Annotated in this window: 52 protein-coding genes and 1 rRNA gene (1 of these 53 running past the window's edge); 28 read left to right on the forward strand and 25 right to left on the reverse strand. The window is 64.8% G+C overall.

Going from position 1 to position 57671, the window contains the following annotated elements; translation table 11 throughout:
- The 8 genes from A39O_RS0113915 to A39O_RS0113950 form a co-directional block, all read right to left on the reverse strand.
- Positions 1 to 140, reverse strand: a 16S ribosomal RNA gene (locus tag A39O_RS0113915); the annotation flags it as partial.
- Between the two features lie 517 nt (positions 141 to 657).
- On the reverse strand, positions 658 to 1869 hold the full coding sequence (gene tyrS, locus A39O_RS0113920) for a tyrosine--tRNA ligase (protein WP_026199400.1): 1212 nt from the start codon (positions 1867 to 1869) through the stop codon (positions 658 to 660).
- 160 nt (positions 1870 to 2029) lie between these two features.
- Positions 2030 to 2392, reverse strand: a complete 363-nt coding sequence (gene erpA, locus A39O_RS0113925) for an iron-sulfur cluster insertion protein ErpA (RefSeq protein WP_020505276.1) — start codon at positions 2390 to 2392, stop codon at positions 2030 to 2032.
- Positions 2393 to 2471: 79 nt separating this feature from the next.
- Positions 2472 to 3170 carry a DUF6776 family protein gene (locus A39O_RS0113930; RefSeq protein WP_157640087.1) on the reverse strand — a complete coding sequence of 233 codons (699 nt, stop codon included), beginning with the start codon at positions 3168 to 3170 and terminating at the stop codon, positions 2472 to 2474.
- A 101-nt stretch (positions 3171 to 3271) separates the two neighbouring features.
- A complete protein-coding gene (gene argC, locus A39O_RS0113935; protein ID WP_020505278.1) occupies positions 3272 to 4309 on the reverse strand; it encodes an N-acetyl-gamma-glutamyl-phosphate reductase in 1038 nt (345 codons plus the stop codon).
- A 191-nt stretch (positions 4310 to 4500) separates the two neighbouring features.
- Positions 4501 to 4878, reverse strand: a complete 378-nt coding sequence (locus tag A39O_RS0113940) for a HesB/IscA family protein (protein WP_020505279.1) — start codon at positions 4876 to 4878, stop codon at positions 4501 to 4503.
- Positions 4879 to 4983: 105 nt separating this feature from the next.
- Positions 4984 to 5487 carry a DUF5063 domain-containing protein gene (locus A39O_RS0113945; protein WP_020505280.1) on the reverse strand — a complete coding sequence of 168 codons (504 nt, stop codon included), beginning with the start codon at positions 5485 to 5487 and terminating at the stop codon, positions 4984 to 4986.
- Positions 5488 to 5551: 64 nt separating this feature from the next.
- Positions 5552 to 5716, reverse strand: coding sequence for a rubredoxin (locus A39O_RS0113950; protein WP_026199401.1), 165 nt, complete (start codon positions 5714 to 5716; stop codon positions 5552 to 5554).
- Between the two features lie 196 nt (positions 5717 to 5912).
- On the opposite strand from A39O_RS0113950, the gene thiD reads away from it, so the two are divergent.
- From thiD to A39O_RS0113970, 4 genes are read left to right on the forward strand one after another with little or no spacing between them, the layout of a single operon-like run.
- Entirely contained in the window at positions 5913 to 6755 is an 843-nt protein-coding gene (thiD, locus tag A39O_RS0113955; protein ID WP_020505282.1) for a bifunctional hydroxymethylpyrimidine kinase/phosphomethylpyrimidine kinase, read from the forward strand.
- Entirely contained in the window at positions 6752 to 7429 is a 678-nt protein-coding gene (gene thiE, locus A39O_RS0113960; RefSeq protein WP_020505283.1) for a thiamine phosphate synthase, read from the forward strand. Before thiD ends, thiE begins: the two co-directional genes overlap by 4 nt.
- On the forward strand, positions 7429 to 8715 hold the full coding sequence (gene hemL / locus A39O_RS0113965) for a glutamate-1-semialdehyde 2,1-aminomutase (protein ID WP_020505284.1): 1287 nt from the start codon (positions 7429 to 7431) through the stop codon (positions 8713 to 8715). The genes thiE and hemL overlap by 1 nt, the downstream gene beginning before the upstream one ends.
- Positions 8716 to 8736: 21 nt before the next feature.
- The gene (locus tag A39O_RS0113970; protein ID WP_020505285.1) at positions 8737 to 10731 is read left to right on the forward strand and encodes a VTT domain-containing protein; all 1995 of its coding nucleotides are present in this window, start codon (positions 8737 to 8739) and stop codon (positions 10729 to 10731) included.
- 28 nt (positions 10732 to 10759) lie between these two features.
- Here A39O_RS0113970 and A39O_RS33475 read toward each other — a convergent pair whose 3' ends face one another.
- Positions 10760 to 11458: a hypothetical protein gene (locus A39O_RS33475; protein ID WP_051088819.1), complete on the reverse strand. Its 699-nt coding sequence runs from the start codon at positions 11456 to 11458 to the stop codon at positions 10760 to 10762.
- Between the two features lie 290 nt (positions 11459 to 11748).
- On the opposite strand from A39O_RS33475, the gene A39O_RS0113980 reads away from it, so the two are divergent.
- The gene (locus A39O_RS0113980) at positions 11749 to 12036 is read left to right on the forward strand and encodes a ribbon-helix-helix domain-containing protein (RefSeq protein ID WP_020505286.1); all 288 of its coding nucleotides are present in this window, start codon (positions 11749 to 11751) and stop codon (positions 12034 to 12036) included.
- 41 nt (positions 12037 to 12077) lie between these two features.
- Positions 12078 to 12323 carry a type II toxin-antitoxin system RelE/ParE family toxin gene (locus A39O_RS43560; protein WP_407635638.1) on the forward strand — a complete coding sequence of 82 codons (246 nt, stop codon included), beginning with the start codon at positions 12078 to 12080 and terminating at the stop codon, positions 12321 to 12323.
- A 196-nt stretch (positions 12324 to 12519) separates the two neighbouring features.
- Here the strand turns inward: A39O_RS43560 and A39O_RS33480 are convergent, their stop codons facing one another.
- The 3 genes from A39O_RS33480 to A39O_RS33490 all read right to left on the reverse strand — a co-directional run bounded on the left by A39O_RS33480 (position 12520) and on the right by A39O_RS33490 (position 14114).
- The gene (locus tag A39O_RS33480; RefSeq protein ID WP_020505288.1) at positions 12520 to 12813 is read right to left on the reverse strand and encodes a hypothetical protein; all 294 of its coding nucleotides are present in this window, start codon (positions 12811 to 12813) and stop codon (positions 12520 to 12522) included.
- Between the two features lie 77 nt (positions 12814 to 12890).
- Positions 12891 to 13076, reverse strand: coding sequence for a PIN domain-containing protein (locus A39O_RS36620; RefSeq protein WP_051088820.1), 186 nt, complete (start codon positions 13074 to 13076; stop codon positions 12891 to 12893).
- Positions 13077 to 13091: 15 nt separating this feature from the next.
- Positions 13092 to 14114: a helix-turn-helix domain-containing protein gene (locus A39O_RS33490; protein ID WP_157640089.1), complete on the reverse strand. Its 1023-nt coding sequence runs from the start codon at positions 14112 to 14114 to the stop codon at positions 13092 to 13094.
- 158 nt (positions 14115 to 14272) lie between these two features.
- Here A39O_RS33490 and A39O_RS38475 point away from each other — a divergent pair, with 158 nt between their 5' ends.
- The 9 genes from A39O_RS38475 (at position 14273) to A39O_RS0114050 (ending at position 26527) form a co-directional block, all read left to right on the forward strand.
- A complete protein-coding gene (locus tag A39O_RS38475; protein WP_020505291.1) occupies positions 14273 to 14446 on the forward strand; it encodes a hypothetical protein in 174 nt (57 codons plus the stop codon).
- A gap of 171 nt (positions 14447 to 14617) precedes the next feature.
- On the forward strand, positions 14618 to 15898 hold the full coding sequence (locus tag A39O_RS0114010; RefSeq protein WP_020505292.1) for an OmpA family protein: 1281 nt from the start codon (positions 14618 to 14620) through the stop codon (positions 15896 to 15898).
- 249 nt (positions 15899 to 16147) lie between these two features.
- Positions 16148 to 17035, forward strand: a complete 888-nt coding sequence (locus A39O_RS0114020) for a hypothetical protein (protein ID WP_157640091.1) — start codon at positions 16148 to 16150, stop codon at positions 17033 to 17035.
- A gap of 23 nt (positions 17036 to 17058) precedes the next feature.
- Positions 17059 to 18615 (forward strand): arylsulfatase, encoded by a 1557-nt coding sequence (locus tag A39O_RS0114025; protein ID WP_020505294.1) that lies wholly within the window; start codon positions 17059 to 17061, stop codon positions 18613 to 18615.
- A gap of 21 nt (positions 18616 to 18636) precedes the next feature.
- On the forward strand, positions 18637 to 19611 hold the full coding sequence (locus A39O_RS0114030) for a SphA family protein (RefSeq protein ID WP_245561899.1): 975 nt from the start codon (positions 18637 to 18639) through the stop codon (positions 19609 to 19611).
- Positions 19612 to 19685: 74 nt separating this feature from the next.
- A complete protein-coding gene (locus A39O_RS33495) occupies positions 19686 to 19946 on the forward strand; it encodes a hypothetical protein (RefSeq protein ID WP_169338446.1) in 261 nt (86 codons plus the stop codon).
- Between the two features lie 92 nt (positions 19947 to 20038).
- Positions 20039 to 21535: an arylsulfatase B gene (locus tag A39O_RS0114040; RefSeq protein WP_020505297.1), complete on the forward strand. Its 1497-nt coding sequence runs from the start codon at positions 20039 to 20041 to the stop codon at positions 21533 to 21535.
- Positions 21536 to 21782: 247 nt separating this feature from the next.
- Positions 21783 to 24056: a putative bifunctional diguanylate cyclase/phosphodiesterase gene (locus tag A39O_RS33500; protein ID WP_020505298.1), complete on the forward strand. Its 2274-nt coding sequence runs from the start codon at positions 21783 to 21785 to the stop codon at positions 24054 to 24056.
- A 92-nt stretch (positions 24057 to 24148) separates the two neighbouring features.
- Complete coding sequence (locus A39O_RS0114050) at positions 24149 to 26527, forward strand: arylsulfatase (protein ID WP_211211586.1); 2379 nt, start codon at positions 24149 to 24151, stop codon at positions 26525 to 26527.
- Positions 26528 to 26665: 138 nt separating this feature from the next.
- Here A39O_RS0114050 and A39O_RS0114055 read toward each other — a convergent pair whose 3' ends face one another.
- The 3 genes from A39O_RS0114055 to A39O_RS36625 all read right to left on the reverse strand — a co-directional run bounded on the left by A39O_RS0114055 (position 26666) and on the right by A39O_RS36625 (position 30228).
- Positions 26666 to 27097: a type II toxin-antitoxin system VapC family toxin gene (locus A39O_RS0114055; protein WP_020505300.1), complete on the reverse strand. Its 432-nt coding sequence runs from the start codon at positions 27095 to 27097 to the stop codon at positions 26666 to 26668.
- Positions 27094 to 27342: a FitA-like ribbon-helix-helix domain-containing protein gene (locus tag A39O_RS0114060; RefSeq protein ID WP_020505301.1), complete on the reverse strand. Its 249-nt coding sequence runs from the start codon at positions 27340 to 27342 to the stop codon at positions 27094 to 27096. The genes A39O_RS0114055 and A39O_RS0114060 overlap by 4 nt, the downstream gene beginning before the upstream one ends.
- 105 nt (positions 27343 to 27447) lie before the next feature.
- Entirely contained in the window at positions 27448 to 30228 is a 2781-nt protein-coding gene (locus A39O_RS36625) for an ATP-binding protein (RefSeq protein ID WP_169338447.1), read from the reverse strand.
- Positions 30229 to 30671: 443 nt separating this feature from the next.
- Between A39O_RS36625 and A39O_RS0114070 the strand changes: the two genes are divergently transcribed.
- Together A39O_RS0114070 and A39O_RS0114075 are read left to right on the forward strand one after the other, a co-directional pair.
- Entirely contained in the window at positions 30672 to 30914 is a 243-nt protein-coding gene (locus A39O_RS0114070) for a hypothetical protein (protein ID WP_020505303.1), read from the forward strand.
- A 69-nt stretch (positions 30915 to 30983) separates the two neighbouring features.
- On the forward strand, positions 30984 to 31175 hold the full coding sequence (locus A39O_RS0114075; protein WP_020505304.1) for a hypothetical protein: 192 nt from the start codon (positions 30984 to 30986) through the stop codon (positions 31173 to 31175).
- A gap of 184 nt (positions 31176 to 31359) precedes the next feature.
- On the opposite strand, the gene A39O_RS0114080 is transcribed toward A39O_RS0114075, so the two are convergent.
- The 4 genes from A39O_RS0114080 to A39O_RS0114095 all read right to left on the reverse strand — a co-directional run bounded on the left by A39O_RS0114080 (position 31360) and on the right by A39O_RS0114095 (position 37550).
- Complete coding sequence (locus A39O_RS0114080) at positions 31360 to 32346, reverse strand: hypothetical protein (RefSeq protein WP_020505305.1); 987 nt, start codon at positions 32344 to 32346, stop codon at positions 31360 to 31362.
- A gap of 47 nt (positions 32347 to 32393) precedes the next feature.
- Positions 32394 to 33899: an L-serine ammonia-lyase gene (locus tag A39O_RS0114085; RefSeq protein WP_020505306.1), complete on the reverse strand. Its 1506-nt coding sequence runs from the start codon at positions 33897 to 33899 to the stop codon at positions 32394 to 32396.
- Between the two features lie 221 nt (positions 33900 to 34120).
- Entirely contained in the window at positions 34121 to 34792 is a 672-nt protein-coding gene (locus tag A39O_RS0114090) for a LutC/YkgG family protein (RefSeq protein WP_026199403.1), read from the reverse strand.
- Between the two features lie 322 nt (positions 34793 to 35114).
- Complete coding sequence (locus A39O_RS0114095; protein WP_020505308.1) at positions 35115 to 37550, reverse strand: bifunctional diguanylate cyclase/phosphodiesterase; 2436 nt, start codon at positions 37548 to 37550, stop codon at positions 35115 to 35117.
- Positions 37551 to 38077: 527 nt separating this feature from the next.
- Here A39O_RS0114095 and A39O_RS0114100 point away from each other — a divergent pair.
- The 4 genes from A39O_RS0114100 to prpC all read left to right on the forward strand — a co-directional run bounded on the left by A39O_RS0114100 (position 38078) and on the right by prpC (position 43181).
- Positions 38078 to 39970: a propionyl-CoA synthetase gene (locus tag A39O_RS0114100; protein WP_020505309.1), complete on the forward strand. Its 1893-nt coding sequence runs from the start codon at positions 38078 to 38080 to the stop codon at positions 39968 to 39970.
- 386 nt (positions 39971 to 40356) lie between these two features.
- A complete protein-coding gene (locus tag A39O_RS33510; protein ID WP_020505310.1) occupies positions 40357 to 41064 on the forward strand; it encodes a GntR family transcriptional regulator in 708 nt (235 codons plus the stop codon).
- The gene (gene prpB, locus A39O_RS0114110; RefSeq protein ID WP_020505311.1) at positions 41061 to 41945 is read left to right on the forward strand and encodes a methylisocitrate lyase; all 885 of its coding nucleotides are present in this window, start codon (positions 41061 to 41063) and stop codon (positions 41943 to 41945) included. Before A39O_RS33510 ends, prpB begins: the two co-directional genes overlap by 4 nt.
- 84 nt (positions 41946 to 42029) lie before the next feature.
- The gene (gene prpC / locus A39O_RS0114115) at positions 42030 to 43181 is read left to right on the forward strand and encodes a bifunctional 2-methylcitrate synthase/citrate synthase (RefSeq protein ID WP_020505312.1); all 1152 of its coding nucleotides are present in this window, start codon (positions 42030 to 42032) and stop codon (positions 43179 to 43181) included.
- 455 nt (positions 43182 to 43636) lie between these two features.
- Here prpC and A39O_RS0114120 read toward each other — a convergent pair whose 3' ends face one another.
- Entirely contained in the window at positions 43637 to 45097 is a 1461-nt protein-coding gene (locus tag A39O_RS0114120) for a glycoside hydrolase family 1 protein (RefSeq protein ID WP_020505313.1), read from the reverse strand.
- A gap of 55 nt (positions 45098 to 45152) precedes the next feature.
- Complete coding sequence (locus A39O_RS0114125) at positions 45153 to 45893, reverse strand: class I SAM-dependent methyltransferase (RefSeq protein WP_157640093.1); 741 nt, start codon at positions 45891 to 45893, stop codon at positions 45153 to 45155.
- Between the two features lie 421 nt (positions 45894 to 46314).
- On the opposite strand from A39O_RS0114125, the gene A39O_RS0114135 reads away from it, so the two are divergent.
- The 5 genes from A39O_RS0114135 (at position 46315) to fghA (ending at position 50192) form a co-directional block, all read left to right on the forward strand.
- Positions 46315 to 46533: a hypothetical protein gene (locus tag A39O_RS0114135; RefSeq protein WP_020505316.1), complete on the forward strand. Its 219-nt coding sequence runs from the start codon at positions 46315 to 46317 to the stop codon at positions 46531 to 46533.
- Between the two features lie 72 nt (positions 46534 to 46605).
- Positions 46606 to 47043 carry a hemerythrin domain-containing protein gene (locus tag A39O_RS33520; RefSeq protein WP_157640095.1) on the forward strand — a complete coding sequence of 146 codons (438 nt, stop codon included), beginning with the start codon at positions 46606 to 46608 and terminating at the stop codon, positions 47041 to 47043.
- Positions 47044 to 47530: 487 nt separating this feature from the next.
- Positions 47531 to 47677, forward strand: a complete 147-nt coding sequence (locus A39O_RS41740) for a hypothetical protein (RefSeq protein WP_169338445.1) — start codon at positions 47531 to 47533, stop codon at positions 47675 to 47677.
- A gap of 558 nt (positions 47678 to 48235) precedes the next feature.
- Positions 48236 to 49345: an S-(hydroxymethyl)glutathione dehydrogenase/class III alcohol dehydrogenase gene (locus A39O_RS0114160; protein WP_020505321.1), complete on the forward strand. Its 1110-nt coding sequence runs from the start codon at positions 48236 to 48238 to the stop codon at positions 49343 to 49345.
- A gap of 10 nt (positions 49346 to 49355) precedes the next feature.
- Entirely contained in the window at positions 49356 to 50192 is an 837-nt protein-coding gene (gene fghA, locus A39O_RS0114165; protein WP_020505322.1) for an S-formylglutathione hydrolase, read from the forward strand.
- 51 nt (positions 50193 to 50243) lie between these two features.
- On the opposite strand, the gene A39O_RS33525 is transcribed toward fghA, so the two are convergent.
- Positions 50244 to 51218: a PepSY-associated TM helix domain-containing protein gene (locus A39O_RS33525; protein WP_020505323.1), complete on the reverse strand. Its 975-nt coding sequence runs from the start codon at positions 51216 to 51218 to the stop codon at positions 50244 to 50246.
- 208 nt (positions 51219 to 51426) lie between these two features.
- Between A39O_RS33525 and A39O_RS0114175 the strand changes: the two genes are divergently transcribed.
- Together A39O_RS0114175 and A39O_RS0114180 are read left to right on the forward strand one after the other, a co-directional pair.
- Positions 51427 to 52119, forward strand: a complete 693-nt coding sequence (locus A39O_RS0114175; RefSeq protein ID WP_026199406.1) for a response regulator transcription factor — start codon at positions 51427 to 51429, stop codon at positions 52117 to 52119.
- Positions 52120 to 52124: 5 nt separating this feature from the next.
- Positions 52125 to 53456 (forward strand): ATP-binding protein, encoded by a 1332-nt coding sequence (locus A39O_RS0114180; RefSeq protein WP_020505325.1) that lies wholly within the window; start codon positions 52125 to 52127, stop codon positions 53454 to 53456.
- Positions 53457 to 53802: 346 nt separating this feature from the next.
- Here A39O_RS0114180 and A39O_RS0114185 read toward each other — a convergent pair whose 3' ends face one another.
- The 3 genes from A39O_RS0114185 to prpF all read right to left on the reverse strand — a co-directional run.
- Entirely contained in the window at positions 53803 to 55194 is a 1392-nt protein-coding gene (locus tag A39O_RS0114185) for a DUF4921 family protein (RefSeq protein WP_020505326.1), read from the reverse strand.
- Positions 55195 to 55737: 543 nt separating this feature from the next.
- Positions 55738 to 56562, reverse strand: coding sequence for an ATP-binding protein (locus A39O_RS33530; RefSeq protein WP_020505327.1), 825 nt, complete (start codon positions 56560 to 56562; stop codon positions 55738 to 55740).
- A 134-nt stretch (positions 56563 to 56696) separates the two neighbouring features.
- A protein-coding gene (prpF, locus tag A39O_RS0114195; protein ID WP_020505328.1) for a 2-methylaconitate cis-trans isomerase PrpF crosses the window boundary here: on the reverse strand, positions 56697 to 57671 show its 3' portion. It continues 219 nt past the right edge of the window; the window shows 975 of its 1194 coding nt (coding positions 220-1194); the start codon falls outside the window, past its right edge — the gene reads right to left on this strand; its stop codon occupies positions 56697 to 56699.

Consider the following 57671-nt stretch of genomic DNA (forward strand, 5'->3'; position numbering starts at 1 on the left):
TCCCCCACTGCCAGGCAGATTCCCACGCATTACTCACCCGTCCGCCACTCTACTCGCCCCAAAGGACTTTCGCGTTCGACTTGCATGTGTTAGGCATGCCGCCAGCGTTCAATCTGAGCCAGGATCAAACTCTTCAGTTCAGTCTCTTTCAACCGCTTACGCGGCCAATCCTGCTCGACGGAATCTTCTCATCGAAGATGCTCGTCGCTATCTCTAGAACTCTCCAGAGACGCCAGAGCACCCACACAAGTTATCTAAACGAATTGTTAAAGATCTGTCGCTTGACTCAGCGCTTTTTCGCTGCTGAGCTCTCAAATTCTACAGCATCCCGCCGTGTTGTCAACCGCACTGGTTGAGATTTCCTAGCACACTGCTGCGCTTCCATCACAGCAAGCCGACTATTCTACATCCGTTCGGCTCCGTGTCAAACTCCTTTTTCGTGCATCCTGCCGCTTCGTTCCGTCCGTTTTGTCCGCTTCTCCTTAGCGAGCCGCCTATTGTACATCATCCTTGTGGGCTGTCAACTCCATGCTGAGCCAAAAGCCAACGCGGGAGACTCACCTACGCAACGTCAGACTCGCCTTGCTGTGCGCCACGCCCGCCAGTCCTTAGCGAGCCCGCCATAATACAACCTTGACCGAGGGCGTCAAGCCTTCTTTAAGCGTTTGGTGCAACCCGCACCTTGGCGACCCTGCGCTTTCCCACCTGGTAGATGTGGCCCGCGTCAACCGGACACATCAGATGCGGATCCTCAACGCGGTCACCATCGATCCTGACCCCGCCCTGCCCGATCAGACGCAGCGCCTCGGAGGTGCTCTTCACCAAACCGGCATCCTTCAGGAGCCGGGCGATAGACAACCCACCGGAATCATCCGCGGCAACCGTGATCTCGATCAGGTCCTCCGGGATGACACCCTGCTGGAAGCGCGCGATGAAGCGCTCCTGGGCGACGCGCGCCGCCTCGGCGGAGTGGAAGCGGGTGACCATCTCGGCCGCGAGTTCAAACTTGATGTCACGTGGATTGGCGCCTTCCCGGACCGCTGCCTGCCACGCCTCGATCACTGACATCTCGCGCGCGCTCAGCAGTTCGAAGTAGCGCCACATCAGTTGGTCCGACAAGGACATGATCTTGCCGAACATGGCATCCGGCGGCTCGGTGATCCCGATATAGTTCCCGAGCGACTTCGACATTTTCTGGACGCCGTCCAAGCCCTCCAGCAGCGGCAGGGTGATCACCACCTGAGGCTCCTGCCCGTACGATTCCTGGAGTTGCCGCCCCACCAGCAGGTTGAACTTCTGGTCCGTCCCACCGAGTTCGATGTCAGCCCGCAGGGCGACCGAGTCATACCCCTGAATCAGGGGATACAGAAACTCGTGGACGGCGATCGGTTGCCCGCCCTTGTACCGCTTAGCGAAGTCGTCGCGCTCCAGCATCCGCGCGACCGTGTGCCGGGCCGCGATCTGGATCAGCCCTGCCGCACCCAAGGCATCCATCCATTGGGAGTTGAACACGACCTCGGTCCGCGCCGGATCGAGGATGCGGAAGACCTGCTCCTGGTAGGTAGCCGCATTCGCCGCAATCTCTTCGCGGGAGAGCGGCTTGCGGGTCGCGCTCTTGCCGGTTGGATCGCCGATCATGCCGGTGAAGTCGCCGATCAGAAAAAGAACCTGATGGCCGAGTTCCTGGAACTGACGCAACTTGTTGATCAGTACCGTGTGCCCCAGATGCAGATCGGGCGCGGTGGGGTCGAAGCCCGCCTTGACGCGGAGCGGGCGACCCTCTTCGAGTTTTTTTCTTAGGGCTGCTGGGAGCAGGATTTCCTCAGTTCCGCGCTGAATCAGCGCGAGTGATGCTTCGACTCTTTCCACCGGTCTGACCAGCCTTGCAAGTAACGTAAACGCGGCAGGCTACGACGCCGAGCCACATTCACGCAAGTCCAAGGCGTACCTGCAATCCCGGCCCCGGAGCGCACCGGACCCGCGGGGACCAATGACCGACGGCAAACGCCTGGGCGCGGACCAGGCAGCATCAGGCTGAAAATGAGGAGCCGCACCCGCAGGTCGTGGACGCATTCGGATTGCGGATCACGAACTGGGCACCCTGCAACCCTTCCGTGTAGTCGATTTCGGCACCCATGAGATATTGCATACTCATCGGGTCGATCAGCAACTTGACGCCGTCCGTCACAACTTCGGTATCACCGTCCTGAACCGCCTCGTCGAAGGTAAACCCGTACTGAAAGCCGGAGCAGCCGCCACCCTGGATATAAACCCGCAACATCAATGCAGGATTTCCTTCTTCCACGATCAGTTGGGCGACCTTGGAGGCAGCCGAGTTGGTGAAAACCAAAGGCGTATCGGACGTGGTTTCGATGGTGTTTGCGGCGGTCATTGGAGTGCTCATGATGGCTGAAGTAACAATGGCGGATTAGATGTGTCCGCGGGCAACAGCGTTCAAGCGCCGCGGCCGATCACTGGTCATTCAGGACCCAGGGAAAGCTCTCGAAGGTTTCGGCCAGTTGATCCCCTTCGGGTACCAGGGTGAGCGCGAGCATGGTCGGGACCAGGTCCGCGGGGAGGCTGAACTCGCCCTGGATTCGCTGGAAGTGCTCGAAGCGCATCGTCAGGTGTCGGGGATCGGCGTGCGGCAGTTGGCTCAAGTCGAACGAGCGCTCTTGCCCCTGCGCGGTGCCCGTCACCAGGAGCTTGACTTCACCCCGCGACTCCCCGAAGCCGGGACTGAGCTGGGTCAGGGTGAACGCATAACGCACAACCCCCTCGCCCCGCGTGAGGCGCAGATCCGCAACGCGCACCGCACCGCGGCCGCCCTCCTGAATCAATCGCTTGAGATACGAAGCCTCCTTGATCAAGGCAAGGCGCTCGCCCTGAACCTGCTTCAACTGATCCTGTAGGGAGCGATTGGTCTCCAGCGCGATCTGTCGCGTACGCTCGAGCACCACGCCTTCCTGACGCAGGGCCGTGATCTCCTCCTGAAATTTCATCGTCGCCTCCGCGCTCACCGCGCCCGGATCGGGCGACCCATCCGCGGTGATGGTCGTCGCGTCGCGCTGACCCAATTCGAATCCAAGCCAGAAAGCCGCGGCCACCAGCACCGCATAGCCGGCCAAAGCGAGCAAGTGCCACCACAGCCGCGGCGAATGCCCGCTCACGGCCGCACGCCTGTCCGGCGTCCGTGGCGCGTCCAACTACGCTGCCTGCATCCAAACAGCGGCCGCAAACGGGCCAAGGCGTACGATGGCGAATCCTGGAATCAAGGCAGCAAAGCGATCGCTTCCAGACCGGTCGTCTCGCCCAGGTCGAACATCAGGTTCATATTCTGGATCGCCTGTCCGGCCGCACCCTTGACCAGGTTGTCGATCACCGACTGGACGATGACAACATCCGAACCGGCTTGCCGCGTCACCGCGATGCGACACAGGTTCGAACCGCGCACCGAGCGCGTATCCGGATTGGCACCCGCCGGCATGACATCGACGAAGGACTCGCCCGCGTAAAACTGCATATACAGATCCGTCAGATCAAGCATAGCGGCAGGGTCCTTGAGGCGGGCATAGAGCGTCGCCTCGATGCCGCGAATCATCGGCAACAGATGGGGCACGAAGGTCAAGTTGACCGGCGTGCCGGAGATCTGGGTCAGGTTCTGGGTGATCTCGGGCGCGTGCCGGTGCCCCTGCACCGCGTAGGCTTTGAAGCCCTCCCCGATCTCGGCCATCAGCAGCCCGGTTTCAGCCTTGCGCCCCGCGCCGCTGGCACCCGACTTGGCGTCGGCGATCAACCACATCGGATCAACCAGTCCGGCGGCCAGCAACGGGGCAAAGCCCAGGGTCACCGCGGTCGGATAACATCCCGGATTGGCGATCAGTCCGGCGGTGCGCACCGCCGCCCGGTTGAGTTCCGGCAGCCCGTAAACGGCGTCGGCAAGCAGTTCCGGACAAGCATGCGGCATCCCATACCACTGCTCCCAGACCGCCGCATCCTCCAGCCGAAAGTCGGCAGCCAGATCGATGATGCGCACGCCGTGCGCCAGCAGCTCAGGGGCGTGTTGCATCGCCGTCCCGTTCGGTGTGGCGAAAAATACCAGGTCACAGGACCGCAGCGTGGCCGGATCGGGCGCGCTGAAGCGCAGATCGAGCAGACCGCGCAGATGGGGGAAGAGGTCGGCGACCGCCATACCGGCCTCACCGCGGGAGGTGATCACGGCGACACCGACGCGCGGATGGCCGATGAGGAGACGCAGCAGTTCGGCGCCCGTGTACCCGGTTCCGCCGACAATTCCGACCTTGATCATAATTGTGCCCTGTGAAACCAACGGCTGAAAGTGGAACCGGCGCGCGCGATGCCGGCCATGGCGGCCTTCAAGCACGTCATCCGGCGGCAATAAAAAAGCGGCCGAGGCCGCTTCTGAGTGGGACGCTCTTCGATCGTTTTGTCGTTAGCCGAAAGGCATCGCGGGCCGCGTCCGACGCGACCGGCGATACATCAGGAACAGCCGCCGCCGGACGAACCGCCGTTCGAGGACCCGCAACTGCCGCAACCGCCGCCCATCTGGGGCAGGTTGTTGAACACGAAGGTGGCGTTGCCTTCGCCATCTTCCACGAAGTCGATTTCCACGCCGCGCAAGTAGCTCAGGGTCCCGTCATCCACGACGACCTTGAAACCGTCACAGGCCAGGACGCCGTCGTCCGCGTTGATCTCGTCGGTGAAGGTCATGCCGAAGCTGATACCGCTACAGCCGCCGGGGGTTGCGAAGACACGCACGCCCTGAATATTGTCATCGACTTGGCTGAAGAGCTCGCCCATCTTCGCCGTTGCCGGCAGGGTCAGCGTCAGCTCCGCGTTGGTCAGGGATGCGGGCATAATACATGGCCTCAGTGGTCTAAAACACGGCCGCAGACTCTAACAGAAAGGCCGCCGCACAATCCAGCGCAGAAAGTGCGCCTATCACATCAGTCGCCGTCCGGATCACATCCGGTTGGCGGCCGCCAGGTTGGCCAGATGGCGCTGCGCATCGACCAAATGCTGTCCCCAGTGGGCCTCGTAGCCGAGGAACCAGGTTTCCAGGGCACGTTCGGGATTGGCATCGAAAGCGTCCAGCCCGTGCTTGAGTTCACAGTAGATATCGGTCAGGTCGTCGGCCAGACTGCCGGTCATGGCATCCGCCCCGTCATGGGCCCGATCGAACTCCAGAAAATACCCGTCCCGGTCGGCCAGCAGCGCCCGCAAGTGCGAAAACAACTCGAAGCGCGCATCAAGATCCACCGGATGATCGTGTTGCGCGTGCAGGACAGTGCGGTGAACCGAGGTCATGGCGGCGTGCAGGTGCGGAAGCAGCACGGCGATTTCACCCAACCAGGCGGCGACGTCCGGTCCCGACGCGTTGATCAGTGCACAGTAACGCCTGGCGGTGTTCAGTAACGACTGGACGCCGGCATCCGGATGACGGGAGGGATCGATCGGTGCATTCATGAGACACAGTGTAGACGGCCGGAACTTGAATGCCTGGTTCCGATACCTGAAAATCGGATGGCCGTCACACTTCCACCATTTCAAAGTCGTCCTTGCCCGCACCGCATTCCGGACACTTCCAGGTCAGCGGGACATCGTCCCAGAGGGTACCGGCGGCGATCCCGTCGTTTGGCCACCCCTGTGCCTCGTCATAGATCAATCCACAAATCACACACATATACGTCTTCATCATCGGCCCTGTCTGGTCGACCGGCCTCCTGATCCTCGCACCGATAGGGAAGCGCGGGTGGACGAACGCACGGTCGGGTGGCGCCTGACCAGTCGCGGCAGGCACAATCGTCTTTCCGAAATCTGGGCAAGGCCCACTGATTGCAACGGGTATGATGCGGCCCGCGCCGGCCCAGGCTCCCCCTAGCGAGGCTTCAATGCACCCAACAACTTGGCCCCCAACCGTACTCTGCGTCGGCGGCCACGACCCCAGCGGCGGCGCCGGTATCCTCGCGGACGCCGAGGCCGTGCGCGCCGCCGGCGCCTTCGCGCTGACCGTGGTGACCGCACTGACCGATCAGGACACCTGCGGTCTGCGCCACCTCTACCCCCAACCGGCCGCTCAGGTCGAAGCCCAATGCCGCGCCCTGATCGCCGACGGCAACCCCCGAGCGATCAAGATCGGGTTGATCGGCGATGAGCGCCTGGTGCCCGCACTGTGCGCGGTGATCGACGCCAATCCGCAACTGCCCGTGGTGCTCGACCCGGTGCTGGCATCCGGCGCCGGGCAGCGGCTGGGGAACCAAGCCCTCATCGAGGCCATCCTGGGCCGCCTGCTCCCCCGCATCACCCTGGTGACACCCAATCTCCCCGAGGCCCGTCAGTTGAGCGGCGCCGTTGATGCAGGCGACTGTGCCCGGCACCTGCTGGCGCTGGCAGTTCCCTGGGTCCTGATCACCGGTACCCACGCGGAATCCGCGGATGTCACCAATCGACTCTACGGGGTGGACGGCAGCGCGCACACGGCAACCTGGCCGCGACTGCCCGCGGACTACCACGGGTCCGGCTGCACCCTGGCGAGCGCCATCGCGGCCCGCCTGGCGCTGGGGGTGCCGCTGCCGCAGGCGGTGGCGGCCGCCCAAGCCTTCACCTGGTCCAGTCTGGCGCACGCCTGGCGCACCGGCCGCTGCCAACTCACACCCAATCGGCTCTACGCGCTTCCTGCCGACCCGCCGCCGGGGCTTCGCGCACCCGGCGACCAACCCGGAGCCGGCCGATGAATCGGCCATGGCGCGGGCTCTACGCCATCACCCCCGACACCCTTCCGGAACCCACCCCGGAGACCCAGGACAGCGCCGATCGCCGCCTGGTCGCGCAGGTGACCCAGGCGATCACGGGCGGCGCCCGGCTGATCCAGTACCGGGCCAAGGGCCTGGACGAGGCGCGGCGCCGCGCGCAAGCCGCCGCCCTGGCGAGACTCTGTGACGCGACCGGCATCCCACTGATCATCAACGACGATCTCGAACTGGCGCTCACCGTGGGTGCGGCCGGTGTCCATCTGGGCCGTGACGACGGCGACCCGGCCGCCGCCCGTCGGCGACTCGGCGACGACGCCATCATCGGCGTCTCCTGCTATGACAGCCTCGACCTGGCGCACACCGCGGCCGCGGCCGGCGCCAGCTATGTCGCCTTCGGCAGCTTCTTTCAGTCGACCATCAAGCCGCGGGCCGCGCGGCCCACTCCGGACCTCTTGACCCGGGCCAGGGGCAGACTTGCGGTGCCGCTGGTTGCGATCGGCGGCATCACACCACAGAATGCCCGCCTTCTGATCGCCGCCGGCGCCGACCTGCTGGCGGTGATCACCGGAGTCTTTGCCGCCCCGGACGTCGCCGCGGCGGCGCGGGCCTTCAGCCAACAATTCGAACCGGGCCTGCGCCCGCCGGAGCACCTATGATGAATCGATCCCACGAACTCTTTTCCGCCGCCCAGGTCCACATCCCCGGCGGGGTCAATTCCCCGGTGCGCGCCTTCCGCGGGGTCGGCGGCGACCCGGTGTTCTTCGAGAGCGCCCTCGGCCCCTACGTCTTCGACGCCGATGGCAATCGCTATGTGGACTACGTGGGCTCTTGGGGCCCCATGATCCTCGGTCATGCCCACCCGGACGTCCTGGCGGCGGTCGAGTCCAGACTGCACAAGGGACTGTCTTTCGGCGCCCCGACCCAGCTCGAAACCACCATGGCAGACACGGTCTGCTCCCTGGTTCCGAGCATGGAAATGGTCCGCATGGTCAGTTCCGGCACCGAGGCCACCATGAGCGCACTGCGGCTGGCGCGCGGCTTCACCGGACGGGACAAGATCGTCAAGTTCGAAGGCTGCTATCACGGCCACGCCGACTCGCTCCTGGTCAAGGCCGGCTCCGGCGCCCTGACCTTCGGCGAACCCAGCTCACCGGGCGTCCCTGCGGCCCTGGCCGAACTCACCATCACCCTGCGCTACAACGACCTGGAGCAGGTCCAGGAGACCTTTGCCAAGATCGGCCACGAAATCGCGTGCATCATCGTCGAACCGGTCGCCGGCAACATGAACTGCATTCCCCCGGTTCCCGGCTTCCTGGAGGGCCTGCGCGCCGTCTGCGATCAATCCGGCGCCCTCTTGATCCTTGATGAAGTCATGACCGGTTTCCGCGTCGCGCTGGGCGGCGCCCAAGCCCATTACGGCATCCGTCCGGATCTGACCGCGCTCGGCAAGGTCATCGGCGGCGGCCTGCCGGTCGGCGCCTTTGGCGGACGGCGCGACATCATGGAGCGGCTCTCCCCCCTGGGTCCGGTCTATCAGGCCGGCACCCTGTCCGGGAACCCGATCGCCATGGCGGCGGGGCTCAAGACCCTGGAACTGATCTCGGCCCCCGGCTTCTATGACCGCATCACCGCGCGCACGGTCGAGCTCACCGACGGCCTGCTGGCGCGTGCCGCCGCCGCCGGGGTGCCCCTGGCGGTGAACCGGGTCGGCGGCATGTTCGGCATCTTCTTCACGGAGGCCCCCCAGGTCACCAACTACGCCCAGGCCACGGCCTGCAATCAGGATCAGTTCCGCGCCTTTTTCCATGCCATGCTGGAGCGCGGCGTCTATCTCGCCCCCTCCGCATTCGAGGCCGGATTCGTCTCCATCACCCACGAAAAGCCCCAAATCCAGGCGACCCTGGACGCGGCGGAACAGGCCTTCGCCCAAGTCGCCGGCTAAGCGGCGCGCCCGATCGACCCCATGGAAGACCTCTTCCACAACCTCCATGCCTGGGTGGCCAGCCACCCGGGCTGGGCCTATGTGACCGTATTCCTGATCGCCATGGGCGAATCCATGGCGGTGATCGGGGTGGTGGTGCCGGGGGTCATCTCACTGATCGGCACCGGCGCCTTGATCGCCACCGGCGCCATCGCCTTCTGGCCGGCCTTCATCGCCGCGACCGCGGGCGGCATCGCCGGCGACGGCCTGAGCTACTCGCTGGGGCGCCATTTCAACCAGCACATCCGCGAGTTGTGGCCATTCTCGCGCTATCCGCAGCAACTCGAATGGGGCGTGGCCTTCTTCGACCGCTACGGCGGCTGGAGCGTCGCCCTCGGCCGCTTCGCCGGCCCCGGCCGCGCCATCATTCCGCTGGTCGCCGGCATGATGCGGATGCCGCCGCGGCGCTTTTATTTCGCCAATGTCACCTCGGCCGCCGCCCAGACGCTGGTGTTCTTCATTCCCGGCATGATCTTTGGGGCCTCACTCAAACTGGCCGCCGAGGCGGCCTTGCGGTTAGTGATCCTCGGGCTGCTCCTGGTCGGCGCACTCTGGTTCACCTTCCGGCTCGCGCACCTGACCTACCGGCTGCTCGCCCCCCGCGCCAGCACCTGGCTCCAGGCACTGCTGCGCTGGGCCGACCTGCACCCGAATATGGGGCGCGTCGCCCTGGCGCTGGCCGACCCCGGGCACCCGGACGCCCGCGCCCTGACCGGTTTCGCCTTCTTGTTGATGCTTGCCTCGCTGCTGGTCGGGGCCATCACCGGCCTGACCCTGTTCGGTTCGCCCGAATCGGCACTCAATCAGGCCGCCCTGGACCTCGCCCAGAGCCTGCACAACCCGCTCGGCGACCGCCTGATGGTGCGGCTCGCCGCCCTGGGCGAGCCCGCGGTCATCCTCCCCATGGTGGCGCTGGTGTTCGTTTGGCTGCGCTGGCAGAACGCGGACCGCCATGGCAACTACTGGCTGGCCGCCGCGGCCTTTCCGCTGATCGCCACACCGGTCCTCGGCGCCTTGCTGGCGGTCCCGCGGCCCGATCTCGGCCTGCAATTGCTCCTGCCCTGGTCATTTCCCAGCGGCACGGTGTTGTTGGCGACCTGTGTTTACGGCTTCCTCGCCGTCTCCATCGCCCGCGGCCTGGCCGAACGGCGGCGCTGGGCGCCCTACGCCCTGGCCACCACCACCGTCGCCGCGGTCGCCGCGGCGCGCGTCTATCTGGGCGCCGAGTGGCTGACCGGGATCATCGACAGCATCGCCCTGGGACTGGTGTGGGTCGCGGCCCTGGGGCTGGCGTTCCATCGCCACAGCCGCGGCGCACTGCGCTCCGGCATCTTCGGTGCCGTCGCGCTGAGCGGCCTGGCGGCCGGCTTCGTTTTCCACGGCTGGATCACCGAGGACCGCAATCTGGCCAACCTGACCCCCCAGCGGCCCATCGAGATCCTGGCGCACGACGCCTGGCGCGCCACCGACTGGGCCCGCCTCCCCGACCGTCGGGAGGACCTCAGCCAGCGTGACCAACACCCCCTGACCATCCAGTATGCGGGCAATCCCGCCGCGCTGGCCGACGCCCTGGCCGGCGCCGGCTGGGCACCGGTCGAGCAGCTCGATTGGGGCAATGCGATGCGGCTGCTGTCGCCCTCGCTCACCCTGGCTGAGCTGCCCGTGATCCCGCAGGTCCACGATGCCCGTCACGAGGCCCTGGTGCTCGGCCGACCAGCGGGCGCCGACAGCCGCGAGGTCCTGCGCCTGTGGCCCACGCAGTTCAAACTGGACGACGGCGCACCCCTGTGGGTCGGCAACGTCACCCACCAGCATAAAAAGGTGTTGCTCGACCTGATCGTCTTCCCGGCCACCTCACCGGAGGAATTCGCGCTGCCGACTGAACTCGTCGGCGGGGCGGACAACCTGACGATCAGCACCGTACCGGGTGCGCGGACCGTGCTGATCGAAGCGCTGCCGGCTGTGGCGGACCCTTGAACCTGTCTTCGGACGCCGGAGGCCTTGGTCATGAACCCGGCCACCTCGCGATCTGCACGGTCGTCGCTCCGCACAGCGGACCCAGAGCGCGGTCTTGCCGCAGGAGCCGCTGTGCGGATCGCTCACGGCCGAGGTGCGCTGCCTCATAGGCCACCACCGATCCGAGTGAGTGACCAATCAGTACCCGGGTATCGGGGCCGACCAGCCGGAGCACGGAGTCGATGGCCGCCGAGCGGATGGTGTCGTCGGTGAGATAGCGCGTCACTTGGGCGAGGGCGCGATTGACGAAGCGCTCGGCGAAACCCATGCCGTGTGGGGCAAACCACGAAATCCGCGAAAAGCCACCGATCGCACTGCGGGCCACTGCCCCGGCGCCCTGCTCGGCGCCCATCTGTCCGCTGAGGTAAGCGCGTTCGCGCTGACCAGCGACCCGAGTCTTATCCTTAGTGGCGCGCTCGGCGACGTGCCCCAGCCATTCCCGTGCCAAGGCCTCGGCAAACTGCGACTGTGCAGATGTGAAATCGCCCGGGTCATCGCCCTGCTGGCCGGGTTCGAGGAACAGGTCGCCGTAGAAGGCAATGCGGGTCTCGATGCCGCCCGGTTTCGCACCGCAGCGCCAGATACGGTCCGCCACATCGGCGAATCCCGCCCCGGACACCACCCGCAAGCGCGGGTAGCCACCGACTCTCCAACTTGTCCACGGATTGCTGCTGCTGATCGATTCCATGTACGAGAACAATCGCAGCCAAAATTGTAACCTCACCCTCTCAAGATTCTTCGTTTACGGGCGCCGCAAGGTGGATCTGCCCAACAAATCTATTAGTAGTCGCTGCGGGATGATGACTATCTGCCTGAGTCTGGCGGATGTCGCTGCGCCGGTGTTGGGGCTTCGCTAGGCTAGGTCGGCAGAACCTCGAGGCAATCGGCGCCTACCCGTCAATGCCCGTGCCTGACAACCGACCACGGAAGGCTCACCGCTTCCCCCCGTAACGCACGAAATATGATATTATCATACTTATGAGCACCATCGAACGCATCACCATCACACTCACCGCCGAGATGGCCCAGGCCGTGCGCGGCGCCGTGCAGGCGGGTGAGTACGCCTCCAGCAGCGAGATTATCCGCGAGGCCCTTCGCGACTGGCGGCATAAGCGGGCCTTGCAGGAGCAGGAGTTAGGGGGACTGCGCGCGCAGGTTCAGGAGGGGCTGGCCGACATCGCGGCCGGGCGCGTGCGCGACTTCGACGCCGAGCGCATCATCCGCAAGGGAGAGGAACAATTAGCGGTTCGCGACGCCTGCGCATAACCGACAGCGCCGAACAGGATCTCGTCGACATCTGGTGCTTCATCGCCCAGGACAATCGCCGGGCCGCATCGAAGCTGATCCGCGAGATCGAAGGGCGTTTCGCGACGGTCCAGACGCATCCGGAGATCGGCCCGCGCCGCGAGCGTCTGGCTGCGGGGTTGCGGGCGCATTTCCACCACGACTACGTGCTGTACTACCGCTTCACTGACGAGGAAGTTATCATCGTACGCGTGGTGCACGGTGCGCGCGATGTTCGGGCGCTGACCTTCGATGATGGCACTCAGTGACCCCGCGAGGCCCGCCGTGTTGTTCCCGCTCCACTTCACATAACCAAACTTATCGGCCATTTTGCACGGGAAGAGGCGGGGGCCATCCGCGCGTCCGCACCATGCCGTGAGACCGGCCCGCGGGCCACTTGCCGCCGAGCCTGGACACGCTCAGCCACGCGGGCTGCGTACCGGGGCGAACAGCAAGACCACCGTCTCATTCGTCACTGATTGATCGGCATTCCCGCAAGCAACCGCTGGATACGGTCCCACAGCGGTCAGGATGCCGCGCCGTGGCCGGCGGCCTTGTCGAGCAACTCTCCAGGCCACGCGCCTCCCGTCCGGCACCCCGTTGCGCTCGCCGGCGAAACCGGGTCTCGGCATCGGCTTCGGCAAGCACGACCGTGGACATCTCCTCGAAGAGTTGGGTGACGTTGGTGCCACGGGCCTGGGCGAGAACCTCCAGTCGGCCCAGCTTCTCATCAGGCAGGTCAAGGGTCAGCGCGGTCATCGGCGCACCTCTCGTAGAAACATTTCGGGCGCGAGCACCTTGAGTGTGGGGAAACGCAATTCCATCCGCAACAGGTCTCACAGGTTCCGCGTCACGATCGCCTGAGCACCCCCGGTGATCGCCAGTTCGACCAGGTGATTGTCGCCCTCGTCCGGAACATTCGGACGCCATCTGAAATAGACCCGAGTCCAGCGACACTGGGCGAGAAAGATGTCGAGCAATTCGTCCCGTTCGGCCGCGGACAGGATCGAACGGCGGGCCATGTGGACTCCCATCGCTCAACCCAGCAGGCCCGCCCCGTGGTAGGTCCACTGCCGGGACAGCGTGGCCGACGGCAACTCGCCGAAGACCGCCCGGTAGTCCGCGGCGAAGCGGCCGAGCTGATAGAAACCAAAGGTCATGGCAATCGACGCTACCGTCTCATCCTTGCGGCTTGCCGCCAACAGGGCGCGGCGCACCCCATGCAGCCGCAGCCGGCGGATGAACTCCATCGGTGAGACCCCCAGCCGCTCCCGGAAGGCGTACTCCAGCGTGCGCTGACTGACGCCAACCTGGGTACACAGATCCGCGACGTTAAGATCATCAAGGTCGGCCGAGCGGATGGACTCAATCGCAAGTTCGAAACCCCGTTGTCGTCGGTGCATCACCTCCAACGGCGCCGGCGGGCTGCCTGGGCACAGGGTACGCAGCAGCCCATCCAGCAGGTCCTGTTCCAGAGCGGTCACGACAGCGGGATAGTCCAAGATCTGCGGCTCGGCATGGATCCGGTCCACCAGGCGCCGCAGCCAAGTCCCCAGCGCGCCCCGCTGCCGGGCGGAGGCCGGCAGCACCCGGCTGGCCGCACAGCGTTCGATGGTCCAGGCGGCGACCGGATCGAGTTGGCTGCGCAGCCAGTCCAGCCGCGTCAGCGCGACAATCTGCTCCTGACCGGCATCCAGCACGGCATCCAGGGACCCCGGCAAAGAGGCGGGAAGCCCGTGCTCGTGAAGTGCCGCCCCCCAGTAGCTCGATCGACCACCCAGACGGAACGGCACCGTGAAGCCGAGCATCCCGGCCGGGGTCCAGCCCTGAACATGCAGAGCGCAGCTGAAGGACTCCCGATAGATGAGCCAGTTGGGGGTAACCAGGATCCGCTTGATGTTCCGGAAAGGACCACACCCGATGGGTGAGGCGAGCACCTCCCACGGGGGCGATGCCGCCTCCCAGACGCAGGGGTCGTCGATGTCCTGAAAGACGACGAAGGAGCTTGGTGCCGCGGCGGCGGTCCGCACGGCGGCAGGCGTTTGTCTCGATGTCTGCAACGGTTCTCCCCCGGTTGCGGAAAATGCATAGACCGCGCGCGACGCTTGCCCTACCGTTCACGTCAGTTTTAGATAACCATCTCAAAGTGACCGCGAAGCGATCACTTTGAGCAGTGTAGCAGATCAACCAAACCACCAAAGCGGAGCGGAGATTATCGGTGGCGAACCTAAGCGAGCTCGTCGGCACCTTCGTGCAGAACACGATGTCCCAGTCCGGCGGGGAGCGTATCGGCAACGTACTCAAAGACCTACAGGCCAATGTCGGGAACATGGTCGCAAGTGCGGGTGGAACGAGCGGTATCCTGAACGTAGACCTGCGACTGCCCGGCTGACATACCACGCGCTGAGCCGCGGATCAGCGCGATGGTTTCGATCTATTATTGTCGGCGCCCCTGACGTCCGCGGCAGGCCGTGCTCCGCAGCGGCCGCGCGCAGTCCTGCCAACGGGTTCACAGAAGGCGTTTGGTGCGCAGCCCGTAACAATCCAACCCCGAGGGTTCATCATGGCATTTAATCTCTTCAGCCTGTTGCAAAACGAGTTCTCCAGCGACGTGATCGGCAAGATCGCGTCCTTCGTCGGCGAGACACCGGCCAAGACACAGACCGCACTCACCGCTGCGGTTCCGGCCGTCATGTGCGCAGTCCACCAGAAGGTCGCGAACACGGGCGGGGCGGACGACCTGTTGGAGATGCTCCAGCGCGGCGGTTTCGACGGCAAGACGATCGGGACCCCGGCCAACGTGGCCGACAGCCCGAGCGGGCTCGCGGACCTGGTCAAGCGCGGTGCGCCATTGGTCACGTCGCTCTTCGGGTCGCGGGTCTCGGGTCTGGTCGACTGGCTGGCGGGCGCCGCCGACATCGGCAAGTCGGCCTCGTCCTCGCTGCTCGGCCTCGCCGTGCCCTTCGCCCTCAACCTGATCGGCCGGCAGGCGAGCAGCAGCGGCGGCCTCAACGCCGCAGCTGTCGCCGAACTGATCACGGGACCGGGGTCCTTCCTGGGCGGCGCCGCGCCGCAGGGCCGCGCGGCGCCGCTCGGCGTCAGTCAGTTTGCTGAGGCACCGGCACGGGCCTATGGCGCGGCGGCCCCGGCGGCCCCGGCGGCCTATGGCGCGCCGGCGGATGCGGATGGCGACACCTGGAAATGGGTCGTCCTCCCGGTGCTCGGGATGATCGCGCTCAGCATCGCGACCGTCTGGTGGTTCGCTCACCAAGCCGAATCGGTTCACGCAACGACCGCCCCGCCGGTCGCGGCCACGACCCCGCCGCCGGCGGCAGTCGCCCGCGCTCCGGCACCCGCACCCGCACCCGCACCGAGTCCCGCCGCGGCGGCGTTGGTCAAACAGACGATCTGTGCCGGCCAATTGATCGAGGTCGGCGCCAATGGCGTCGAGTCGATGCTGATCGCTTTCCTCGACGACAAGACCTCGGTCATCGGCCCGAACACCAGGTTCTCCTTCGATCGGATCGAGTTCGAAACCGATTCGGCCGCGCTCAAACCGTCCTCGCGCGCCCAAATCAAGAACATCGCCGAGATCATGAAGTGCTACCCGACCCTGGAGATGAAGATCGCCGGCCACACCGACAGCAAGGCCGACGACGCCTACAACCTGAAACTGTCGCAAGAGCGTGCGGACAACGCCAAGAGCGACCTCGTCGCGCTCGGCGTCGCCCCGTCGCGCTTGGCGGCGCAAGGCTATGGTGAGGAATTCCCCATTGCCGATAACGACACCGAGGAAGGGCGCGCGCGCAATCGGCGCACCGATATCGTCGTCACGAAGAAATAGCCGCGCCGGGATAAGCGGCAGCCATCGGATGGCCCACCTCGTCCGAGGTGGGCCATCGCGCGTGACCGGGTTTCCCCTGGTTGCGGAAAGTGCATAGACCCCGGACGGCGATTACCCTAGAGTCCATGTCAATCTCTAACGACATTCGTCCAAGCGCGCTCGCCCATCTATAGCCTTCGCACCTGAAATACGGACATGGCGTTGGCGTAGGGGCGGGTTTGAAACCCGCCCCTACATCCGGTTATCGCGTTGGACGCCTATAAGTCTTGTGCTTGCATGACAGACTGCAACTGCGAAACCCAGCCCAACTCGAACGTGAATCCGAGCAGCCTGATCCTCATGTCCAATCCGTCGATTCCGCCCCGCACTGCCTTGGTTTTTCTCATCCTGGCTACCGCGGCGGGAGCGGACGGCGCCGCCACCGTCCCCGGCGGCCAGTCCCTGGACCAGGCCGCCAACGACCCCACCGCCTCGCTGATGGCGGTGCAGTTCCAGAACATCTACTCGGGCAACTACTACCACCTGCACGACGCGAGTGGCAACACGGTGTTGCTGCGACCGGTGGTGCCGTTCACGACCGGGCCAGTCAGCCACATCGCCCGCGCAACCATCCCTTACGCGACGCTCAGCCCCTCGGGCAAAACCGGCCTTGGCGACTCCGTGCTGTTCGACCTGATCGTGTTCAATCAGTCCTGGGGCCGCTGGGGCATCGGCCCGGTTTTGCTGCTGCCCACCGCCACCGATGACGCCCTGGGTGCGGAGAAGTGGGCGGCCGGTCCGGCGCTTGGCTTCGTCGCCCGTCAGCCGTCACTCATGTGGGGCCTGTTCAACCAGAACCTGTTCTCCTTTGCCGGCAATGACCAGCGCGATGAGGTGAAGCTCAGCATCCTGCAGCCGATCCTCAACTATTCACTCCCGCACAAGTGGTCCATCGGCACGTCCGAGATGAACATCACCTACGACTGGAACAAAGGCGCCTGGGCCAATCTTCCGCTGGGAATCAAGATCTCCAAGCTGCATAAGTTTGACAGGTTGCCGGTGCAGTTCAGCGGCAGCTACGAGTACAACTTTGCGAATGCCGAGGTGGCCCCCGAGTGGTCGGTGAACCTGACCATCAAATTCCTGTTTCCAATCTGATCATCCTATCCGGAGTCCAGCCCATGAAGCGATCCCTGCCCGGTCTGCTCGCCATCGCGGCGCTGCTGATCCACTTTCCCGGTCTTGCCGCGACGCAAACCCCGGCGCCGCCGCCGGCTAAGCCCAACATCCTCGTCATCATGGGCGACGACATCGGCTGGATGAACGTCTCGTCCTATGGCGCCGACATCATGGGGGTGGCCACACCCAACATCGACCGCATCGGCCGCGAAGGGCTGCGGCTCGGCGCCTTCTACGCCCAGCCGAGTTGCACCGCCGGGCGGGCGGCTTTCATCACCGGCCAATTGCCGGTGCGCACCGGGCTGACGACGGTCGGCACCCCGGGCTCCCCCGCCGGGCTCAAGGCCGAGGACATTACGCTCGCCGAGATCCTCAAGAGCAAAGGCTACGCTACCGCCCAATTCGGCAAGAACCACCTGGGCGACCTGGACGAGCACCTGCCCTGCCGGCATGGCTTCGACGAGTTCTGGGGCAACCTCTATCACCTGAACGCCAACGAGGACCTGGAGGACCCGGATCGGCCGACCAACCCCGAATTCCTGGCCAAGTTCAACCCGCGCGGCATCGTCTCCTGTACCGCCGGCGGGCCGGCCGCGGACGAAGGGCCGCTGACCATCGAGCGCATGAAAACCTTCGACGACGAAGTGGCCGCCAAGTCAGTCGCCTTCCTGGAGCACCGCGCCCAGGACGGCAAGCCCTTCTTCCTGTGGCACAACGCGACCCGTCAGCACGTCTTTATCCACCTCAAGCCCGAGTCCCAGGGCCAGTCCCGCGCCGGCCGCGAGGACATCTACGGTCAAGGACTCAAAGAACACGACGGACATGTGGGCCTGCTGCTCGCCGCACTCGACGCGACCGGGCTCGCGAAGAACACCATCGTCATCTACACCAGCGACAACGGCGCCTACCAGTATATGTGGCCCGAGGGCGGCACCTCGCCCTTCCGCGGCGACAAGGGCACCACCTGGGAGGGCGGCGTGCGCGTGCCCTTCCTGATGCGCTGGCCGGGGGCTCCGGCCGGGCGGGTGAGCGGCGAGATCGTCGACATGACCGACCTGCTGCCGACGCTGGCGGCAGCCGCCGGCGAATCCGATGTGGTGACCAAACTCCAGGCCGGCACGACCTACGGCGACCGCAGCTACAAAGTGCATCTGGACGGCTTCGAGCAAACCGCCTTCTTCAGCGGCCAGACCGAGAAATCTGCACGGAACTTCGTCTTCTATTACGACGAGAGCACCCTGACCGCGATCCGCTACAACCAGTTCAAAGTCACTTTCTCTGCCAAGCTGGGTGGTCACTGGGACGACCCGCTTCAGAACCTGGGGCGCCCGGTCATTGACAACCTGCTGATGGACCCGTTCGAGCGCCAATGGGGCGACCTGAATCGGCAGTACGCCGAGCACAAAGCCTGGGTGTTGACTCCCATGGTCGGCGTCGTCGAACAGCACTTCGCGAGCTTCAGGGACTTCCCCATCCGGCAGGTCGGACTCTCCGCGCAGTTCGGCAAGACGATCGAGGGCATCCAGTCGCAACTACTCAAGATGCAGCAGGCGAATTAGGCCATGCCGGAGCGACTCAAGATGGCGAACCCGTTATCGTGGCTCTGCCGGCGCACCGCGCCGCCCTTGATGTTGGTGCAGGCAATCGCCCTGGGATGTCCGGACGCGGTGCTCGCCGCGGAGGGCGGGACCGGACACGCTCTGCCGGGCGGCACTGCAACCCTGATCGACCTGCCGCCGACCAAGCCCGGCTGGGTCGTGGAGCCGATCTATCTGCATTACGAAGGCACGGCATCAACGTCTAAAACGATCCCCATCGCCGGGACCCTGACCGCGGGCCTCGCGGCGACCAGCGACGCTCTCCTGCTCGGCGGTCTTTACACCTTCGAGCAGACCCCGCTGGGCGCCCATTACAGCCTGGGCGCCTATCTACCCTATGTCTGGATCAGGGTCGACGCGGACCTCGAAACCCCGTTCGGCACCGTTCGGCGTCGCGACAGTGCCTCCGGGATCGGTGACCTGACGCTGATTCCCGCCATGCTGGCCTGGAAGATGGGGTTCTGGCAACTGAGCGCTTTGCTCCCGGTCTACGCCCCCACCGGCGACTACCAGCAGGGCCGGTTGGCCAACCCCGGCCTCAACTACTGGACTTTCGACCCGACGCTGGGCGCCTCCTACAACAACGACAAGAGCGGGCTCAATGCCGCGCTCTACCTGGGGATCGGCATCAACACCGAGAACCCCGACACCGACTACCGCAGCGGCTCCACCCTGCACCTGGACGGCAGCATCCAGCAATTGCTGCCGGTCGGACCGGGCTTCCTCGGTATCGGCGCGGAAGCCTTTTACCTGGATCAAGTGACCGCCGACAGCGGGCGGGGCGCACGCCTCGGCGACTTCCAGGGCCGAACCGCCGGCATCGGCCCGGTGCTGACCTATCTCCTGCCGCGCGGCAAGAACACCTTGGTCGCGGAGCTACGCTGGCTGCCTGAGTTGGAGGTGCACAACCGACTGGAGGGCGACTACGTCTGGCTGAAGGTCGTCTACCAGTTTTGAGAGGGCAGTGGACTCAGACCCGAGTACCGAATGACGCTTAACCCACCACCACGAGAGAAAACGGAGACCACATGATGAAGCGCACGACCCTACTCGGCTTGACCTTGTTGATCGCGGCCGGTACCGCCTGCGCCGGCGTCCTCGACCCGGAATGCACCGCGCAGAAGGCGGCCAAGGGCGCCGCGGCCAAGGCCACCGTCGGTGTCGGCGGACGCTGCTCGCCCGCCGAGGCGGTGAAGGACACGGCCAAGCGCGCCACCGGCATTGAGGACAAGGGAACGCTCAAACCAGGGGCCGATACTGAAAAAGGCGCGGCCAAGAAGACCGCGAAGTGATTCAGCTTGCAAGGTCCACGGCGCGAACGCCGGGCCTCCCGGCGACTCCGCCCACCCGAATCAACTCACCCAGCCGACTTCAGGACCAGCCCATGAAACCCCGTGCCTTAGCCGTTTGCGCCCTCGTCTGGCTCGGCCTGATCGCCGTGCCGCTCGCCCAGGCCGCAGCCGATACTCCGCCCGCAACCGTCGGTAAACCCAACATCGTCATGATCCTGGCCGACGACCTGGGCAACGCCGACCTCGGCTATCGCGGCAGCGACATCCAGACACCGAACATCGACGCGCTGGCCAAAGATGGGGTGCGCCTGGAAAACTTCCACGGCATGCCGGTCTGCACCCCCGCCCGCGCGGCCCTGATGACGGGTCGCTATCCGATGCGCCAGGGCCTCCAGACCCTGGTGATCTTTCCCAACCACAAGTACGGCCTGCCCACCGATGAGCGGACCCTGCCGCAAGCGTTGAAAGACGCGGGGTACGCGACCTACATGGTCGGCAAATGGCACCTGGGCCATGCCGACCGGAAATTCTGGCCGCAGAACCGCGGGTTCGATCACTTCTACGGCAACACCGTCGGCGAGGTCGATTACTTCACCCATAAGCGCTCCGGCATCATCGATTGGCAGCGCGACGGCACCTTCATCGACGAGGAAGGCTATTACCTGGACCTGATCGGCAACGAGGCGGTCAAGATCATCGAACACCAGGCAAAGGACCAGCCATTCTTCCTCTACTTCGCCTCACTCGCCCCGCACGCGCCCTATCAGGCGCCCAAAGCCGCCGAGGACCACTATGCCGACAGCATCGCGGACCCGACGCGCCGCACTTACGCCGCCATGATCAGTTCGCTCGACGCGCAGGTCGGGCGGATCGTCAAGGCACTGGATGACCGCGGCATGCGCGATAACACCCTGATCATCTTCTCCAGCGACAACGGCGGACCCCGCAGCGCGGTGGTGGCCAGCGGGGCGCACTCTCCGGAGGAGCGCGCCGCGAGCGGCGTTACCCAGGATGTGCTGCCGGCCAGCAATGGCGACCTGCGCGGCGGCAAGGGCAGCCTGTATGAGGGCGGGGTGCGCGTCCCGACCATCTTCAACTGGCCGGCAAAGATCCAGCCGCGGGTCGTCGATGACGCGCTGCACATGGTGGACATCATGCCCACCGCACTGGCACTGGCCGGCGCCCCCGCCAACCCCGCCGACAAGCCGCTCGACGGCAAGGACATCTGGACGACCGTCGCGACGGGTCAGGCGTCGCCGCACGACGACATCCTGGTCAACGTCGAGGCCTTCCGCGGCGCGGTCATCAAGGGCAAATGGAAACTGGTCAAGGTCGCGCTACTGCCGGGCAAGACCGAATTGTTTGACCTGAGCGCCGACCCCAGCGAAAAGAACAACCTCGCCGAACAGCACCCGGAGGTCGTCCGTGACCTGGAGGACCGCCTGATCGCCTACGCCAAGCAGCAGAAGATGAGCGAGTGGATGAAGGCGCAGCCGGACTACCTCGGCGCCCAGGGGCAGACCCTGTTCGACCCGGACTTCGACATCGACGACGGCGGGATGCCGCAACTGAAGGCGGTGCTGCCCTAGCCGTGATCACGTCCTCTACCCGATTCCCGATGCGTTGGCGCCGGCCGGGTCTCGGCGCGGACCCTGGGCACATCCAAGCAGCGCAGCGGGATGCTGGGTGGGGGATAGACCAAAGAGTGGTACTGGTGGCGAACCCTGAAAACCGCTGAATCGCGGCCTCCCAAGTGTCCGCTATTGTGGCCTTCCGGAGCTTTGGTGAGCACTCGCACCCGTGTCAATACTCATGTCATCCCACCTGGGACCCACCATGCCCTCTCTGCGCGACCAGACCGATCGCATCCTGGCTGAACTGCTCGCCGCGCTACGTCGCGAAGCACCCAACGCGGCCGACCCCGCGGGCGTGGCTCATGACTTGGAAGTCCATCAGATTGAACTGGAACTTCAGAACCGGGAATTGCGCCAGGCGCAGCAGGCGCTGGAGGAATCCCGCGACCGCTACGTGGACCTGTACGACCATGCGCCGGTGGCCTATGCCAGCCTCACCGGCGAGGGGCGGATCACCCAACTGAACCTGACCGCGGCCCAGTTGTTGGGGATCGAGCGGGCGCGAGGGGAGGGCCTGTTCTTGGGAACACGGCTGGCCCCCGGGGACGGCCGCGTCCTGCTCAGCAGCCTCGGGCGGGTGCTGTCGACCGGCGAGGAGGAGTCCCACGAGGTCGGTTTGGGCCGTCCGCCGGCAACCCGGCGCGACCTGCGCCTGACCATCCGTCGCGAGACCCCGCGCCCGGCCGAGGCGACTCCGCCCACCTGCCGGGTGATCCTCTCGGACATCACCGAGATCACGCAGGCGCGCGCCGCGCTCCTCGCTGAGCGGCATTTCCTCCAGTCGGTCGTCGACGGGGTCAGCGATCCCATCGTCGTCATCGGCACCGATTGTCGGCTCCTGCTGATGAATCAGGCGGCACGGCAGGCGGCGAACGTGCCGGTCGAGGGCCGCTGCGGGCTGCCCTGCTACAGTGCCCTTAACGGCCGCGACGCCCCCTGCGACAGTGCGGAGCATCCCTGCCCGGTGCCGCAAGTGCTGGCCGGCGGGCTACCGGTGAAGGTGGTCCATCGCGACCTGTGGGCGGACGGACGGACCCATTGGATCGAGGTCATCGGCTCGCGACTGCTCAGCCACACGGGCGAGATTCTGGGCGTGATCGAGTCCTCGCGCGACATCACAGAGCACCTGGACCTGACTGCCCGGCTCCAAGCGCGTGAACTGCAACTGGCGCATCTCGCCGAGCACGACCCACTGACTGATCTGCCCAACCGCATCTTATTCGCCGACCGCCTACGCCAAGCGATGCGTCACTCGCACCGCGAGCGCCGCAAGGTCGCGCTGCTCTTCCTCGACCTGGACCATTTCAAGTCGATCAACGATAGTCTGGGACACGCGACCGGAGACCTGATCTTGCAGCAGGCCGCCCGCCGCATGCGCACCCTGGTGCGGGAGGGCGATACCGTCGCCCGCATGGGGGGCGATGAGTTCACCGTGATCTTGGGGGCCTTGACGCAGGGCAGCGACGCCGGACTGATTGCGCATAAGCTGATTGCGGCCTTTGATGAGCCCTTCGAGGTCGCCGATCGGCTGCTCTATGTGACCGCCAGTATCGGCCTCAGCCTTTACCCCGATGATGGCACTGAACTGGAGACCCTGGTCCGCAACGCCGATTCGGCCATGTATTGTGCCAAGGCGCAGGGCCGTAACACCTTTCGCTTCTACACCGAGGATATGACGGCGCAAGCCCTGGCGCAGGTCGCGTTGGAGTCCGACCTGCGCCAGGCGCTGGCCCGTGCGGAGTTCGTGCTCCACTACCAGTCCCAGATCGAGCTCGCGACCAGCCGCCTCGTCGGCTGCGAGGCCCTGATCCGTTGGCAGCACCCAACGCTTGGGTTGGTCGAACCGGGACGCTTCATCCCCTTGGCGGAGTCCACCGGGCTGATCGTCCCGATCAGCGCCTGGGTGGTGCGCACCGCCGCCGCCCAGATCAAGGTCTGGCAAGATCAGGATCTACTGACTGATTCGGCGATTTGGATCAACCTGTCCGGGCGCGACACCCAAAACCCGAACCTGGCCGCGACGATTGCGGGCATCTGCGGCGAGGTGGGTATAGACCCCGGCGACCTGGCGGTGGAGATCACCGAGACTTGGATCATGGCCAACCCCGACGTGGCGGCCGAGAATATCCGACGCCTGGAGGCCTTGGGGGTCGCGGTCGGCATCGACGACTTCGGCACCGGCTACGCGTCCTTGGCCGCCCTCAACCGGTTGGCGATACGCGAGATCAAAATTGACCGCGCACTCGTCGCCGGGCTACCGGCGGACCCGGGCGGCCGTGCCATTGTCCGCGCGGTGATTGCCCTAGGCCAGACACTGGGGTTGCGCATCGTGGCCGAGGGGGTCGAGACGCCAGCCCAGGCGGACTTTCTCAAGGCCGAGGGGTGCGGCATCGGCCAGGGTTACCTGTTCAGCCGGCCGCTCCCGGCAGCAGAGTTTGAGATCTGTGCTCGGGGTGCCAGCCGAAATGGCCCCTGATGACACGATCAGTCATTCCTCCATTCCTCCATTCCTCCATTCCTCCATTCCTCCATTCCTCCATTCCTCGAAATCGCCAGGAGAATCCATCGATGCAACGACGTTTCTTCCCAGCCCTGATGATCACTTTGGTCTTAGGCACTCACACCGGGGTCAGCATCGCGGCCGACCCTGCGCCCGTACCCGACGACGGCTCGGTGCTGCCCTTCCCGCCGCCCCCCTCGGCCAGCATCGCCGGCCAGACCCTGCAGGAGTCGACGATGATCCGCCGGGCGGCACCCAACCACCTGCCCGCCGATGCGCCCAACATCCTCATCATCCTGCTCGATGACGTGGGCTTTGGCCTGGCGGACACCTACGGCGGCCCCATCCATACGCCGACCCTCTCGCGTATCGCCAACGCCGGCATCAGTTACAACGCCTTTCACACCACCGCGATCTGCTCGCCGACGCGGGCGGCGCTACTGACCGGGCGCAACCACCAGCGGGTGGGGTCCGGCACCATCGCCGAGCGGGCGGTCGACTGGGACGGTTACACCGGCGAGATTCCCCGAACCTCGGCCACACTCGCGAAGGTGTTGGGGGACTATGGCTATGCGACCGCCGCCTTCGGCAAATGGCACAATACGCCCGCCACCCAGACCACGGCCATGGGTCCATTCACCCTCTGGCCGACCGGCGAGGGCATCGGTTTCGACTATTTCTATGGTTTTCTGGCCGGCGAGACGTCCCAATGGGAGCCGCGTCTGGTCGAGAACTTCAATCCGATTGAACCGCCCCACGATGCGCGTTACCACCTGAGCGAGGACCTGGCGGGCCAGACGATCACCTGGCTGCGCAAGCACCGCGCCTTTGCCCCCGACAAGCCGTTCTTCGTGTATTGGGCTCCGGGCGCGGGACACGGCCCGCACCACATCTTCAAGGAGTGGGCGGACAAATATCAAGGTCAATTCGACCACGGCTGGGATCAACTGCGCGAGCGGACCTTCGCGCAACAGCAGGCGCTCGGTTGGATTCCCGCGGCGACGCAACTCACCCCGCGGGCAGAGAGTATGCCGGCCTGGGAGAGCATCCCTGAGTCCGAGCGGCCATTCCAGCGACGGCTGATGGAGGTCTTCGCCGGGTTTGTGGAGCATGTCGACACCCAGGCCGGCAAGGTCATCGACGAACTTGAGCGCCTGGGTGTGCGCGACAATACCATCGTTTTCTACGTCTTCGGCGACAACGGATCGAGCGCCGAGGGCCAGCAGGGGAGCATCAGCGAACTGCTGGCGCAGAACCAGATCCCCAACACCATGGCGCAGCAACGCGCGGCGCTGGATCAGCTCGGCGGCCTGGACGCACTCGGCGGCCCCAAGGTGGACAACATCTATCACGCCGGCTGGGCCTGGGCGGGCGACACGCCGTTTCAGCACACCAAGCTGATCGCCTCGCACTTCGGTGGGACGCGCAATCCGCTGGCCGTCTCCTGGCCGGCGCGCATCCAGCCCGATCGGACGCCGCGTCCCCAATTCCATCACGTCAACGACATCGCGCCGACCATCTATGACATCCTGCATATCCAGCCGCCGCGAGTGGTGGACGGCTTCGCGCAAGACCCGATCGACGGCACCAGCATGGCCTACACCTTCGCGGACGCCAAGGCGCCCGGCCGCAAGCTCACCCAGTATTTCGACAATAACGGCAGCCGCGGCCTCTATCAGGACGGCTGGTACGCCTGCACCTTCGGCCCGCTGACACCCTGGCTCACCGTCAGTCCCGGGCTCGCGACCTGGGACGCGAATCAGGACCCCTGGGAGCTTTACAACCTCAAGACCGATTTCTCACAGGCCGCGAACCTGGCCGCGCAGGAACCCCAGCGGCTTGAAGCGATGAAGACGCTGTTCCTCGAACAAGCACAAGAGAACCAGGTCTTCCCCATCGGTGCTGGGATCTGGCTGCGCCTCCACCCCGAGGACCGCATCAAGACACCCTATACGCGCTGGCAATTCGACTCGACCACGACCCGCATGCCGGAATTCACGGCGCCGGGCCTCGGTCGCGAGAGCAATCATGTCAGCATCGACGCCAGCCTTGGACCGGACGCATCCGGTGTGCTCTACGCCTTGGGCGGCGCCTCCGGGGGCCTGGCCCTGTACCTGGACCGGGGCGTCCTCGTCTACGAGTACAACATGATGATCATCGAGCGCTATACGGTACGATCACAAGAGAAGCTGCCGGCCGGACCACACCGGATCGAAGTGGACACGACGATTGCCAAGCCCGGCGCCCCGGCGGAGGTGGTGCTCAGCGTCGACGGTCAGGAGGTCGCCCGCACGACGGTCAAACGCACCGTGCCGGCCGCCTTCACGGCGAGCGAAACGCTCGATGTAGGCACCGACCTGGGCTCACCGGTGTCGCTCGACTACTTCGATCGGCGACCCTTCACCTTCGACGGAACCATCGACTCGGTCAAGGTCGTTCTGAAATAACGGATCAGCGTCCGTTCGGTCGCTGCTGTGCAGCGACCTGCTCCATTCGCCCAGTTCGGCAGGCCACGGTTCTCCCGAGTCGCCTCCAACCCATCCAAATGCGGCATCTGCATATCCTCCAGGCCCAATAAGATCTCGTTATTGTTGTGATTCTTCGCCCCACGGACTGACCACGGGCACTGTCAGTCCGCTGAAATGCCGTAGATTGCGCGTGGCGATGGACGCCCGGCGGGCCAGCGCAATACCGGCGATCTGGGTGTCTCGGATGTCAACGATGATCCCCGCCCGCTGTCTGGATGCGGCAAGCGTTGCGGCCTCGCCGGCCGCGACTGCATCGAAACTCAGGATGCGACCATCCAGGTCCTCGACCAAGAGTCCCTCGAACGCTTGTTCGAGTTGCCGCCGACGTCGACCGTCCGGCAACAGGACGAGACCGAACCGAATCTCCAAGACGGTGATGCTGGTAGTCCAGATCGAGGTTGCCGCTTGCCCGTCCAGCCAGGCCACGACACCGGCGTCCGGCGCATCGCGCATCAGGGCGGACAGCACATTGGTGTCGAGGATGATCACGGCTCAAACGTGGCCGGTCGCGGCGCCTGTCCGCGCAGTTCGGGCAGATCATCGAGCAAGCCCTGGCCGATAAAGCGAGCGGCAATGCGCGAACCCAGCCCGGAGGTGGGTGCCCCCTGGTCGGCCAAAGACTGCCGCAGGATCGTGCGGATCTCCTCCTCCATGCTGTGGCCATGCTGACGGGCGCGCTGTTGCAACCGTTCCTTCACGTCGTGGTCGAGATTGCGAACCAGCACTTGGGCCATGGATGATCTCCTCAAAGTGACAGATGCTATCACGATAGCAGCGACTGGATGCCCAGGCAAGTTGTCGACGATGATCCGCCGGGCGGCACCGAAGCGTCCCTGAGGTCAGCGGTCGCTGCTGTCCGGCGACCTGCTGCATTTCCCCATTTCCGTCTCGGCCGCCGGCGGCTCGTCCGGGCTGGCCGCCGCGCTCGCCTCCGAGAGCCAGGTCAACAGCGTGGCATAGAGGATCGCGGGGTCGACCGGCTTGGCGATAAAGCCGTTCATGCCCGCCGTCAGACACCGGTTGCGGTCCTCGGCGAAGGCGTTGGCGGTCATGGCCAGGATCGGCCGCCGCGCCCAGTGCGGCAGGGTCCGGATTTCCCGCGTCGCCTGCAGCCCGTCCAGATGCGGCATCTGCATGTCCATCAGGATCAGCGCATAGTCCCCCACGCGCGCTTTCTCGACCGCCTCGCGTCCGTCGCGCGCGGTGTCCGCGCAAAGTCCGACATCGTGCAGCAACTCCAGGGCAACCTCGCGGTTGATTGGCTCGTCCTCGGCAAGCAGCAGCCGCTTGCCGCCGTGCAGTCGACGCAGGGTCGCCTCCACATCCTGCTCCCGCCGCGTGTCGCCACCAGCGGGTAGGGGCCGCACACCGCGGCCGAGGCGCGCCGTGAACCAGAACAGACTGCCGCGCCCGGGTTCGCTTTCCGCGCCCGTCTCCCCGCCCATCAGCCGGGCTAACCTGGCGGTCAGAGCAAGCCCCAGCCCGGTCCCGCCGAAGCGCCGGGCGGTGGAGTCATCGGCCTGCTCGAAGGCGCCGAAGAGTCGGGCCAAGGCGTCCGGGGCGATGCCGATCCCCGTGTCCTGAACCTCGAAGCGCACGAGGAGCCCCTGCGCATCTTCGGCCAGCAACCCGCAACGCAGGGCGATCGCGCCGCGCTCGGTAAACTTGACCGCGTTGCCCGCGAGGTTGAGTAAGGCCTGGCGCAGCCGGGTGGCGTCCCCGCGCAGCCACTGGGGGACACCCCCGCGGTCCACGGTCAGCACGATTCCCTTGGCATCGGCCGCGGCCGAAACGATGGAACGCACATGATCGAGCAGCTCATCCAAGGCGAAGTCGGTCTGCGCCAGCGCGATCTTGCCGGCTTCGATCTTGGAGAGGTCGAGGATGTCGTTGAGAAGGGCAAGCAGGTGATGTGCGGCTGTATCGACCTTGGCGAGACGCTCGGCCTGGATTGTGGTCGTCCGGTCCTGGCGCATCAGGTGGGTCAGTCCGATGATGGCGTTCATCGGCGTGCGAATCTCGTGGCTCATGTTGGCCAGGAAGGCGCTCTTGGAGCGGTTGGCGGCCTCCGCCTGCTCGCGCGCCTGCACGAGCTGCCCGGTGCGCTCATCGACGAGTTGCTCCAAATGATCGCGGTAGCGGTTCAGCTCATCCTCGGTCCGCTTGCGCTCGGTGATGTCGCGCCCCGTCACCACCGCGCCGACGATGCGGCCGTCGTTGTCCAGGATGGGCGCGAAGCTGTAGCTGCCCACCCAGGCCGCCCCCGTGTCGGTGCGCCGCAGCGCATACTCGACATTGCTGGCCGTCTCGCCCCGCAGTGCCCTGGAGACCGGCCAGCACGTCAAAGGCGCGCGCTCGCCATTGTCCATGAAGACCTCCAGGATCTCGGCAGACTCGGTCAGGGTGTGGAAGCACTCCGTCTTATCCGCGAACTTATGAAAGGTGGCGAAGGCGTCGTTGAGGTCGATGAACCGCCCCTCGGCATCGGCGATGACCACGGCATCATTCATGCTCGCCAGGGCCGCCTCCAGGCGCTCTTTGGCCAGATCGAGCCGCTCCAGCGCCAGGCGAAGACGCATCTCGCTCTCGCGCAGTGCCGCCTCGGCGCGCCGGGCGCGCAATACGGCAATCGTCAGCACCACCACCATGGCCAACAAGAGCGCGAGGGCGGCCAGCACGCCATGCACCAACGGACGGTGGAGACTGTAGAGTGTTTCCGGGCGATTGATGACCCGGCTGTCGGGGGGCAAGGTGCCGGGGTCCACCCCAAAGCGACGCAGTTGGATGTCGTCCAGCGCCGGGCGGGCCGTGCTTTGCTCCACCGGGATCCGGGCCGGGTCCTCCCCGGCCAGGACCCCCAAGGCCAGGGCCGCCGCCTGCCCGCCGTGCTCGCGGCCATCGAGCAGCAGGCCGCCGACGATGCCCTGGCCAAGACGGGTCCCGTGCATCGCATAGACCGGTGCCGGACTGGCGTCGGCGATGCGCCGGGTGCTCTGCGCCCGGGGAAAGACGTGGCCGGCCGCGTCGGTCACATAGGTGAGGATCAGCACCAGAGTGTCGGGCGGCAGGGCGTCGAGTTGTCGTTCCAACTCCGGTAAGGGGACATCGGGGGAGAAATCGATCTCGAGGCGATGACGCAGATCGGGCAGGATGTGGTCCATGTCCTGCCGCAGCGCCAGCCCGGAGGCGGTGTAGTCGTGCACCACCAGCACCCGGCGGGCCCCGGGATGCAGGCGCAGCGCCAGGTCCAGCGTCCCGGCGATGTCCTGGATCTCCGCCACCCCGGTGATGCCGGGCCTGTCTTCCAGCATCTCGGAGCGAAATCCGTTGATCCCGGCGAAGACCACCGGAACCACGGGAAAGAGTTCCGCGGGGTAGGCGCGCAGCAGGTCGAGTGCCGGATTATCCAGCGCAATCAGCAAGTCCACCGACTGACCCCGGTACTTGCGCACCAGCGTGTCCTTCAGGAAGGCGAGATGCTCGGGCCCGGGGAAGCGCTTGGCGTCGAGATACTCGACTGCCGGCACCTGGTCCGGATAGGCGGTCTTCAACCCCGCCAGCAGGCCGGTCAGCTCGTCGTCTGCCCAGGCGTCCCCGGGGTGATATGCGTTCAGAATCACAATGTGTGGAGCAGGCTGCGGGACCGCGGCAGGCGCGCCAGGTTCAGTCGCCGCGGCGCGGGTGCCGGGCCCGGTCTCTGAGCCGATGCCTGAACCAGCGGCGGACGCGGCCCCGGCGGCACCCCCGATCACGACCAAAGGGCAGCACGGGCCGAGGACCCAGAGCAGAAAGACCGCCGCGATGAGTCGCCACGACACCTTATGAAATCTCCTCAAGGCCGGCGACGTACGCCACCAGCCGGTCGGCCGCGCCAAGTCGCAGTATGACATGACGGCTTGCGATAAGGCGATTGCCGGAAGATCCGGTACCCAGCGGGCCGGTCATGGGTCGGAATACCGACCAACCCGAGAAACAGGATGCAGGGATGTGACGGCCATCACAACCCCAACACAGGGCCGCGTTAAGATTGAATGCATAGTTATGGCACCTGCCAGAGCATCCGATGAACGACCCGACTGACAACACTGAACGCGCACGCACCGCCATGATTGCAGAGGCGCTGGCGCTGCTCCGCATCATCGACGCGGAGCAGGGTAACGAAGACATCAACGAGAGTCCGCAGGCCCGCGAGACCCGCTTGCTGCTGCAAGCCAAGGCCCGGCAGTTGGTCATCACGATGATCGCGGAACTGCGGGCGCCGACCAGGGAACAGACGCCGGCCCGGCGTTTCGCGGCGGCGGCCTAAGGCGATTTCCGTCCGATCCTATCGCATGATTTTCCGGCAATCGCCTGGACCCTTGGAGACTCGCCCATCGTGACCACGAAAGAGGCGCAACTGCGGGCCAACCAGGCTTGGCGCGAGCGTACCGGATTACAACTGGTGCAAGCCTGGCTCCCGAAACACGTGGTCCAGCGTTTGGACCGACTGGTCACGGTGACCGGCGCGCGCGGGCGCGCCGGCGTGTTGACCAAGCTGATCGAGGACGCGCCGACAGCGCCTGAGTGAAGACGCGATGACGAGTGCCGACCATCTCGCGCACGTGGCCGATGTTGATGGGCCAGTCTCTCAATGCAGGTACAGCAGCGCGCGCGTGCTAAATCCGCACCGATGAGCACCGGACATTGCCTGAGCGTAGCGGCGGGCTGAAAACCCTCCACCCTGCATCCGGTGATCACCTGGGGCACCGAAATTACTGATCCTCCGCAAACCAGGCCGCCAGTCGTTCTTTGACCTCCCGGAACCCCGGCCGCGCAAAGATGAAATGTCCACCGGGGAAAATGACCTGGTCAAACGATGCGAACTGTTTGGGAACCGAGGAGCCCCATTCCACGATCGATGCCGAGGGCATGACCAGGAAATCATGTTCGCCCACCAGATTGAAGAAATGGATGTTGGTCACGTCACCGTCGAAATGAAATGCTTCTTCTGTTGCGTCGGCCTTTTGCGCGAACCCCTCCTCCAGAATGTCCATGAAGGCGGCGAACGGCACCAACCGGTCATCATAGGTTAACGTGAGCGCCTTCGTAAAAGTTTCGGGCCCGGCTTCCCAGAAGCGCTGCCAGAACCACTCGATCATCGAGATGCCGGTGCTTTGCATGATAACCATATTCATGGCAGACAAAGAGATACCGGTATTCTCCAATGCCGGACGATAAGGCTTCACGGCTTGATAGAATTGCAGGAAGCTTCTGGCCATGCCCAGATCACGGGCGCCCATGATCGGCGATCCGTAATAGGAAATCTTGTGAAAGCGTTTGCCGTAGTCCTTGTTCTTCTTCAGCTCACGATTGATGAGATGCGAGGTGATCAAACCACCGATACAAATGGCGAACACGTTGAGGTTATCGACATCGTAGTCGTTCAGCAGCGGCGTCACAGCCTTCTCATCAAAGGCATCGGCTAGGTCGTTCAAGGTCCAGCCGCTGAGCGTGAATAGCGATTCCTTGCCCCAGTCCATCAGGAACACATCGAAACCCTGCCGGTTGAAGAACTCGATGAAATTCTCCTTGTTGAAACAAGTCCCGTAGGCTCTTGTCATTATCGAGTAATTCAAGATGATAGGCCGCTTCTGCCGCTTGTCGGCGGTCGCCTCCGCCGCGAATTTCCAGATGTTGAAATTCGCATCTTCGTAATAGATCTGTGCTTTGGTGTTCGCGAAATATAAACGGTCTAACATATCAGCCTCGGCTGTGATAGATTAGGGTCTTTGCTGGAACGTGCCGCTCAGCATTCCACCATCGTGACGCCCAGACCACCGGTACCCATTTCCCTGAGCCGCGCCGGCATAGCGCGGCCGGCGTCGGCCATCGCCGCAATGACCCGATCGAGGTCTTCCCAGTGCTGGGAGGCGATTTCATTCTTGGCAATCAGCCAGGCGTTATACGCCTTGACGGCACCAAAGGCGTTGCGCTCAATGCAGGGAATCAGGACGAATCCCCCTACTGGATCGCAGGTCATGCCCAGGTGATGCTCCAAAGCGATGGTGGCGGCGTTCTCGGTGACATCCAGGGGCGCGCCTGTGGCATAGGCAAGCAGGGCGGCGGCCATGGATGAGGCCACGCCGATCTCAGCCTGACACCCCATCTCGGCCCCGGCCACGCTGGCGTTCGTCTTGCATATCAGACCCACGGCCCCGGCCGCCATCAGCCCCTGACGCACTGCCGCGCGGGGGATTTGCAGTCGATGGTTCAGCGTATAAAGCACCGCCGGCATGGTCCCGGCCGAGCCCAAGGTAGGCGCGGTCACTGCCAGGCGCCCCGCGGCATTGCCTTCCGCGACCGCCAGGGCAAAGCTGCTCAATTCGCCCATGAAGCCATCGCCGCCATCCGCGACGGCTTTTTCATTGATTCGCTTGGCCTTGCGATAAAACGCAAAAGGCCCCGGCAGCAGCCCCTCCTCGGTCAATCCGAGCGTGACACCCCGATCCATGGTGTCGATGACCAGGTCGAGGTGGTCATTGACCGCCTGCTCACTGACGCCCATGATCGCCATTTCGTTGTCCAGCATGATTTGGTGCAGCGGCAGGCCGCTGGCGGCAGCCGCTTGCTTCAATTCAGTCATGCTGCCGAAGCGATGCACCGGCTGGCCGCGATCGGGCGGGGGCTCACCCTTCCAGGTGTAGAAGCCGCCGCCGGTGGAATAATATTCGCGCGCGAAGATACTGGTACCGTCGCCGGCCAGTAGACGCATTATGAGGGTGTTGGCATAAGGAAAGGCGTGGTCCCCCCGGTCCCAGACGATCGTGTCCCCGGACAGCCGGAACTGCTTGCCCCCGATCTGCGTCGTGCGCACCTGCGTGGTGTCCTGCAGGGCATCCATCAATGCGGTGTCGCAGGTCTCCGGCTGCTGTCCGAGCAGCCCGGCCAGTAAGGCACGATCGGTCCGGTGCCCCTTGCCGGTGGCGCTGAGGCTGCCAAACAGCGTCACCTCGATCCGCTCGGCTTGGGCCAATTGGTCCACGGGCAGCGCGGCCACTGTGGCCCGGAAGTTACTGGCAATTCGAATCGGCGCTACCGTATGGGAACTGGAGGGTCCGGGTCCGATCTTGAACAGATCCTTAAGGGTGCTGGCGATGCTGCCGGTCGGTGGTCCCTGGTAGCAGAGGCCCATGGGTCGCCCACCCATGGACTCGGCGGGGATGCCCCGCGCGCCAACGACTCGCGGGAGCAGCAGCGCACTACCGACCACAGGCGCGATGGCGGACAGCTTGAGAAATTCGCGACGGTCCATTTGATTGCTCCGGTCAATAGGGCTCAGGGGCGCAAAACTGTGCGCCGTATGGGAAGACCCTCAATAGTCTAGTTGGGCCTCACCGCAACCCGCCGAGCAAGCGGTCACAAATCAACAACTACGCCGGGGGAAACCTGGTGGCGCCTTGGCCTGATTGCGCCGGGGAATGGCCGCCGGATCGACCAATTCCTCGACACAGCAAGTCTCCGGTGTCGGATCGATCAACGGTCCAGCACCTGCCCCGCGTCGCGCACCAGCACGATCAACTCCTTGGGTCCATGCACACCATAGGTGAGGGTCTGCTCGATATCGGCGGATTTGGACGGGCCGGTAATCAGCAGGGCGTTGGTCGGCAGCCCCGGCGCCCAGCCTTGGACGTGCAGCAATTCAGCGAAGGTGGTGAAGATGGCACCGGCATCCAGCAAGACGACATGGATCGGCGGCACCAGTGAAAGCAGCCGGGGCTCATGGATATCCGGCCACAGCACCAGGGTTCCGGTCTCGGCAATCGCGCCGCGGCATCCGGTGAAGCCCGCCTGGACCTGATCGAACAGTTCACCCCGCCAGCGCTCGATCGGCTCCTGGTAGGGTTGCAGCCGGATGGCGGCCGGCACGGGCCAGGCACCTTGCAGCTCGGCCACGACGGGCCCGCCGGCGCCGCACAGCAGATCCGTCACCCCGCGCCGACGCAGCAGGTCGTGCAGAACCAGCGGCCAATCCGCGCCGACCCGCTGCACTTGGCCGTGGACCGCCTCCAGCCGCTCCTGGAAACGTGCCAGCCGTTCTTCCGAGTCCCAATCGAAACGGCGGACCGCGAACGCGGCTGCCGAACTGACCGCGGGCGGCACAGCCGCGCGCAGGCGCGTGAGAATTCCTGCCTTTGCATCGGTCATGATCACCATCCTCCGGATAAGCGCGTTGTCGTTGTCGTTGTCGTTGTCGTAATCGGAGCGATTCAAATCGGACATGAGCGGCCCGATGCCGATCGGGTTTCGATTGGCGACACACCTTGGACGTACAAAGCCACCAAGTCTCTGCAATGCTTCGCTCGTCGCGTCCAGGACTAACGAACCGTTGCGCTGCTGTCAAAGCTCGGAGAGCGAAACGACGCGGTGCGAGGGCATCGTCGCGGGTATCCTAAACTCGATTACGACAACGACCGAGACGCCAAAGAAATCCCCTAATAGACTTGTTTAACTTATTATTGAACGGTTCCTAAGCCAACGCCAGCGGACGCGGCACTTCCACGGATTCGGCATGGGGCGCCGGACGGCCGAGATAATAGCCCTGCGCACAGTCGACCCCAAGCTCGCTCAGGACGGCGTAGATCTCGGCGTTCTCCACATATTCCGCAATCACCCGTTTTCCCATGCCGTGAGCCATGTCGGTGATCGCCTTGACGAAGATCCGGTCCTCCCGGTTGGTTGCGAGGTCACGGACAAAGGCGCCGTCGATCTTGACGTCGTCGACCGGGAGCTTGCGCAAATAGGCGTAGGAGGCGTAACCGGTACCGAAATCATCCAGAGCGAAACGGCAACCGAGTTGCCGGATGCCCTGCATCAGCTCGGTCGCCCTGGCGATACTCCCCACCGCGGCGGTTTCAGTCACCTCGAAGGCCAGGCGCGTCGGCAGCACCCGGTGCCCCGCAAGCAAGCGCTCGACATCAGGCAGCAGCGAATCGTCGTCCATGGCGCTCCCGGACAGATTGATCGCCAGCCGCAGGCGCGGGTCCAGGCCGAGCAGCGTGACGGCCTGCGCCAGCACCCAATGATCGATGGCCCGAATCTGACCGGTTTTCTCCGCGATCGGGATGAAGCGATCCGGATAAACCAACTCGCCGCGCGGGTCGCGCAGCCGCAGCAGGGCTTCCCAGTGTTGCACGACCCCGCTCGCGATATCCACGATCGGCTGGAAATGCAACTCGAAGCGGTCCTCGCGCAGACCCTCGGCGATCTTGTCCCGCCAGGTCACGCGGGCATCCGCCTGCTCGCGCGCGCGGTCGTCGGCGGAGAACAGATGCCAGCGTCCGCGCCCCTTCTCCTTCGCCTGAAACATCGCGAGATCCGCATTCGCCAGGAGTTCGTGCGCCTCCTGGCCCTGATCGGGGAACAGGGCAATCCCGATACTGGCGGTGACCCGGTGGACACGGACATGCTCACGCACAATGATGGAGCGCACCGCGGCCTGGATGCGTTCGGCGCACTCCAGGGCGGCGTCCTCATTGCATTCCGGAAGCACCAAGGCAAACTCGTCCCCGCCCAGGCGGGCCAGGATGTCGCTCGGATGCGCCAATTTGCCCAATTGGTCGCCGACGCGCTGCAACATCAGATCGCCGACCTGGTGCCCGCTCAGATCATTCACATCCTTGAACTGGTCCAGATCGAGAAACAGCAGGGCACCGCGGTGACCGAAGCGCATTGCCGCATCCAGTACACGGCCGAAGTCATCGTTGAAACGCCGCCGGTTGAATAAGCGCGTCAAGGGATCGTGGTCGGCCAACCACACCAACCGCGCTTCCGCCTCTTCCCGATCGCGTTGCAGCAGTTCCATCCGATCGGTCAGCGCCTGGGCGGTCTCGCTGAGTTGATCCAGTTCGTCCTTCGGGACCAGCCTGCCGCCGACCGGGGGCAAACGTGCCCGCAACTCCCGATAGCGATTATCGGCCAGGAGCGGCAAGGCGACCGCGATCCGCTGCAGCCGCCCCACCGAGGACTGCGCGACCCAGAAGAGCAGCGAGCCGGACAAGATCAGCCCACCCAAACCGAGCAGGATACTGATGCGGGTCGCCGCCTGAATCGCCTGACGTTCGGCCGTCACATCGTTCACTAGGAGGGCGCTGATGCCGGGGGCCAAGGCATCGACACGGAACACCTCGAACCATTGGCCGCCCAGCGCACCGAGCACGGGCTGGCCCCCACCCGCGCTACCGCCCTGTGCGCTGACGAGGTCGGCGGCGATGGCGTGAATGATCGGTTCGGTGCGGCTGGGGTGGGTCATCGCCGGATAGCGGACCGCGGTACTCATGTCCGCGGAGTCCGTTGCCGCGTCGATGAAAATGGCCACCTCGGCCCCGGTCAGGGCATTGAAGGCAAGCAAGGCGTCGGCCAGTGAGCGTCCAAGGACCAGTGTCCCCCCGGTCTCGCCCTCCCAGAGAATCGGCGCGGCCAGGAACTGGAGGCACTCGGGCCGACACGTGAACAGACGGGCGACGCCCTCGTCCGCACCGCGCAGTCCGGCAAACAGCGCGGCGTCCGGTGTCTGGACATCCGCCGGCCAGACCAGCACGGGCACGCCGACCGGGTTGATCCAGAGCACCAAACGAATATCCCATTCCAGGCCCAGCAAGGCCCCTTCGCTCTCGAGTCCGCGCGCCAGGCGGGCACCGAAGTCCCGGCCGTCCGACGTATCGGCCGGCGCATTCTGACCTAGGGTCCGCACCACGCTCACCAGCCGGGTCATCTCCTCGTAGTTGTTCTCCAACAACCCGCGCAATTGGCGAACCTGATTCGCCCGCACCCCCGATTGCTGGAGTTCGAACTGAGCGAGCGATTGGTGGTAGGCCATGAGCGCGAGCGCGCCATTGACCAGCAAGAGGATCAGCGACAGTGCGATCAACGCCTGCCAGCGCAGGCTCAGGAACCCCGACCTCACTCTGTCCCAGCGCGGGCTTCCCACGATTGCGGTCAGCTAGCAGCAGGTGGCGACTGGCGGCGCGAACCGCCGCCAACACTTCACCACTCTGGACGGGGAATACGCATGGTTGCGCAGCGCATCGCTGCTCGGATGTCGTTCGTGGTCGGGTCTAGACATGACGTGTTGAGCGATGTCCCGGCGGACCCGAAGGTCCGACCATTGTCGAAGTCGTCGAACGCGGCAAGCCACCCGCCGCGGACCGCGGGTGTCGGCTGCCGCCGCGGACCGGCAGTGTGCCGTCCGCGGACCCGGGAGAGTGGCCGCGACGACCAGCGGGCAGCCCAATTTCCCCGACGCCTCCATGCGGCACCGACGAAGGTGTTCAGGATAGCCCGGAATGGCTCGCGCGAGTAGTGGATTCAGGTGACGCCGTGGATGACGGAACCATTGCAAGCGCCCCCGGAAGCAGCTAGGGTTGCGACGCCCAAAACGAAGACGCCTCGCACCGTGCCGAGGCCATGTTCTGACCACCGGAGGAAAAAACGATGGGTTACCAAGCTATCTATGACCGCTCCATCAAAGACCCCAACGGCTTCTGGGCGGAAGCCGCCGGCCTGATCGACTGGGTCCGGCCCTGGGACCGCGTGCTCGACGACTCCCGCCCGCCCTTCTACCGCTGGTTCAGCGGGGCGGAACTCAACACCTGCTACAACGCCGTCGACCGCCACGTGGCGGCCCGCGGCGACCAGCCGGCGATCATCCACGACAGCCCGGTGACCAACTCCAAGGAAATCATCACCTACCGTCAACTGCAGGACCGGGTGTCCCACTTCGCCGGGGCGCTGCGTGACCTCGGGGTCACCAAGGGTGACCGGGTCATCATCTACATGCCGATGGTTCCCGAGGCCGTGATCGCCATGCTCGGCTGCGCCCGCATCGGCGCCATCCACTCCGTGGTGTTCGGCGGTTTCTCCTCCCTGGAACTGGCCACCCGCATCAACGACGCCAAGCCGAAGGTGATGGTGGCCGGCTCCTGCGGCATCGAAACCACCCGCGTCATCCAGTACAAGCCGCTGCTCGACGAAGCGATCAACCTGGCGAGCCATAAGCCCGATCACTGCATCATCTACCAGCGCCCGCAAGGACCCGGCGCCCTGATCGAAGGCCGCGACGTCGGCTGGGCCGAGGCGGTGGCGGCGGCGCAACCCGCCGACTGCGTCCCGGTGGCGGCAACCGACCCGCTCTACATCCTCTATACCTCAGGAACGACCGGGGTGCCCAAGGGTGTGGTGCGCGACAACGGCGGACATGCGGTGGCGCTGGCCTGGAGCATGGGCAACGTCTACGGCGTGAAACCCGGTGAAGTCTACTGGGCGGCCTCCGACGTGGGCTGGGTCGTGGGCCACTCCTACATCGTCTATGCGCCTCTGTTGATGGGCTGCACCACCATCGTCTACGAGGGCAAACCGGTCGGCACCCCGGACGCCGGCGCCTTCTGGCGCGTGGTCGAAGAGCACAAGGTTTCGGTGCTCTTCACCGCCCCGACCGCGTTTCGCGCCATCAAGCGCGACGACCCCAACGCGGAATACGTCAAGAAATACGACATCAGCAGCCTGCGCACGTTGTTCCTGGCCGGCGAGCGTTGCGATCCCGACACCCTGGGCTGGGCCGAGCGCATCCTGAAGGTTCCGGTGATCGACCACTGGTGGCAGACCGAGACCGGTTGGGCCATCGCCGCCAACTGCATGGGGATCGAGCAACTGCCGGTGAAGCCGGGCTCGCCCACCCGGGCCGTTCCCGGCTATGCCGTCGAGGTACTGGACGAGAACGGAGAATCGGTCAAGCCCGGTGACATCGGCCGGATCATGATCAAGCTGCCGCTGCCGCCGGCCTGTCTACCCACCCTGTGGGGCAACGAGGAGCGCTACTTCCAGTCCTACCTCGCCATCCAGCCGGGCTACTACCTGTCCGGTGACGCGGGCTATATCGACGAGGACGGCTACATCTTCGTGATGAGCCGCATCGACGATATCATCAATGTCGCCGGCCACCGCCTGTCCACCGGCGGCATGGAAGCCGTCCTGGCCGGTCATCAGGATGTCGCCGAGTGCGCGGTGATCGGTGCCGCGGACCAACTCAAGGGCGAGTTGCCGCTCGGTCTGGTGGTGCTCAAGTCCGGGGTGACGCGGGATCACGCGATCATCCAGAAGGAACTGGTGACCAAGGTCCGTGACGAGATCGGTCCGGTGGCCGCCTTCAAGACCGTGGTCATCGTGCCGCGCCTGCCCAAGACCCGCTCCGGCAAGACCCTGCGCGGCACCATGAAGAGCATCGCCGACGGCAAGGAGTACAAGGCGCCGGCCACCATCGATGATCCGGCCATTCTGGACGAGATCGAGGCCGCACTCGCGGCCATCGGCTACGCCAAGCACGGCTGATCCGTCCCGCCTGGAACCACTCACCGGCGGGATGTGCCCGCCGGTGAGCCGCCTCAACGGCCCCGCCTCGCGCACCAACCCATCGCGTTGCACATCGCGACGGGCTTCCGGTCGCCAATCGCATCCGCTCGGCAAGTGACCGCGAACGTCACACGACGACCACCCCCGTGGGAGCGGCCTCCGGCCGCGATGCGGTGCCGTGCTGAACACCACTGGTCGAGATCCCGCGCGGCCCCATCGCGGCCCGAGGCCGCTCCCACGGGAGACTTTGAGCTTTACCGATGAGTCGTCGGCATCAATGCTCTGTATTGTCGACAAAGACGCTTGACAACCCGGATGTTTCAGCTATCTTTACGCTGAATTACGATAAAGTGTCGACACTTTCAATGGAAGCTCACGTGGACGTTCAACCCGACGAAGCGTCCACCATCGCCGACCGCGTCTTTGGGCAACTCCGTCAGGCGATCGTCGAGGGGAATATCCCCCCCGGCAGCAAAATCAGTGAACCGGAGATGGCCGCGCGCTACGGGATCAGCCGCGGACCGCTGCGCGAAGCGATGCGGCGACTGGAGTCCGCCAATCTGGTGGAGCGGCGCCCGAACCTGGGCGCGCGGGTCATTACGCTGTCCAGCGAACAGTTGCTGGAAATCTACGTGATCCGCGAGGCGCTGGAAGGTCTGGCCGCCCGCCTCGCCGCGGAACGGATGTCGGCGGCTGCCATCGCCGACCTCAAAGCCTTGCTGGAACAGCACCGCGGAGAGATCGCCCGTGAATACTGGCAGGCGTATTTCCAGAAGGAAGGGGACATGGATTTCCACTACCGCATCGTTCAGGGCAGCGGCAACCAGCGCCTGATCGGCATCCTGTGCGACGACCTCTACCACCTGGCGCGCATGTACCGCTGCAAGTTCGGGATGGTCAGCAACCGGGCGCGCGATGCCTTGAAGGAGCATGAACTGATCGTCGATGCCATCGCCGAGCGGGACGGCGAACTGGCCGAACTCATGATGCGCCGACACATCCGCGCCTCGCGGCGCAACGTCGAGCGCCGTCTTGCCACCGAGACCACCACCCAACAACGGACCGACCCATGACCCAAGCGAACACCCCCGGCGCCCGTCTGCGCCAGGCCATCAAAGACGAGCACCCACTCCAAGTCGTCGGCGCCATCAACGCCTACCACGCCATGATGGTGGAGCGTACCGGCTATCGTGCCGTCTATCTCTCCGGCGGCGGGGTCGCAGCGGGTTCCTTCGGGGTGCCGGATTTGGGGATCACCAGCCTCAACGACGTGCTGGAAGACGTGCGCCGCATCACCTTCGCCACGCAACTCCCGCTGCTGGTGGATGCGGACACCGGCTGGGGCGGCGCCTTCAACATCGCCCGCACCGTGCGTGAGATGGCGCGCGCCGGGGCCGCCGGCATCCATATCGAGGATCAGGTCGCGGCCAAGCGCTGCGGACACCGCCCGAACAAGGCCATCGTCTCCAAGGAGGAAATGGTCGACCGCATCAAGGCCGCCGTCGACGCCCGCACCGATGACCTGGTCATCATGGCGCGCACCGACGCCCTGGCTGTCGAGGGCATGGAATCCGCCATCGAGCGCGGCATCGCCTGCGTCGAGGCCGGCGCCGACATGATCTTCCCCGAGGCCATCGTGGAACTGGAGCAGTACCGCCGCTTCGTCGCCGCCGTCGGCGTGCCGGTGCTCGCCAACATCACCGAGTTCGGCGCCACCCCGTTGTTCACCACCCAGGAGTTGGGCGAGGCCGGATGCTCGCTGGTCCTCTATCCGCTCTCCGCCTTCCGCGCCATGAACAAGGCCGCGCTCAACGTCTACCAGGCGATCCGCCGGGACGGCACCCAGGCCAAGGTGGTGGAGACCATGCAGACCCGCATGGAACTCTATGACTATCTCAATTATCACAGCTTCGAGCAGAAGCTCGACGCGCTGTTCGCGACGGACAAGGATTAGACAACTCCGGTGCGCCGGTGAACGCACTGTTGTTCACCGGCCGACCAGCCCCTCCTACATCACTGAACCAAGAGAGAGATCCGCATGGCCGAGCAAGAGAGCCTATTGCCGAAGGCGAAGAAGTCCGTCGCACTCTCCGGCACCGCCGCCGGCAACACCGCCGTCTGTACCGTCGGGCGCACCGGCAACGATCTGCACTATCGGGGCTACGACATCCTCGATTTTGCCGATCACGCCGATTACGAGGAGATCGCCCATCTTTTGATTCACGGGCACCTGCCGAGCCGGGCGGAACTCGTCTCCTACAAGCACCGACTGCGCACCATGCGCGGCCTGCCTGCCGCGATGAAGACCGCGCTGGAGCAACTCCCGCCCTCGTCCCATCCGATGGACGTGCTGCGCACCGGAACCTCGCTGCTCGGCACCCTGGAGCCCGAGAAGGAGTCGATGCCCTTTGCCGGCGCCCGCGCCATCGGTGACCGGCTGATCGCCTGTGCCGGCTCCATGCTGCTGTATTGGCACCACTATGCCCATCATGGCCGGCGCATCGAGGTGCAGACGGAAGACGACTCCATCGGCGGACACTTCCTGCACCTGCTGCACCAGCACACCCCGTCGACGGCTTGGGTGCGCGCCATGCACACCTCGCTCAATCTTTACGCCGAGCACGAGTTCAACGCCTCGACCTTCACCTCGCGGGTGATCGCCGGCACCAACTCCGATATCTACTCCGCCATCACCGGCGCCATCGGCGCCCTGCGCGGACCCAAGCACGGCGGCGCCAACGAAGTCGCCTGCGAAATCCAGCAGCGCTACACCGATCCGGATCAGGCGGAAGCAGACATCAAGGAACGCATGGAGCGCAAAGAAATCGTCATCGGCTTCGGCCACCCGGTCTATACGGTCGGCGACCCGCGTAACGAGGTCATCAAGGGCGTCGCCCGGCGGCTGTCCGAGGCCAACCAGGACACTCGCATGTTCGAGGTCGCGGAGCGACTGGAAACCGTCATGTGGGATCTCAAGAAAATGTTCCCCAACCTGGACTGGTTCTCCGCCGTCGCCTACTCCCAGATGGGCATCCCCACCGCGATGTTCACACCCATCTTCGTGATGGCGCGCATCGCCGGCTGGACCGCCCACATCATTGAGCAGCGTCAGGACAACAAGATCATCCGTCCGAGCGCCAACTATGTCGGGCCGGAGAACCGCCGGTGGGTGCCGCTCGACCGGCGTTAATCGCAGCAGTGCCAATTTTGGATGGCTGCCGCCAACGGCGTGGCGGCAGCGAGGCTGATGGTGGATGCGCTGCGCTTATCCACCCTACAACACCGGCACCGTTGTAGGGTGGATAAGGCGCGCCGCTCGGTGTCAGGGACCCGGCACGGCAATCGCGCGCGCCGCATCCACCAGAGGCTGCGCGATGCCGCCCAAATGTGGAATTGCTGAGGACCCAGATCGCTTGCAACAAAGAAGGCCTGGAGTCCAAGGCTTTCGCCTTGGTGCCCACTGTCCAAGGCTGACGCCTTGGACTCCAGCGGGCTGGTACCGACACCGGTCCGGTCGTTCCGTATGTCACCCACAGGCAGGGCGCTCAGTGCCTTGCGCTCACGCGGCCGGAATGATCAAGGCCGGCCGACGGTCTCTCGAATCCCGCCGGATCGGATCACGGAGGCGATCCCCTAAATATATTGTCACGATGAAAGACAAGACGCCGTGGTGCGCAACCCCTCGCGCCGCAAGCTGGCCCCGTTGGTGGCAATCACCTCGGCGTACCAGTCGAATGACTTCTTCTTATAGCGTTCGAGGGTCCCGGTGCCATCGTCATTGCGGTCGACATAGATGAAGCCGTAACGTTTGCTCATCTGCGCGGTGGTGAAGCTGACCAGGTCGATGCAGCCCCAGGCCGTGTAGCCGAGCACCTGGACGCCGTCGGTGATCGCTTCGCCGAGCGCGACCAGGTGGTCGTTCAGGTACGCGATCCGCGCGTCGTCGAGCACGGTCCTGACGCCGTCGACCTCGACCAACCGGTCTTTGGCGCCCAGGCCGTTCTCCACGACGAACAGGGGTTTACCCCAGCGGTCCCAGAACTGGTTGCAGACGATCCGCAGGCCGGCCGGGTCGATCTGCCAGCCCCACTCACTGGCCTTCAGGGTGGGGTTGTTTTTTCCGCCGAGGATATTGGTCTCGGCCGTGCGCTGCGACCCGGGGTCGGCGGTCTCGCAAACGCTCATGTAATAGCTGAACGACACGAAATCGACGGTGTTGGTCAGGCATTCGCGGTCCTCGTCCGTGATGTCGAGTGTGATGCCGTGCTCGCGAAAATAGCGCAAGGCGTAGCCGGGGTAGCAGCCGCGCGCATGTACATCGCCGAACATCAGGTTCAGGTGGTCCGCCTGCATCGCGGCCAGCACATCCGCCGGATGCGGTGTGAGGGGGTAGATCGGCATCGCCAGGATCATGCAGCCGACCTTGGCGTCGGGAATCATCTCGTGCGCGATTCGGGTGGCCAAGGCGCTCGCCACCAGTTCGTGGTGGACGGCCTGATACAGGTCGGATAGCGACAGTTGGTCCTTCGGCGTGCTGATCGCCCCGCTCAGGAAGGGCGCGTGCAACACCGAGTTGATCTCGTTGAACGTCAGCCAAAACTTCACCTTGGACCCATAGCGGTCGAACAGGACCCGGACATAGCGTTCGTAGAAACCGATCAGGTCGCGGCTCACCCAGCCGTTGTACTGCTCGGCCAGGTGCAGCGGGGTCTCGTAATGCGAGAGGGTCACCAGCGGCGCGATGCCGTGCCTGGCACAGGCGTCGAACACCCGGTCGTAGAAGGCCAGCCCTTTGGCATTGGGGATCGCGTCGTCCCCGTGCGGGAAGATCCGGCTCCAGGCGATCGACAGGCGCAGGACCTTGAAGCCCATCTCGGCGAACAGGGCGATGTCTTGTTCGTAGCGGTGGTAGAAGTCGATGCCAACCAGTTTGAGGTTGTCCGGTGTCGGTGCCGGCGTACGCGGGCCTTCGATGCCCTGGGGGGCCACGTCCTGGATCGACAGACCCTTGCCGTCCGCGTCATAGGCGCCCTCCAGTTGGTTGGCGGCCGTGGCGCCGCCCCAGAGGAAACCGGGCGGGAAGGGGGTGATGGCTGCTGTGGTCATCGGTGCTGGTCCTCATCTGGGGCGGACGACAAAAGCCCTGGCGCCCGATCCGGAGTCACGATCCTGCCACCGCCAGAACCACATCGGTCTGCATGAAGTGGAAGGTGTAGCGTTCGCCGAATGCGGCATCGATCACCGCAAGATAACGCTGCATCACCTCTTGGACGAACGTGCGGCGACTCGCTTCAGGCAACACCTGCGTCCAGGCCCCAAAGCCGGCATTGCAGAAGCCGAAGAAGGCTTCTTCGGTTTGGAAGTCCCAGCGCTTGGACTCGCTCCGGCTGGAGATCCGTTTCAGCCCCAGGCTTTCAGCCAGCGCCAGGTACTGTTCGGCACTCAGGCGCAGATAGGGGTCGGTGAAACCAGCGAAAGCGCCGGCCCAGTGCGGCTCCCGGCGCACCGCTTCGGCCACCTCTTCCAGGCTGGTGAGCGCAGCGCGCGTGACCAGGCGCAAGTGCGCCGGCGCTGACGGCTTCAGTGCCCGGCGGATGCCGCGTAACGCATCGGCCTGCTGCGGCACCCAGTGCAGGGCGTTGAAGGATACCAGGAGGTCGAAGCGCGCGTGAAACCCGAGGTTTCGCGCGTCGGCCACCTCGAATCGCAGGTTCGGCCATTGTTCGGTGCCGAACTGCCTGTGCGCATAGGCCACCATATCGGCCGACGCGTCGACGCCGAGCACCGACCCTCGGGGTAGCTGCGCGGCGATGCGCGCACTGATCTTGCCGTCCCCACAGCCCAGGTCAAGGACGTGCTCGTCGCCGCGCAGCACCAGTTGCGACAGCACCTCGTCAGCCATCGCCGCCTGCAGACTGGAGTGGTGCGCATAGTCGGCACCATGCCACGGGTTCAGCGCCGGATTGGTTGGTCCGGAGATTCTCGACATGCTCGCGTACCTCACTATGAAGTCGTGACCGCCAATGTCAGGGGGCGGGTTACAGTGCCCGCCCGGTTCGCGCTGGTGCCGCTGATCGCGTCGGTCCGCTGACCATGCCGGCGATGCTGTCCGTGACGGTCGGCGTGACGCGGACGGCGGGCGAGAAAACGCGAGTCGGCAAACAGTGCCCGTTCAGCGAGGCGATCAACCCGACCGATCGCCCGACACTGGAGCAACATCCGCGGTGTGGGCATCGCACCGGGCGGCCGAGCGCAGGATCACGCCAAACCGAGGATTCACGGCTACACTGAAGCCGTGATCTCCATCCTACAAGGTATCGATCGTGATTGACCGGCTTGATCTCGCGGAACGGGTCCGATTGGCTTGCGTGCAGGCCGCGTTGGATGGCTATGAGTGGGCAGGAGAGAGCGGTCTGTGCGGCGAGGGCCGCTGGGAAATCGCGGTGCAAGCGTTGCGGGATCTTGATCTGATGCAAGTGCTCGCCGCGGATACCGAGTCCAAGCGTCATCCACCGGCACCTGTCGATGAGCGGAAACCATGACGTGAAGCCATTGGTTCGAACACATGCGTACCCGTGGCGTCCGCCTGACCCCGGTCAGCGGAGGGCATGCTGATGCAGCGGTGCGCGGCACTCAAACGGCTGTCGAGCGAACATCACAGCGGCTTGGTCATCGCCCGCCGAGCACGGATCGTAGCCACGTCACCGGAAACCGCCTGGGCCGAGCTGAGGCAACGCTTCGCCGACGAACTGGCGCCCCATTTTCAACTTGAGGAGCGCGGCCTCTTCCCGGCGCTGCAAGCGGCGGGTGAGCAGGCGCTGGTCGAGCGCACCCTGGCCGAGCATCGTGCCCTGCGCGACCTGATCGACGGCGGCGGCCCCGAGGACCTCGACGCCTTCGCCCAATTGCTGACCGAGCATATCCGGTTCGAGGAAAACACGCTCTTCGCGATGGCCCAACGCGTGCTCGGGCCGGACGCTTTAGCGACCATTCAAGAGCTTCATGAGCGCGAGGCTGGGCCATCGTGCCGCACGGGCGAGAGAGGTCGGTAGCTGGTGAGTAGATGGAACTCGCATATCGTACGTCCAAAAAATCGTACGTTGAAAATGCCGTATAAATTGGCCTCCGAGACTGCTATTTAATAAAAAACAGAGTTTTATCGACGAGTTGCCAGGGTTCCGGCCAGAGACTGAGCCTCGCGCACTGGAGGTCGAGGCTTTAGCCGGACCAGGGCCGCGCAAACGCGAGTCGACCGGCTAAAGCCTCGACCTCCGGTTGTCTGGTGGCCGGAACGATGATCAAGGCCGCGTTGGCGGCAGGGTTCGGTATCTGTGCATCCGGTACAATGTCTGCCGATGCCGGCCGCTCTATGCGGCTGGCCGAGCCCGCCAAGCGCAGGATCCACTCTATGAGCGCCCCAGTCTTTCTCACCCGAGTCGTCCTGCGCAATTACAAGAGCATCGGCGACTGCGATTGCAGGCTGCAACCGCTCACCTACCTAGTGGGTGCCAACGGCTCAGGCAAGAGCAATTTTCTGGATTGGACGAGGCGTCGCGATCGATGATGCGCGAGCATCTGTTTTCGGCCGGCGAGCTGCTGCGGCTAAATCAATTGGCGCCCGATTCAAATGTGCTGGCGCTACAGTCCCAGGGCCAGGCGGACCTGTTCGGCGAGTCTAAAACATGAGCGCGGTCGTGGCCATCGTCGAGGGCGACGGCGAGGTCGCCGCGTTACCCGTCCTGCTGCGGCGCTTGAGCGCATCGATCGTTCCGTAAGCTGTGCAGCGAATGGCTGAAGCAAACGAGGCGAAGACTGCTGACCGAATGATGCAGTCGGCGGCGAATGGCACCAAGTCGGCTCTCCAGTATCTCGGTAGGCTACAATACCGCCTTGATCACGACTCCAGCCAGTGCTCGGGCGTCGTACACTGGAGGTCGAGGTTTACCGTGAAAATCGCGCAGCGACCCCGTGGGAGCGGCGTCCCGCCGCGATGGGGCCGNGCGTGCAGCCGCAGCGTTCGCGGTCACCGCGGCACCGCATCGCGGCGGGACGCCGCTCCCACGGGAGACTTTCATCGTCCGGGGTAGCTTGATGTTCCTTCCATGGCCGTTAGCCGGACGAGGGCCACGCAGACGCGATGTCGACCGGCTAAAAGCCTCGGCCTCCGGTCTTCCGGCGGCCGGAACGACGCCTAAGGTCCGCCGCCGACACCATCCACCCCATCACCAGCCACCGGAGAGAACCATGAAATCCAAAGCCGCCGTTGCCTGGGCGCCCGCGCAGCCCCTGTCCATCGAAGAGATCGATGTCGAGGGTCCGAAAGAAGGCGAGGTCCTGCTGAAGGTGGTAGCCTCCGGGGTCTGCCATACCGATGCCTTCACCCTGTCCGGGGCCGACCCGGAGGGCGCCTTTCCCTGCGTGCTGGGTCACGAGGGCGGCTGCGAGGTGGTGGAGTGCGGACCCGGGGTGAAGGGGCTCAAACCGGGCGACCATGTCATCCCGCTCTACATTCCTGAATGCGGCGAGTGCGCTTATTGCCGCTCCACCAAGACCAACCTGTGCCAGTCGATCGCCTCCACCGTCTGGACGGGCTATATGCCGGACGGCACCCGTCGCTTTTCCCAACACGGCAAGCCGATCTTTCATTATATGGGCTGCTCGACTTTCTCCGAATACACGGTGGTGCCGGAGATCGCCTTGGCCAAGATCAATCCGGCGGCGCCGCTGGACAAGGTTTGCCTGCTCGGCTGCGGCATCACCACCGGCATCGGCGCGGTGTTGAATACCGCCAAGGTCGAGGCCGGCGCGACGGTCGCCGTGTTCGGGCTCGGCGGTATCGGCCTGTCGGTGGTGCAGGGCGCGGTGATGGCCAAGGCGGCGCGGATCATTGCCATTGACATGAATCCCGGCAAGTTTGAGATGGCACGCCAACTCGGTGCGACCGATACACTCAACCCCGCGGATCTCACCGGCAGCGTCACCGAGGCCATTGTCGAGATGACCAACGGCGGCGTGGACTATTCGTTCGAGTGCATCGGTAACGTGAACGTAATGCGCGAGGCCCTGGAGTGTTGCCACATGGGATGGGGGGTGTCGACCATCATCGGGGTGGCCGGCGCCGGACAGGAGATCCGCACGCGGCCATTCCAATTGGTGACCGGCCGCACCTGGAAGGGCACGGCCTTCGGCGGCGTGAAGGGCCGCAGCCAACTGCCGGGCTATGTCGAGCAGTATCTGGCCGGCGCGATCGAGGTCGACCGCATGGTGACTCACACCATGCCGCTCGCGGATATCAACCGCGCCTTTGAACTGATGCACAGCGGCGAGAGCATCCGCTCCGTCATCCTCTTTTAGGACGCGCGCCATGGAACAGATCGAACACATCCGCGAATTCGGCGGCTGGCTGAACCGCTATACCCACGACTCCGCGAGCTGTCATTGCCGGATGACCTTTTCGGTCTATCTGCCGCCGCAGGCGCACACCGGTCCGGTACCCGCCGTGTATTTCCTCTCCGGATTGACCTGTACCGACGACAACGTGCGGGTCAAGGCCGGCGCCCAGCGCTATGCAGCCGAGTTGGGCCTCGCGCTGGTGATGCCGGACACGAGCCCGCGCGGGGCCGACGTAGCCGATGACCCGGACCGTTACGATCTGGGTCAGGGCGCCGGGTTCTACGTCAATGCAAGCCAGGCGCCCTGGGCCGCGCACTATCGGATGTTCGATTATGTGAATCGGGAACTACCGGCCCTGCTGGAGCGCGAATTGCCGCGGGTAGCGGGGCGACGGTCCATCATGGGGCATTCCATGGGCGGCCATGGCGCCTTGATCAGCGCCCTCAAGCATCCGGGCCTCTATCGTTCGGTATCGGCCTTTGCGCCGATCTGCCACCCGATGGACTGCGACTGGGGCCGTGGCTGCTTCCGTGCCTATCTGGGCGATGATCAGGCGCTATGGCGAACCTGGGATGCGACCGCATTGATCCGTGCGGGCGCGGCACCGATCCCGCTGCTGATCGACCAAGGCACCGCGGATGAGTTTCTCGCCGCCGGACAGCTCAAACCCGAGGCGCTGGCGCGTGCCTGCCAGGAACGAGGCTTCCCCCTGACCCTGCGGATGCAGCCCGACTACGACCACAGCTATCATTTCATCGCGACCTTCATCGGCGAGCATCTGGCTTACCATGCGCGGGCTTTGGCGTGAGTGTCACCAGGTCACTCGCTTTCCGCACATAGTGTGCCGCATCAGCGTCACTCAAGCGACAGTCGCGCGCGTCTTGTCAATGGATGACACCTGGGATCGCTGTGCGGTCGAAACGCGTCCAAGCCGGCGCTGTTGGGGCCGGCGGCGCAGCCAGGAATAGAGTCCGGTGACGGTCAATCCGATCAGCGCCAAGGCGGCGACCAGATTGAGCACACCGGACCAGGCGCCAGCCCAGGTGCCTTCATGCACCAGGTTCACCCAGCCCGGCGTTCCGGCAAGCGCGACCTGGCCGTTGGACTGGACCACATGGACCCGCTCGCCGGCGGATGAGGTCGTCTTGACCATGGCACTGCCGGCCTGAAAGCGCCGCGCCATGAGCAGCGCGCCGTCCGCCGGCAGCGGTACGGCCTGGATCGCCTGAGCCAGGGCGATAGGCTTGCCCGGTTCGAGAGCGGGTAACGCCAGCTTGCCGACGTGCAGCGTCATCAGCAGTCCGGTCACCGGCAGCAGCGCGACCAGCGGGAACGCGAACCAGCCGATGCCGCGGTGCCAACCCCCGAGGGTGTTGCGCAGCTTTGGCGCGCCAAACACGAGTCCGGCGACCAGGAGGGCGACCATGGCGTAGGTGGCGATTTCGACCACCAGGCCGGCACCGATCAGCAAGTCCTTGTGGAGCCGCAGCGCGACGCCGAACAGGTCAACGGACTGACTTGCGGCAGCAGTCCCCGTCGCGACCTCAAAAGTGCCGGCCACGGCGGGGTCGCTGGACTTAATGTCGATCAATCGGCCATCGGCCGAGAGACTGACCGCGCTCGCCCGGCCGGCCGGGTCGATGGCGGTGAGCACCGCCGCCACCTCACCGATGCTTGCCCGGGCGGACGGGTCGATGGTGCTGTCGGTGCCCAGGATCGGCTTGAAGGCGAGGATTGCCCCGGACAGCAGGATGAGCAGAAAGACGGGGGCCAGCCCCAGGGCCAACCAGCGATGCGCGATCAGGAGTGGGCGCTTGAGTTGTTTCGGAAACATGGAAAGGTTCTCGGTAGAGTTAACAGTCATTCCCGCTCATGCAACGGGATGCGGTTACCTTAGCGAGGATCTCCGTTAACCAGGGTTAGCCTTGTGTAAAGACAGGTAAAGATCAGCAAGAACAGGTAAACGCCCTTGGTTTTCGAGCGCGGATCGCGATGATGGTCGTCTCCGATCCGATGGCTTTCAATTGCAGTGGGTGGCGCTGATGACGCGGGTCCTATTAGTCGATGACGACCTGGAACTGGGCGAGATGTTGAAGGAATATCTCGATCGGGAGGGTTTCGAGGCGACGGCCGTGCAGGACGGCGAGACCGGCGTGCGCCATGCCCTGGCGGGTGAGTACGCGATCCTGGTGCTGGATGTAATGATGCCGGGCTTGAACGGTATCGATGTGCTGCGCCGCATCCGCGCCCAGGACAGCCGCCTCCCGGTGCTGATGCTCACGGCCAGAGGCGACGACGTGGACCGCATCGTCGGCCTCGAACTGGGTGCGGACGACTATGTGCCCAAACCCTGTAACCCGCGTGAATTGGTCGCGCGCATCCGGGCCATTTTGCGGCGCACCCAGGTGCCGGAACCGGCCGGTCCGTCGTCCGGACCCTTGACGGCCGGGGCACTGACACTATGGCCGGAACGGCGGGCCTTGGAGTGGCAGGGCGAACCGCTTGAACTCACCAGTACCGAGTTCAATCTGTTGGAAGTGCTGGTGCGCCAGGCCGGCCGGGTCGTAAGCAAACAGGAACTCTCGCAGCAGGCGCTGGGCCGCCCGCTGGCCCGTTACGACCGCGGCATCGACGTTCACCTGAGCAGTATCCGGCACAAGCTCGGCCTGGACGCGGAAGGCCGTTCGCCGATTCAGACGGTGCGCGGCGTCGGTTACCAGTTGATCCGGGAATAGCTGCCATGGGCCGCCTGTTCTGGAAGTTCTTCCTCGCCTTCTGGTTGGCGCTGCTCGCGGCCAGCCTGGGGGTGGGCACCGCCGTTTGGCTCCATCAGCAGGCGCTCACGCGGAGCGGGCACGAGTTGGCGGGCGGACCCCGCGCGGCCTTTCTGGTGTCGGCGGCGGCGAATGTCTTTGCGCATGGCGGCCGCGCGGCGCTACGCGACTACCTGGAGGAATCCCGTGCGCTGCATCGCGGCGCGCATGTCTATGTTGTCGATGATGCCGGGCATGAACTGTTGGGGCGCGCGGTCCCCGTGGACATGGTGGCGCAGGCCCGCCGACTCGCGCAAGCGGATCGGGAACCGCGCATTGCCCGACTGGTACGGGTCGCTGAGCGCGACTATCTGTTTTTCCTGCCGGCCGATGGCCCTGAGCCGCTCCATCATCTGTCGCCCAGCCTGCCGATCGGGATCGGCATCCTGGCCAGCCTCGCCTTCAGCGCCTGGCTCGCCTGGTATCTGTCGACACCGATCCGTCACCTGCGCGCGGCCTTCGACGCAACGGCGGCGGGCCGGCTCGACACGCGCATCGGTGCGCGCATGGGGCGACGGCGCGACGAAATCGCCGATCTCGGGCGTCATTTCGACCGGATGGCCGGACAGTTACAAACCTTGGTCAGATTCCAGCAGCGGCTGCTGCACGATGTCTCCCACGAGCTTCGCTCGCCCTTGGCGCGGTTGGAGGCCGCCATCGGCCTGGCACGGCAGCGGCCCGAGCAGCGCAATGACACGCTCGATCGCATCGAACGCGAAGCGGGACGGCTCGATCAACTGGTCGGCGAACTCTTGACCCTGTCACGGATACAAGCGGGGATGGCAAGGCCCGCGGACGAGGAGATCGACCTGGTCGAACTGATACGCGAAATCGCGCTGGATGCCCGGTTCGAGGCGGAGGCGACCGGGCGCCATGTCGAATTCGTCGGGGCGGGCGAGGCGCTGGTCATCGCGAACGCCGAGCTATTGCACCGCGCCATGGAGAACGTCGTCCGCAATGCGGTCAAGTTTACCAACGAAGGCACCGCGGTCGAGGTGGAGATCACCCGACACAGCGATTCCAACCAGTTGGTGGTGACTGTTTCAGATCGGGGACCCGGTGTTCCCGAGGAGGATCTGCAGGCGATTTTCGAGCCATTCTTCCGCAGCGAAACCAGGGCCAAGACAGCCGGCTTTGGTCTGGGGCTGGCCATCGCCCGGCGGGCCATTGAAACACATGGCGGGACTATTCGCGCCGACAACCGCCCAAGTGGTGGATTGAAAATCGAGATCGTGCTGCCGGCGGTCGCTGTCGGCTGAATGCTGACCACGCCCGCCCAGGTCTTCCGCCTGGAGGCCGAGGCTGTACGGTCGACATCGCGTCTGCACGGCCCTGGTCCGGCTAACGGCCGGAACATCAAGCCACCCCGGAAGATGAAAGTCCTCCGTGGGAGCGGCGTCCCGCCGCGATGCGGTGCTGCGGTGACCGCGAACGCCGCGGCTGCGCACCCGGCCCCATCGCGGCGGGACGCCGCTCCCACGGGGTCGCTGTGCGACTTTCACGGAAAAGCCTCGACCTCGGGTGCGCGACGCACGAGCACTGGCCGGAACCATGACCAAGGCCACCAAGCGCATCCACACCGAGCGCGTGAGCATTCGGAAAACATCACTGCCCCGACGCGGGGACTTCAGACCACAGCGGACACTCCAGATCAGGTGATTCCTGCTGCCGAACGGCGGGATTGTAGCGCAGGCAATTCGGCGTGCAGGCGCATTCGAAAGCGATTTTCATCGGGGCGATCTTCCCCTCATTCTTGAGCTGGAACAGCCGCGGCACCACCCGGTCGCGCAAGGCCTCGGGGTCGATGGTGTTGACATAGATCCGGGTGCCGCCTTCGAATCCCGCCGGGGTCGAGACGCGCCATTTGATCAGGATGCGCCAGGGCATCGGCACATCCACATCGGGCGGCTTGTAGTACCACTCCTCATTACAGGGGATATCCGGCCCGGCGGCGGCATGGCAGCCGTGCACCAGATCGGACATGCCGCGCAGCTCTTCAGCCGAGTGGCTCCACGGCTGGCTGCGCTCGCTCTTGGAAAAGATCTCCAGCGTCGGGAAGCGATGACCAAAGCCGGCGAAGGCCACGGCATGATCGTTCTCGGCCACCACCAGATTGCGGTAGGCGGCGAAATTGACCGCTGCTTCATTGTAGATATTCGGATTGTCCCGCACCCGCCGCAGGGCCAGATCGTTCTGCACGCCGCGCTTGTCGATCGCCACCAACTGTTTGTGCAGATGATCGAATGATGCGCCGGCCTGCTTCAGCCAGTTCTGGAACACCGCGATAAAACGGATATAGCGGTTATTGGCATACATCTCACGCAGGGCATCGACGGTGAAGCACAGATACTGATCATGCTCATCCGGGGTCAGGCTACCCGAGGACGCCAGTTGATGGTCATGGGTTGCGCCGTCGACATAATGGCGCCGGGCGACGATCATTTCATGACCGCCGCCGAAGAAGGCGTTGGCATGTTGCAGACGCTCGTCGAGCGACAGCCGGTTGCGCTCGGCCTCATCGAGCCCGGAAGCTCGCAGCCGCTGATCCACCACGCGCAGGACATGCTGACGGCCCATCTCCGAGGCCAGATAATTACGCCGGTGTGCTTCAAGATGCTCCGGCATCCGGTAGTCAAAGTTCTGTTGCCAATAATCGAAGGACACGATCTCGAACAAGTTGGGAATACGGCGAAATTCGGCCACCGAGTCGAACAGGTGCTCGGCCGGCAAATAGCGCAGCATTTTGCTGCCATCGCTGGTTTTGATCAGCCGCGCTTTCTCGGGAGGCGTCTCCAGATAGCGGCGGGCGCAGAATGCGCAGTGGGCGTCATGCTCGGCGGGATTCAGCGGCAACGGGTTGGGCGAACTTACCCCCAATGGCCGATTACCCCGGCCCGGCACTGTCCAGACCTCGGTGTGCGTGAAGGGATTGACCTGCTTGATGGTCCCATCCGCCATGCGCATGAGATAATCGGCTTCGGGAATGACCTGCGACATGGCTGCCGTACCTCGCGGTGGTATCGAAATGGATCGAATCAGCGAGCAGAACTCGCTGAGGATTCAAGTTGTTCTGTCCGGCCGGATCACAAGAACGGCCGCCTTGATCATCGCTCCGCACGCGCCCGCCGCAGGAACGGCATGGGGGCCTCGATCAAGATTCCGGCCACTGGGCTCGCCGGGTGCGTAGTCAGGCCATCCTGGCCTGACACCGTCAGGGCTGGAAGCCCTGACTACGCACGCCGCTGGCGGGGATTACGATCAAGGCCGGCATGGGGGTGTCGCGGTCGATCGGGCGAAACCTGTTCGTGGTCGGGAGCCGTCAGGAGTTATGTCGGCAGTCTACCGCGATGTCGGCCAGCGCGCAGCGGGAACGCCCGACAGGCTGCCGGCGCGACTGGCGATGATGTCCGGTTTTGTCCGGACATGTCCGCATCAACAAACCGGCCAGCCTTCAGGTTGCTTCTTCGTGCTCGCAACTCTCTGATTACAAATCGTTAGCGTGCCAGGCCCTGCATCTTCACACCCTGTTTCACGTCCGTTTCATGTCCGCTTCCCGTCCTCCCATGTCCGATTGGTCCGCTGGTAAACCGTAGCTGCACCCCTGCCAATGCGCACCAGTAACCCCGCCTCCTCCAGTTCGGACAGGTCGCGACGTGCCTGTCGATCAGAAACCTCTGACGCAAATCGCTGGTGATAGTCTCCGGGCCGAATGAGGTCACCGCAACTGATCTGCAGCAACATGGCTTGCTGGCGGGGATTGGCTGTCCATAACGCCGCCCGGCGGCCACGACGACCAAAGATCGTCAGTGTCACCCCGGTCGGCCGATCCGCCCACCGTGGTGGCGGCAGTCCGTGATCCCGGCAGGCATTGATGATCAACTGGCCGCCGCGTCCGATCCGCTCCATCAGGCCACGCAGATAGAACACATGGGCAATGTCTGGATTAGTCGGCAAAGAGGGGTGGTTCTTGTTGAGGTCACCCGGTTTTAGCCCTTCCGGAAAATGTCCGGAATTCCAGATCTCGATCCGGTCGGAATAAATGCCAACAGCGACGCCACCTGAAAAGCCCGAATAATCCCGATGCGCTTGCTGCATGCCGTGTCCAAGCGGGAATCCGGCATGCTTGACCTCAATCACGACGATGGGGATATTGCCCATGACATAGAGCACGTAATCCGCCCGCTTGGGACCCCCTTTGGCCAGTGCATCGCGGACGCGCGCCGCAAGCGTTCCGCGCACCATCACGCGGCCATCGGTGAGGGTGACCTCTTCGCGGAATTCGTGCTGCTGCCACCCTGCGCGCAGAATGGCGGGCGTGATGCACTTGGTGCAGATATCCCGTTCGCTGAGCCGACCTTTGTCCATTCCCTTTTCCCTATCTGATTCGGCGACTTAAGCTAACCATGAGCGTGAGTCACGGAGAACTGTCGTCAATATCCGGTTTCTTGGCACGCGAGCTGAAAAATGCCAAGCGGACATTCTTCAGCCCGAACGATCGCTTAAAACGCATCACCGGGTACGCGTACCCAGCCTTCCATCAACACCCGCGCACTGCGGCTCATAATGGCCTTGGTCACGGTCCATTTGCCATTGACCTGGGTCGCTTCCGCGCCGACCCGCAGGGTGCCGGAGGGGTGACCGAAGCGCACCGCCGTGCGCGCACCGCCGCCGGCGGCAAGGTTCACCAGGGTGCCGGGGACGGCCGCGGCGGTGCCGATGGCCACCGCGGCGGTGCCCATCATGGCGTGGTGCAGCTTGCCCATGGAGAGTGCACGCACCAGCAGGTCAATGTCGGCGGCGGCAACCGGCTTGCCGCTGGATGAGACGTAATCGGCCGGCGTGGCAACGAAGGCGACCTTGGGCGTATGCTGGCGTTTGGCCGCCTCATCAATGTGCTTGATGAGGCCCATACGCACCGCGCCATAGGCACGAATGGTCTCAAACATGGCCAATGCCTTGGGATCGCTGTTGATGGCGTCCTGCAACTCGGTGCCCGTATAGCCAATGGCCTGCGCATTCACGAAGATGGTCGGGATACCGGCATTGATCAGGGTGGCCTTGAGGGTGCCGACCCCAGGAACTTCGAGATCATCCACCAGGTTACCGGTGGGGAACATCGAACCGCCGCCCTCGCCTTCGCCCTCGTCAGCCGGATCGAGGAACTCCAACTGCACCTCGGCGGCCGGGAAAGTCACGCCGTCGAGTTCGAAATCACCCGTCTCCTGCACGGCACCACTGGTCATGGGCACCTGGGCGATGATGGTCTTGCCGATGTTGGCCTGCCAGACGCGCACGGTCGCCAGGCCGTCCCGCGGCAGTCGGTCGGCATCGATCAGGCCGCTGCTGATGGCGAAGGAGCCGACCGCGGCGGAGAGGTTGCCGCAATTGCCGCTCCAGTCGACGAAGGCGGTGTCGATCGACACCTGGCCGAACAGATAATCGACGTCGTGATCGGGCTTGCTGCTCTTGGACAG

This window comes from Lamprocystis purpurea DSM 4197 (assembly GCF_000379525.1).
GTDB classification, from domain to species: Bacteria; Pseudomonadota; Gammaproteobacteria; order Chromatiales; family Chromatiaceae; genus Thiodictyon; species Thiodictyon purpureum.

Coding starts and splice junctions, on each gene's coding strand:
- A39O_RS0113980 (WP_020505286.1), top strand. CDS start 11,749: ATGAGCACCATCGAACGCATCACCATCACACTCACCGCCGAGATGGCC.
- A39O_RS0114160 (WP_020505321.1), top strand. CDS start 48,236: ATGAAATCCAAAGCCGCCGTTGCCTGGGCGCCCGCGCAGCCCCTGTCC.
- A39O_RS0114080 (WP_020505305.1), bottom strand. CDS start 32,346: ATGTTAGACCGTTTATATTTCGCGAACACCAAAGCACAGATCTATTAC.
- erpA (WP_020505276.1), bottom strand. CDS start 2,392: ATGACCGCCGCAAACACCATCGAAACCACGTCCGATACGCCTTTGGTT.
- A39O_RS0114090 (WP_026199403.1), bottom strand. CDS start 34,792: ATGACCGATGCAAAGGCAGGAATTCTCACGCGCCTGCGCGCGGCTGTG.
- A39O_RS0113970 (WP_020505285.1), top strand. CDS start 8,737: ATGGAAGACCTCTTCCACAACCTCCATGCCTGGGTGGCCAGCCACCCG.
- thiE (WP_020505283.1), top strand. CDS start 6,752: ATGAATCGGCCATGGCGCGGGCTCTACGCCATCACCCCCGACACCCTT.
- A39O_RS33520 (WP_157640095.1), top strand. CDS start 46,606: ATGCAGCGGTGCGCGGCACTCAAACGGCTGTCGAGCGAACATCACAGC.
- A39O_RS0114050 (WP_211211586.1), top strand. CDS start 24,149: ATGCAACGACGTTTCTTCCCAGCCCTGATGATCACTTTGGTCTTAGGC.
- fghA (WP_020505322.1), top strand. CDS start 49,356: ATGGAACAGATCGAACACATCCGCGAATTCGGCGGCTGGCTGAACCGC.
- A39O_RS0114060 (WP_020505301.1), bottom strand. CDS start 27,342: ATGGCCCAAGTGCTGGTTCGCAATCTCGACCACGACGTGAAGGAACGG.
- A39O_RS33500 (WP_020505298.1), top strand. CDS start 21,783: ATGCCCTCTCTGCGCGACCAGACCGATCGCATCCTGGCTGAACTGCTC.
- A39O_RS0113945 (WP_020505280.1), bottom strand. CDS start 5,487: ATGAATGCACCGATCGATCCCTCCCGTCATCCGGATGCCGGCGTCCAG.
- hemL (WP_020505284.1), top strand. CDS start 7,429: ATGAATCGATCCCACGAACTCTTTTCCGCCGCCCAGGTCCACATCCCC.
- A39O_RS0114085 (WP_020505306.1), bottom strand. CDS start 33,899: ATGGACCGTCGCGAATTTCTCAAGCTGTCCGCCATCGCGCCTGTGGTC.
- A39O_RS0113940 (WP_020505279.1), bottom strand. CDS start 4,878: ATGCCCGCATCCCTGACCAACGCGGAGCTGACGCTGACCCTGCCGGCA.
- A39O_RS0114070 (WP_020505303.1), top strand. CDS start 30,672: ATGAACGACCCGACTGACAACACTGAACGCGCACGCACCGCCATGATT.
- A39O_RS0114100 (WP_020505309.1), top strand. CDS start 38,078: ATGGGTTACCAAGCTATCTATGACCGCTCCATCAAAGACCCCAACGGC.
- A39O_RS33480 (WP_020505288.1), bottom strand. CDS start 12,813: ATGACCGCGCTGACCCTTGACCTGCCTGATGAGAAGCTGGGCCGACTG.
- A39O_RS0114175 (WP_026199406.1), top strand. CDS start 51,427: ATGACGCGGGTCCTATTAGTCGATGACGACCTGGAACTGGGCGAGATG.
- thiD (WP_020505282.1), top strand. CDS start 5,913: ATGCACCCAACAACTTGGCCCCCAACCGTACTCTGCGTCGGCGGCCAC.
- A39O_RS33525 (WP_020505323.1), bottom strand. CDS start 51,218: ATGTTTCCGAAACAACTCAAGCGCCCACTCCTGATCGCGCATCGCTGG.
- A39O_RS0114010 (WP_020505292.1), top strand. CDS start 14,618: ATGGCATTTAATCTCTTCAGCCTGTTGCAAAACGAGTTCTCCAGCGAC.
- A39O_RS0113950 (WP_026199401.1), bottom strand. CDS start 5,716: ATGAAGACGTATATGTGTGTGATTTGTGGATTGATCTATGACGAGGCA.
- A39O_RS0114040 (WP_020505297.1), top strand. CDS start 20,039: ATGAAACCCCGTGCCTTAGCCGTTTGCGCCCTCGTCTGGCTCGGCCTG.
- prpC (WP_020505312.1), top strand. CDS start 42,030: ATGGCCGAGCAAGAGAGCCTATTGCCGAAGGCGAAGAAGTCCGTCGCA.
- argC (WP_020505278.1), bottom strand. CDS start 4,309: ATGATCAAGGTCGGAATTGTCGGCGGAACCGGGTACACGGGCGCCGAA.
- A39O_RS0114120 (WP_020505313.1), bottom strand. CDS start 45,097: ATGACCACAGCAGCCATCACCCCCTTCCCGCCCGGTTTCCTCTGGGGC.
- A39O_RS36620 (WP_051088820.1), bottom strand. CDS start 13,076: ATGGCCCGCCGTTCGATCCTGTCCGCGGCCGAACGGGACGAATTGCTC.
- A39O_RS33495 (WP_169338446.1), top strand. CDS start 19,686: ATGAAGCGCACGACCCTACTCGGCTTGACCTTGTTGATCGCGGCCGGT.
- prpB (WP_020505311.1), top strand. CDS start 41,061: ATGACCCAAGCGAACACCCCCGGCGCCCGTCTGCGCCAGGCCATCAAA.
- A39O_RS33510 (WP_020505310.1), top strand. CDS start 40,357: ATGGAAGCTCACGTGGACGTTCAACCCGACGAAGCGTCCACCATCGCC.
- A39O_RS0114185 (WP_020505326.1), bottom strand. CDS start 55,194: ATGTCGCAGGTCATTCCCGAAGCCGATTATCTCATGCGCATGGCGGAT.
- A39O_RS33475 (WP_051088819.1), bottom strand. CDS start 11,458: ATGGAATCGATCAGCAGCAGCAATCCGTGGACAAGTTGGAGAGTCGGT.
- A39O_RS33530 (WP_020505327.1), bottom strand. CDS start 56,562: ATGGACAAAGGTCGGCTCAGCGAACGGGATATCTGCACCAAGTGCATC.
- A39O_RS0114030 (WP_245561899.1), top strand. CDS start 18,637: ATGGCGAACCCGTTATCGTGGCTCTGCCGGCGCACCGCGCCGCCCTTG.
- A39O_RS0114025 (WP_020505294.1), top strand. CDS start 17,059: ATGAAGCGATCCCTGCCCGGTCTGCTCGCCATCGCGGCGCTGCTGATC.
- A39O_RS0114125 (WP_157640093.1), bottom strand. CDS start 45,893: ATGGCTGACGAGGTGCTGTCGCAACTGGTGCTGCGCGGCGACGAGCAC.
- A39O_RS0114180 (WP_020505325.1), top strand. CDS start 52,125: ATGGGCCGCCTGTTCTGGAAGTTCTTCCTCGCCTTCTGGTTGGCGCTG.